The organism is Streptomyces sp. NPDC004721, assembly GCF_053601495.1.
Genome location: NZ_JBSGBZ010000024.1, coordinates 1 through 52,138, shown reverse-complemented (window position 1 = coordinate 52,138; position 52,138 = coordinate 1). Strand labels below are relative to the sequence as shown.

The 52,138-nt window shown below is 69.3% G+C and carries 50 protein-coding genes and 5 pseudogenes; 33 read left to right on the top strand and 22 right to left on the bottom strand.

Annotation, left to right across the window (positions count from 1 at the left end; all coding sequences use genetic code 11):
* Window positions 1-741 precede the first annotated feature (741 nt).
* Window positions 742-1,497, top strand: coding sequence for a hypothetical protein (locus ACWEK3_RS22615; RefSeq protein WP_453250450.1), 756 nt, complete (start codon window positions 742-744; stop codon window positions 1,495-1,497).
* Between the two features lie 31 nt (window positions 1,498-1,528).
* Here ACWEK3_RS22615 and sigJ read toward each other — a convergent pair whose 3' ends face one another.
* On the bottom strand, window positions 1,529-2,449 hold the full coding sequence (gene sigJ, locus ACWEK3_RS22610) for an RNA polymerase sigma factor SigJ (protein ID WP_450543292.1): 921 nt from the start codon (window positions 2,447-2,449) through the stop codon (window positions 1,529-1,531).
* A 101-nt stretch (window positions 2,450-2,550) separates the two neighbouring features.
* On the opposite strand from sigJ, the gene ACWEK3_RS22605 reads away from it, so the two are divergent.
* Complete coding sequence (locus tag ACWEK3_RS22605; protein WP_450543294.1) at window positions 2,551-2,919, top strand: hypothetical protein; 369 nt, start codon at window positions 2,551-2,553, stop codon at window positions 2,917-2,919.
* Window positions 2,920-3,185: 266 nt separating this feature from the next.
* The gene (locus ACWEK3_RS22600; RefSeq protein ID WP_453250449.1) at window positions 3,186-3,365 is read left to right on the top strand and encodes a GNAT family acetyltransferase; all 180 of its coding nucleotides are present in this window, start codon (window positions 3,186-3,188) and stop codon (window positions 3,363-3,365) included.
* A 150-nt stretch (window positions 3,366-3,515) separates the two neighbouring features.
* On the opposite strand, the gene ACWEK3_RS22595 is transcribed toward ACWEK3_RS22600, so the two are convergent.
* The 3 genes from ACWEK3_RS22595 to ACWEK3_RS22585 all read right to left on the bottom strand — a co-directional run bounded on the left by ACWEK3_RS22595 (window position 3,516) and on the right by ACWEK3_RS22585 (window position 6,014).
* Complete coding sequence (locus ACWEK3_RS22595; RefSeq protein WP_453250448.1) at window positions 3,516-4,112, bottom strand: hypothetical protein; 597 nt, start codon at window positions 4,110-4,112, stop codon at window positions 3,516-3,518.
* Between the two features lie 19 nt (window positions 4,113-4,131).
* Window positions 4,132-5,136: an anion permease gene (locus ACWEK3_RS22590; RefSeq protein ID WP_450543363.1), complete on the bottom strand. Its 1,005-nt coding sequence runs from the start codon at window positions 5,134-5,136 to the stop codon at window positions 4,132-4,134.
* Window positions 5,137-5,807: 671 nt separating this feature from the next.
* Entirely contained in the window at window positions 5,808-6,014 is a 207-nt protein-coding gene (locus tag ACWEK3_RS22585; protein WP_141367736.1) for a cold-shock protein, read from the bottom strand.
* Between the two features lie 776 nt (window positions 6,015-6,790).
* Here ACWEK3_RS22585 and ACWEK3_RS22580 point away from each other — a divergent pair.
* Entirely contained in the window at window positions 6,791-7,495 is a 705-nt protein-coding gene (locus ACWEK3_RS22580; RefSeq protein WP_450543300.1) for an esterase/lipase family protein, read from the top strand.
* A 36-nt stretch (window positions 7,496-7,531) separates the two neighbouring features.
* Window positions 7,532-8,428: a GNAT family N-acetyltransferase gene (locus tag ACWEK3_RS22575; RefSeq protein ID WP_450543301.1), complete on the top strand. Its 897-nt coding sequence runs from the start codon at window positions 7,532-7,534 to the stop codon at window positions 8,426-8,428.
* A 167-nt stretch (window positions 8,429-8,595) separates the two neighbouring features.
* Here the strand turns inward: ACWEK3_RS22575 and ACWEK3_RS22570 are convergent, their stop codons facing one another.
* Window positions 8,596-9,507 carry a hypothetical protein gene (locus ACWEK3_RS22570; protein WP_450543303.1) on the bottom strand — a complete coding sequence of 304 codons (912 nt, stop codon included), beginning with the start codon at window positions 9,505-9,507 and terminating at the stop codon, window positions 8,596-8,598.
* Window positions 9,508-10,098: 591 nt separating this feature from the next.
* Here ACWEK3_RS22570 and ACWEK3_RS22565 point away from each other — a divergent pair.
* From ACWEK3_RS22565 to ACWEK3_RS22555, 3 genes are all read left to right on the top strand, one after another.
* A complete protein-coding gene (locus ACWEK3_RS22565) occupies window positions 10,099-11,838 on the top strand; it encodes an amidohydrolase (protein WP_453250447.1) in 1,740 nt (579 codons plus the stop codon).
* Window positions 11,839-12,569: 731 nt separating this feature from the next.
* Window positions 12,570-13,445: an undecaprenyl-diphosphate phosphatase gene (locus ACWEK3_RS22560; protein ID WP_453250446.1), complete on the top strand. Its 876-nt coding sequence runs from the start codon at window positions 12,570-12,572 to the stop codon at window positions 13,443-13,445.
* Between the two features lie 381 nt (window positions 13,446-13,826).
* Window positions 13,827-14,333, top strand: a complete 507-nt coding sequence (locus ACWEK3_RS22555) for a DUF4232 domain-containing protein (protein WP_450543309.1) — start codon at window positions 13,827-13,829, stop codon at window positions 14,331-14,333.
* 62 nt (window positions 14,334-14,395) lie between these two features.
* On the opposite strand, the gene ACWEK3_RS22550 is transcribed toward ACWEK3_RS22555, so the two are convergent.
* From ACWEK3_RS22550 to ACWEK3_RS22540, 3 genes are all read right to left on the bottom strand, one after another.
* On the bottom strand, window positions 14,396-14,557 hold the full coding sequence (locus ACWEK3_RS22550) for a hypothetical protein (RefSeq protein ID WP_453250445.1): 162 nt from the start codon (window positions 14,555-14,557) through the stop codon (window positions 14,396-14,398).
* Between the two features lie 82 nt (window positions 14,558-14,639).
* Window positions 14,640-15,350: a TNT domain-containing protein gene (locus tag ACWEK3_RS22545; RefSeq protein WP_453250444.1), complete on the bottom strand. Its 711-nt coding sequence runs from the start codon at window positions 15,348-15,350 to the stop codon at window positions 14,640-14,642.
* Window positions 15,351-15,775: 425 nt separating this feature from the next.
* Window positions 15,776-16,918: a PucR family transcriptional regulator gene (locus ACWEK3_RS22540; RefSeq protein ID WP_453250443.1), complete on the bottom strand. Its 1,143-nt coding sequence runs from the start codon at window positions 16,916-16,918 to the stop codon at window positions 15,776-15,778.
* A 254-nt stretch (window positions 16,919-17,172) separates the two neighbouring features.
* On the opposite strand from ACWEK3_RS22540, the pseudogene ACWEK3_RS22535 reads away from it, so the two are divergent.
* Both ACWEK3_RS22535 and ACWEK3_RS22530 read left to right on the top strand, forming a co-directional pair.
* Window positions 17,173-17,250 (top strand): annotated as a pseudogene (locus ACWEK3_RS22535) (IS3 family transposase); the annotation flags it as partial.
* A 278-nt stretch (window positions 17,251-17,528) separates the two neighbouring features.
* Window positions 17,529-18,083: a hypothetical protein gene (locus ACWEK3_RS22530; RefSeq protein ID WP_450543316.1), complete on the top strand. Its 555-nt coding sequence runs from the start codon at window positions 17,529-17,531 to the stop codon at window positions 18,081-18,083.
* Between the two features lie 261 nt (window positions 18,084-18,344).
* On the opposite strand, the pseudogene ACWEK3_RS22525 reads toward ACWEK3_RS22530, so the two are convergent.
* Together ACWEK3_RS22525 and ACWEK3_RS22520 are read right to left on the bottom strand one after the other, a co-directional pair.
* Window positions 18,345-18,900 (bottom strand): annotated as a pseudogene (locus ACWEK3_RS22525) (transposase); the annotation flags it as partial.
* Between the two features lie 175 nt (window positions 18,901-19,075).
* The gene (locus ACWEK3_RS22520) at window positions 19,076-19,414 is read right to left on the bottom strand and encodes a winged helix-turn-helix transcriptional regulator (RefSeq protein WP_361427620.1); all 339 of its coding nucleotides are present in this window, start codon (window positions 19,412-19,414) and stop codon (window positions 19,076-19,078) included.
* A 159-nt stretch (window positions 19,415-19,573) separates the two neighbouring features.
* Between ACWEK3_RS22520 and ACWEK3_RS22515 the strand changes: the two genes are divergently transcribed.
* From ACWEK3_RS22515 to ACWEK3_RS22475, 9 genes are all read left to right on the top strand, one after another.
* Window positions 19,574-20,212, top strand: a complete 639-nt coding sequence (locus tag ACWEK3_RS22515; RefSeq protein ID WP_453250442.1) for an FMN-dependent NADH-azoreductase — start codon at window positions 19,574-19,576, stop codon at window positions 20,210-20,212.
* 252 nt (window positions 20,213-20,464) lie between these two features.
* The gene (locus tag ACWEK3_RS22510; RefSeq protein ID WP_450543319.1) at window positions 20,465-20,833 is read left to right on the top strand and encodes a hypothetical protein; all 369 of its coding nucleotides are present in this window, start codon (window positions 20,465-20,467) and stop codon (window positions 20,831-20,833) included.
* Window positions 20,834-20,917: 84 nt separating this feature from the next.
* On the top strand, window positions 20,918-22,063 hold the full coding sequence (locus ACWEK3_RS22505; RefSeq protein ID WP_453250441.1) for an SMP-30/gluconolactonase/LRE family protein: 1,146 nt from the start codon (window positions 20,918-20,920) through the stop codon (window positions 22,061-22,063).
* Window positions 22,064-22,175: 112 nt separating this feature from the next.
* A complete protein-coding gene (locus ACWEK3_RS22500; protein WP_453250440.1) occupies window positions 22,176-22,934 on the top strand; it encodes a hypothetical protein in 759 nt (252 codons plus the stop codon).
* Complete coding sequence (locus tag ACWEK3_RS22495) at window positions 22,931-23,437, top strand: DUF302 domain-containing protein (RefSeq protein WP_453250439.1); 507 nt, start codon at window positions 22,931-22,933, stop codon at window positions 23,435-23,437. The genes ACWEK3_RS22500 and ACWEK3_RS22495 overlap by 4 nt, the downstream gene beginning before the upstream one ends.
* Before the next feature lie 172 nt (window positions 23,438-23,609).
* Window positions 23,610-24,710, top strand: coding sequence for an NADH:flavin oxidoreductase/NADH oxidase (locus ACWEK3_RS22490; RefSeq protein WP_450543324.1), 1,101 nt, complete (start codon window positions 23,610-23,612; stop codon window positions 24,708-24,710).
* Between the two features lie 158 nt (window positions 24,711-24,868).
* Window positions 24,869-25,111: a hypothetical protein gene (locus ACWEK3_RS22485; RefSeq protein ID WP_453250438.1), complete on the top strand. Its 243-nt coding sequence runs from the start codon at window positions 24,869-24,871 to the stop codon at window positions 25,109-25,111.
* 259 nt (window positions 25,112-25,370) lie between these two features.
* Window positions 25,371-26,228 carry a PhzF family phenazine biosynthesis protein gene (locus tag ACWEK3_RS22480; protein WP_453250437.1) on the top strand — a complete coding sequence of 286 codons (858 nt, stop codon included), beginning with the start codon at window positions 25,371-25,373 and terminating at the stop codon, window positions 26,226-26,228.
* A gap of 36 nt (window positions 26,229-26,264) precedes the next feature.
* Window positions 26,265-27,563, top strand: coding sequence for an amidohydrolase family protein (locus tag ACWEK3_RS22475; protein WP_450543332.1), 1,299 nt, complete (start codon window positions 26,265-26,267; stop codon window positions 27,561-27,563).
* A gap of 473 nt (window positions 27,564-28,036) precedes the next feature.
* Here the strand turns inward: ACWEK3_RS22475 and ACWEK3_RS22470 are convergent, their stop codons facing one another.
* Window positions 28,037-28,687 (bottom strand): DUF6461 domain-containing protein, encoded by a 651-nt coding sequence (locus ACWEK3_RS22470; protein ID WP_453250436.1) that lies wholly within the window; start codon window positions 28,685-28,687, stop codon window positions 28,037-28,039.
* A 163-nt stretch (window positions 28,688-28,850) separates the two neighbouring features.
* Here ACWEK3_RS22470 and ACWEK3_RS22465 point away from each other — a divergent pair.
* A pseudogene (locus tag ACWEK3_RS22465) lies at window positions 28,851-29,083 on the top strand (IS5 family transposase); the annotation flags it as partial.
* A 5-nt stretch (window positions 29,084-29,088) separates the two neighbouring features.
* Here ACWEK3_RS22465 and ACWEK3_RS22460 read toward each other — a convergent pair.
* On the bottom strand, window positions 29,089-29,631 hold the full coding sequence (locus ACWEK3_RS22460; protein ID WP_453250479.1) for a GNAT family N-acetyltransferase: 543 nt from the start codon (window positions 29,629-29,631) through the stop codon (window positions 29,089-29,091).
* 296 nt (window positions 29,632-29,927) lie between these two features.
* Here ACWEK3_RS22460 and ACWEK3_RS22455 point away from each other — a divergent pair, with 296 nt between their 5' ends.
* Together ACWEK3_RS22455 and ACWEK3_RS22450 are read left to right on the top strand one after the other, a co-directional pair.
* On the top strand, window positions 29,928-30,167 hold the full coding sequence (locus tag ACWEK3_RS22455) for a hypothetical protein (RefSeq protein WP_450543336.1): 240 nt from the start codon (window positions 29,928-29,930) through the stop codon (window positions 30,165-30,167).
* A 145-nt stretch (window positions 30,168-30,312) separates the two neighbouring features.
* Window positions 30,313-31,134: a DUF427 domain-containing protein gene (locus ACWEK3_RS22450; RefSeq protein WP_453250435.1), complete on the top strand. Its 822-nt coding sequence runs from the start codon at window positions 30,313-30,315 to the stop codon at window positions 31,132-31,134.
* 726 nt (window positions 31,135-31,860) lie between these two features.
* On the opposite strand, the gene ACWEK3_RS22445 is transcribed toward ACWEK3_RS22450, so the two are convergent.
* The 4 genes from ACWEK3_RS22445 to ACWEK3_RS22430 form a co-directional block, all read right to left on the bottom strand.
* On the bottom strand, window positions 31,861-32,475 hold the full coding sequence (locus tag ACWEK3_RS22445; RefSeq protein WP_453250434.1) for a DUF4240 domain-containing protein: 615 nt from the start codon (window positions 32,473-32,475) through the stop codon (window positions 31,861-31,863).
* 297 nt (window positions 32,476-32,772) lie between these two features.
* Entirely contained in the window at window positions 32,773-33,060 is a 288-nt protein-coding gene (locus ACWEK3_RS22440) for a hypothetical protein (RefSeq protein ID WP_361422477.1), read from the bottom strand.
* A 173-nt stretch (window positions 33,061-33,233) separates the two neighbouring features.
* The gene (locus ACWEK3_RS22435) at window positions 33,234-33,710 is read right to left on the bottom strand and encodes a hypothetical protein (RefSeq protein WP_453250433.1); all 477 of its coding nucleotides are present in this window, start codon (window positions 33,708-33,710) and stop codon (window positions 33,234-33,236) included.
* 612 nt (window positions 33,711-34,322) lie between these two features.
* A complete protein-coding gene (locus tag ACWEK3_RS22430; RefSeq protein WP_453250432.1) occupies window positions 34,323-35,156 on the bottom strand; it encodes a PIG-L family deacetylase in 834 nt (277 codons plus the stop codon).
* 295 nt (window positions 35,157-35,451) lie between these two features.
* On the opposite strand from ACWEK3_RS22430, the pseudogene ACWEK3_RS22425 reads away from it, so the two are divergent.
* The 3 genes and pseudogenes from ACWEK3_RS22425 to ACWEK3_RS22415 all read left to right on the top strand — a co-directional run.
* A pseudogene (locus ACWEK3_RS22425) lies at window positions 35,452-35,529 on the top strand (transposase family protein); the annotation flags it as partial.
* 302 nt (window positions 35,530-35,831) lie between these two features.
* Complete coding sequence (locus tag ACWEK3_RS22420; RefSeq protein ID WP_453250431.1) at window positions 35,832-36,458, top strand: dihydrofolate reductase family protein; 627 nt, start codon at window positions 35,832-35,834, stop codon at window positions 36,456-36,458.
* 194 nt (window positions 36,459-36,652) lie between these two features.
* Complete coding sequence (locus ACWEK3_RS22415) at window positions 36,653-36,979, top strand: hypothetical protein (RefSeq protein WP_453250430.1); 327 nt, start codon at window positions 36,653-36,655, stop codon at window positions 36,977-36,979.
* Between the two features lie 119 nt (window positions 36,980-37,098).
* Here ACWEK3_RS22415 and ACWEK3_RS22410 read toward each other — a convergent pair whose 3' ends face one another.
* The gene (locus ACWEK3_RS22410; RefSeq protein WP_450546964.1) at window positions 37,099-38,055 is read right to left on the bottom strand and encodes a LysR family transcriptional regulator; all 957 of its coding nucleotides are present in this window, start codon (window positions 38,053-38,055) and stop codon (window positions 37,099-37,101) included.
* A 107-nt stretch (window positions 38,056-38,162) separates the two neighbouring features.
* Between ACWEK3_RS22410 and ACWEK3_RS22405 the strand changes: the two genes are divergently transcribed.
* From ACWEK3_RS22405 to ACWEK3_RS22380, 6 genes are read left to right on the top strand one after another with little or no spacing between them, the layout of a single operon-like run.
* Window positions 38,163-39,035, top strand: coding sequence for an FAD binding domain-containing protein (locus ACWEK3_RS22405; protein ID WP_453250429.1), 873 nt, complete (start codon window positions 38,163-38,165; stop codon window positions 39,033-39,035).
* A 1-nt stretch (window position 39,036) separates the two neighbouring features.
* A complete protein-coding gene (locus ACWEK3_RS22400) occupies window positions 39,037-39,558 on the top strand; it encodes a (2Fe-2S)-binding protein (RefSeq protein WP_453250428.1) in 522 nt (173 codons plus the stop codon).
* Complete coding sequence (locus ACWEK3_RS22395; RefSeq protein WP_453250427.1) at window positions 39,555-41,927, top strand: aerobic carbon-monoxide dehydrogenase large subunit; 2,373 nt, start codon at window positions 39,555-39,557, stop codon at window positions 41,925-41,927. The genes ACWEK3_RS22400 and ACWEK3_RS22395 overlap by 4 nt, the downstream gene beginning before the upstream one ends.
* 10 nt (window positions 41,928-41,937) lie before the next feature.
* Window positions 41,938-42,858, top strand: a complete 921-nt coding sequence (locus tag ACWEK3_RS22390; RefSeq protein ID WP_450546968.1) for an XdhC family protein — start codon at window positions 41,938-41,940, stop codon at window positions 42,856-42,858.
* Window positions 42,851-43,759 carry an AAA family ATPase gene (locus tag ACWEK3_RS22385; protein WP_450546969.1) on the top strand — a complete coding sequence of 303 codons (909 nt, stop codon included), beginning with the start codon at window positions 42,851-42,853 and terminating at the stop codon, window positions 43,757-43,759. The genes ACWEK3_RS22390 and ACWEK3_RS22385 overlap by 8 nt, the downstream gene beginning before the upstream one ends.
* Window positions 43,752-44,900 carry a vWA domain-containing protein gene (locus ACWEK3_RS22380; RefSeq protein WP_453250426.1) on the top strand — a complete coding sequence of 383 codons (1,149 nt, stop codon included), beginning with the start codon at window positions 43,752-43,754 and terminating at the stop codon, window positions 44,898-44,900. Before ACWEK3_RS22385 ends, ACWEK3_RS22380 begins: the two co-directional genes overlap by 8 nt.
* A gap of 12 nt (window positions 44,901-44,912) precedes the next feature.
* Here ACWEK3_RS22380 and ACWEK3_RS22375 read toward each other — a convergent pair.
* From ACWEK3_RS22375 to ACWEK3_RS22360, 4 genes and pseudogenes are all read right to left on the bottom strand, one after another.
* A pseudogene (locus ACWEK3_RS22375) lies at window positions 44,913-45,149 on the bottom strand (IS701 family transposase); the annotation flags it as partial.
* An 89-nt stretch (window positions 45,150-45,238) separates the two neighbouring features.
* Window positions 45,239-45,661, bottom strand: coding sequence for a PPOX class F420-dependent oxidoreductase (locus ACWEK3_RS22370; protein WP_450546971.1), 423 nt, complete (start codon window positions 45,659-45,661; stop codon window positions 45,239-45,241).
* A 392-nt stretch (window positions 45,662-46,053) separates the two neighbouring features.
* On the bottom strand, window positions 46,054-47,667 hold the full coding sequence (locus ACWEK3_RS22365; RefSeq protein ID WP_453250425.1) for a penicillin-binding transpeptidase domain-containing protein: 1,614 nt from the start codon (window positions 47,665-47,667) through the stop codon (window positions 46,054-46,056).
* Between the two features lie 637 nt (window positions 47,668-48,304).
* Window positions 48,305-48,691, bottom strand: a complete 387-nt coding sequence (locus tag ACWEK3_RS22360; protein WP_376406773.1) for a VOC family protein — start codon at window positions 48,689-48,691, stop codon at window positions 48,305-48,307.
* A 72-nt stretch (window positions 48,692-48,763) separates the two neighbouring features.
* Here ACWEK3_RS22360 and ACWEK3_RS22355 point away from each other — a divergent pair, with 72 nt between their 5' ends.
* Window positions 48,764-49,714, top strand: coding sequence for a helix-turn-helix transcriptional regulator (locus ACWEK3_RS22355; RefSeq protein WP_453250424.1), 951 nt, complete (start codon window positions 48,764-48,766; stop codon window positions 49,712-49,714).
* A 409-nt stretch (window positions 49,715-50,123) separates the two neighbouring features.
* Window positions 50,124-50,846 carry a VOC family protein gene (locus tag ACWEK3_RS22350; protein ID WP_453250423.1) on the top strand — a complete coding sequence of 241 codons (723 nt, stop codon included), beginning with the start codon at window positions 50,124-50,126 and terminating at the stop codon, window positions 50,844-50,846.
* A gap of 249 nt (window positions 50,847-51,095) precedes the next feature.
* On the opposite strand, the gene ACWEK3_RS22345 is transcribed toward ACWEK3_RS22350, so the two are convergent.
* Window positions 51,096-51,494: a DUF6223 family protein gene (locus ACWEK3_RS22345; RefSeq protein WP_453250422.1), complete on the bottom strand. Its 399-nt coding sequence runs from the start codon at window positions 51,492-51,494 to the stop codon at window positions 51,096-51,098.
* Window positions 51,495-52,138: the final 644 nt, after the last annotated feature.

The window sequence follows — 52,138 nt, the reverse complement described above, 5'->3', positions numbered from 1 at the left end:
GTACCGAAACGCCCAGCGGCGAGGAGGCCGCGCCGGAGACTGAACCGGCAGCAGAAGGGAGTGATGGCGGCGGTGAGGAGTGAGGCAGCCCTGGCCTGTGGTCGCTGATCAAGGCCGTGGTCGGGCAGGGAATTTCCGGACCCATTCTCTCCAGCACCGCCTGGAGCTATGCGCAGTCCGCCCGTTGCCCCCTGGTGACGACCAGCGGGTAGCGGGCGACAGCATTCGGCCGCGTGCCCAGTCCCAGCCGCCGTACGGCGGCTCGTACGCCACGGGGTGTATCACACCCGGATGCGCGCCTGAGCTATGGAGATGATCCGCTGGCGGTGCTGGCGGCGCCGTCGCTGCGGTCCGCTCCTGGCCGTTGCAGTCTCGGCTGCAACAGGGCTTCGGGGCCGCCCAGGGTGGACGCTCCAGTGGCCATCCTCTTCGCGCAGGCCGGCCCAGGAATCCGAGGCATCGTCGATGAGAACGGTCTCGGGGTGCCCGTCATACAGAGGCGCGGGGGCACCGGCGTAGCCCGATCCGGCGCCGCCGTGCCAAGATCACCGGACACCACCATTGAGAAGCCGCTGCTCTGTCGGTCATGGTCGGCGGCGGTACGCGGCGAACTCGTGCTGGTGGTGTACCGGATGCTCGAAGCTGACGACTCCGTCCCGCGCAGCGGTTGGAGTACGGGGATTTGGGTCGGGGCCTCGGGTCGTGACGGGTATGAAGCGGGGGCGTGTGGAGTCTGCTTGGATGTCGGAGATGACGAGTAGCTCCCCGGTTCCCCATGCAGGTGATGCCGATTCCAGCCGCCTGACTGATTTGCTGGTGCGTGCCGCCACCGGTCGGGATGGTCAGGTGTGGAGCGACCTGTGGACGGAGCTCTATCACAACGGTTCCCTTGACGTGTCCCATCCGCTGGTACTGCCGGCGCTGACGAACATGGCCGAGGGCGACGACGCCGACACGGGGGCTGCGGCTCTCCACTTGGCCGGTGCCCTCCTTGTTCAGGCTGACCAGCGGTACGAGACCCGAACACTGCGGGACCAGCACGCACCCGAAGTCGCACGCCTGCTGGCCGCTGCGAACCGATGGCGGCAGGCCACCGCTGATCGGAACGGCTACTGCCACCTGCTGGAGACGGTGCTGAACCTGGAGGGCGACATCCAGTGGGCCGAGGACCTGATCTGGGGCATCGTCAACGAGGAGTACGAGCTTGAGTGCCCCGATCCAGACGGCTGCACCGCGCTATGGCTGATCATGGGTGAGCGGGGCTTCTTCAGCGCACCGGAGGATTACGCCCTCTCCGACGATACCGAAACCCTCCCTCTGCATCCGGTCGACCCCGGCACCCTCGACGGCCTCGGCCGCCGCCTGCACGAGCTGGCCCTGGCGGACGGCCACGAGGATGTGGCGCACGTTTTGACCTATGCCTTCGGCGAGGCAACCGGCCCGCAGTGCGAAAGACGCTTCTCCGTCGTCGGACAGCTCGCTGCTCGTTGGAACTGAGAAGCTGATCTCTTGCTTCCAGGCGATGGCCTCAAAAGCCCTCCGGCGCCCACGGCCGCAGCTTCTCCGGGTTGCGGACCGCCCAGATCCGGGTGACGCGCCCTTCGGAGACGTCGAACGAGGCCACGGTCATGACGACGCCGGCACGCTGGGCCACCAGGCCCGGCATACCGTTGACCGACCGCTCCAGGAGTTCGAGCCCCGGAGCCTTATCGGCAATGGCGACCATGTACTGGGCGATGCGCACGCCGCCCTCGACCGGACGCAGGACGGTGCCGACCATGCCGCCGCCGTCGGCGGTCATCACGGCGGCCGGGTTGAGGAGACCGACGAGGGCTGCAATGTCCTTGGTCTCCCATGCCTCTTTGACGTGCCTCACCACGTCGGCCTGGCCGGTCGCCGTCACCGGAGCGCGCGCGACGCTCACACGCCGCCGGGCGGAGGCCGCCAGCTGCTTGCAGGCCGCAGGGGTCCGGCCGAGAACGTTGGCGATCTCGGCGAACGGGTAGCGGAAGACGTCGTGCAGGACGAACGCCACCCGCTCGGCGGGCGTCATCGACTCCAGGACGACGAGGAAGGCCATGGCCACCGACTCATCCAGGACGATTTGGTCGGCGGGGTCTGCAGGGCCGGTGGGGTCGGCGCCGCCCGCGTGTTCCCACTCGGTGCGGTCGGGCAGCGGCTCGGGCAGCCACGCGCCGACATAGCGTTCACGGCGGGCCCGCGCCGAGCCGAGCACGTCCAGGCAGATACGGCTGGTCACCGTCGTCAGCCAGGCGCCGGGGGACAGGATCTCCTCCTGCCGGCTTCGTGGCAGTCCGTACCAGCGTGCGTAGGCATCCTGTACGGCGTCCTCGGCCTCGGTCACCGAACCGAGCAACCGGTAAGCGACATTGATCAGTTGGCGTCGCTCGCCGGCTATCTCATCTGTGCTGGTCCCGACAGTCCCCATGCTTCCGGCCGCCCCCTCGCCTTACCTTTCGCAGGCCCGCGTCGTCGGGCTGGTGAGAGCTTATAGATCTACTGCCCGAGGGCGGAAAAGGGGACTGTGACATGGCCACTGAGGTGACGGGGAACGTACAGCGCAGCTCCTCGTTCCTGCAGATCGCGATCGCCCTGCAGACCCTGACCATCTTCCTTCAGGCGGTTTCCGCCGGACTGCTGCTGACCTCGTCCTACGGAGAGACGCTGCACAGTGTCGGAGCCCGTGTGATGTACGGGGCGTCGATGCTGTACGTGCTCGCGGCGGTGCTGGCGTGGAAGCCGGGCGGCGGCTCGCTCCGGCCTGTCTGGCACGCGTCAGGTTTCCTCGTACTCGCCTCGGTCCAGGTCGTGCTCGGCATCGCGCACGTCCCGTCGGTCCATCTCCCCCTGGGGGTCTTGATGTTCGGTCTGAGCGTGCTCGCGCTGGCCCGGCGCTGAGGTCCGATACGGGGTCCTGGGCTGCGCAACGCACCGGCCTGCTGTGGTCGGGCCTATGGCCGGGGTCTCCCGTCGCCGTGGTCGGGGTGCTGGAGACTGCGGCTGGGGCTGCGCACAGTCCCAACTCCCATTCCGTTGCACCCGAGGCGCCCGGCGGTCACCGTGCCGCTGTCTGACGGCCCGCCTCGACTCGACGTGCGAAGTGCCGGGCAGTGATCGTGTTCGCTGTCGGCGCGCCTCGGGTGCCGATCAGGCGGAGGTGCGTCATGACGATCACCAGCACGCTGCCCCGTTTCCCTGTTTCCGCGGTCACCGAGCGTGGTCTGCGGCTGCTGCCGGTCGCCGAACCGGCGATCCTCGCCCTGGCCGATGCGTGTGGCATCGGGATGTCGGTGAGCCTGCTGTGGCTCGGCGTCAAGGTCGCCCGGACGTCCACGCGGAGCTGAGCTCAACACCGGAGACCCGACGGATCGGCACGGGGAAACCTTCAGCTTCCGGACTCTGAGGGGACGGCCCCTGACCAGGGCGTGAGACGGGGCCGCCCAGGTCCTGCCGTCCTGTCGGTGAGCAGGGCACTACGACGTGAGAGCTCGGCGTCAGTTGGAGCCTTGTTCGGTGAGTCGTTCGGGTGAGTTCCAGCCCTCCGACCTGACGCACGTCCGGGCCACCATGGGAAGCGGCGTGGCGCACACGGTCAGCAGCCGTAGGAGGGCCCGGTCGGCTTCGGCGGGAGGCAGGGCTGACAACACCCGCACCGCGGTCTCTGCGGCACGGCGTGCCGGGCCGCGCAGGCGCAGCCACGCCAGCACTCTCTCCTCCCGTCGGCACGCCTGAAGCCGAGCGCGGGCCATGTCGCGTCGGTGGCGCGCGTGCCGTTCGGCCCTGCTGCCGGGCGCCGCGGCGGCACTGACTGCATCCCAGCAGTGGACGACGACCCGGTCGCGCACTCCCGCATCCGGTGCGCCGCGTGCCAGCAGGGGTGCGAGGTGGATCAGCCGGCTGCGGCCGGTATCGGTCACGACGTCGTTGACCATCCGGGCGAGGGCCGCCAGGAGGTCATCGGTGCACGCCGGGTGGTCGGTGAAGCCGGTACCGGCCAGAAGCGAGACGTATTCCATGAGGCACATCCCGTCCGCCGGGCTCAGATGCGCGTACCGCTGGAGCACGACGGGATGTGCACCGAAGTCATTCATCGCATGCACCTCTTTACGGTCAGGTCCCCAGTGCCAGGTGGATGAGCGCGTAGGTGGCGGCCGCGGCCAGTCCGGCGCCGGGCATGGTCAGCAGCCAGGCGGTGGCGATGTTGCGGGCCGTGCCCCAGTGCACCGCGGACAGCCGGCGGGTGGCGCCGGCGCCGAGGATCGCGGAGGTGATGGTGTGCGTGGTTGAGATCGGCGCCTGCCAGATGAACGCCGTCGCATACAGCACGCTCGCGGCGGCCGACTCGGCGGCGAATCCTCGCGGCGGGTCAAGGTGCACGATCCGCCGTCCCAGCGTGCGGATGATGCGCCAGCCGCCCGTGTACGTTCCCGCGGCCATTGAGGCGGCGACCGCCCCGATGACCCACCACGGCACGTCGAACGTGGCCTGCTGCCCAGCGGTGACCAGCGCGAGAACGATCACGCCCATCGTCTTCTGCGCGTCCTGCAGGCCGTGTCCCAAACCCATCCCGGCCGCCGAGACGGACTGCGCGATACGGAAACCGTGCTTTGCCTTCGCCGGCTGGGCGCGCCGGAAGATCCACAGGATCGCCGTGTGTACTAGGTAGCCGAGCATGACCCCGAGCACGGGCGAGATGACCATCGGCAGGATGACCTTGTCCACCACACCGCGCCAGTGCACGCCGCTGGCCGCAGCGAGCGCGGCGCCGACCAGCCCGCCGATCAGAGCGTGGGTGGAGGAGGTGGGCAGTCCCAGCCGCCAGGTGATCAGGTTCCAGCAGATGGCGCCGATCAGGGCGGCGAACACCACGCTCAGACCGTGGGAGCTGGTCGGTGTGGCGATGATGCCCGCCCCGACCGTCTTTGCCACCCCCGTGCCCAGCACCGCACCGGCGAAGTTCATGAACGCCGCGAGCGCCAGCGCGGCAGCCGGGGTCAGCGCACGGGTGGAGACCGATGTCGCGATCGCGTTCGCGGCATCGTGGAAGCCGTTGGTGAAGTCGAACGCCAAGGCGATGACCACCACAGCAACCAGGGCAGCCAGATTCGCGTCCATCGAGCCTGACTCCGTCCACCGAAAGCGGCGTACCCCAACATAATGAACTTCGTCCATGAACGAGGGAAGCGGCATGGCCCAGGGCGGCGGTGTGGCGATCACCGGGAAGCTGACCGGGCAGGGGTGCGCGCCTCCCTCCGGGGCCAGGGGCGATGTGCAGTGGACCGACCGACCGACCGACCGACACGGCTCGAGCTCGCTGTCGTCGGTGACGGCGGCCGCGGACGGCACATCCAAGATCAACGACCTGCCGCGTACGAAGAAGTCGGTGACGTACACCGTCATCTATACCGGTGACGCCGTGCACGCGGGCTCCACGGCCTTGGCGACGGTCAACGTCAAGAAGTGCGGGCGTCTTACGGATCACTCGGGAATCGCGGGGTGTGAGTGGCACCCGGTCCACGCGGCACTTGAAGGCACGCGGACCGGGCCCGCCCGGATGAGGCGGCGTCCGCCTCAGTGCGCTCCGCTCCCTGGCCTCGGCTGTCTGCTGCGTCCCCGTCGCGGTCCACCAGCGTTCAACTCGCTTGATCCACCGGTTGGTCTCCCGGTCTCCTGCCCGGTGGCGCCGGCACGTCTGGGGCGGTCAGACCCTGGTCGTCGCGCAGTCTCGCCGCACAAAAGAGGCGGGTTGCCTGTTCCGGCAACCCGCCTTCCATCATCGTGAGCAGTCAGCCCCGGACAATGTTTTGTGCCTGCGGGCCCTTCTGGCCCTGGCCGATGTCGAAGGTGACGTGCTCGCCCTCCGTCAGCTCACGGTAGCCGCCCCCGCCCTGGATCTCGGAGTAGTGGGCGAAGACGTCCGGGCCTCCGTCGTCCTGGGCGATGAAGCCATAACCCTTTTCGGAGTTGAACCACTTCACGGTGCCGCTGGCCATACTGCTATTCCTTCGTTCATGCCTGGGAACAGCCCTTGATCACGGGCATGTTCCGGCTCCCGTAACAAAAGAGCCACCAGCCGTTCTACCCCGTGCTGCCTGGTCTACCCGGCCGGGACACACGCGCATAAGCGGCTCAAGCACCGGGAGTACGCCAGGGCAGGTCAAACCGCCTACGCACCGCAGGGCCGGCTCTCCTGAGAGCCGGTGGTGGCGCAAGCCTGGGGTATGGCATCAGGGGCGTGGCGCTCCGGGTAGGTCATGTTCGGCCAGCCGGGTGGCTACTGCGTCGCGCTCGGGTCGCTCCATGCGGGCAGCAGCTGCGGCGGCCTGAGCGGCATTGCGCTGGGCGTGGCCCACCCCACCGGAGTGAGGGTCTATCGGCCGAAGATTCATACGTCGCAGTCCCATCTTGATCGTCAGCCCGTATGCCGGGCTCGCGGCGTTGCTGTGCGGCTGCACGTCGCGGTGGCGATCCATCCCAGTGAACTGCCACGGTGGTAGGGAATCCGAACCGGGGCATGTTCCCTATATCGGGACACATATGGAGAAGGTGAGCGGCTACGGGCATTCCATTCGGACCGCACCTGTCGGTGCCGGGGCTGTCACCGGTGCGCGGCGTGGGTGCAGAGGCAAGCAGGGTGACCGTGCGGCTGATGCGCCTCCCCCTCGACTTGGCCGCGGGGGGCGTCGGCCAGCTGACCGGGCACTTCGGTCGACTCCTGCCGTGGCAGGGGACGGCCCGGGATGAGCCGTCGGCAGATGGGGATCTCCCCGTGCTGTTGGTGCACGGGCTGGCGGACAGGGAATCGGTGTGCACTTCGCTGCGGCGGGGACTGGGCGGCTTCGGCGCGGGGCCCTTCGTCACAGTGAGCTATCACGCGCTCAGCCCGGACATCCGCGCGGTGGCCCGGGATCTGGGCGAGCAGGTGGAGCTGGCCAGTGCTGGCACCGTCGGGCGGCCTGTGGTCGTGATCGGGTACAGCCTTGGAGGGCTGATCGCCCGCTACTACGTGCAGCGGCTCGGCGGGGACTCGCAGGTGCCGCTGGTGATCACGCTGGCGACGCCGCACGGCGGGACCGCCGCGGCCCTGCTGGCACCGCCGCATCCGCTTCTGCGCCAGCTACGGCCGGGAAGCGAGCTGCTGAGCGAGCTCGCCGAGCCGGCCGTGGGGTGCCGTACCCGGTTCGTGGCCTTCTACAGTGACCTGGACGAGGTGATCATCCCGGCCACCAGGGGCCGCATCGACCACCCAGACCTCGAGGCGTGCAATGTGCTCGTGCCCGGTGTCGGGCACCTGACCCTCCCCGTCCACCAGCCGGTCATCGACCAGGTGCGCTCGCTGCTCACTGCGGCCCAGCAGGCCACGTCCGCCGCAGGCCTCCCACACGGCCACACCTTCAGTGCGAACGGACAGCCCCACGGCACAGCCGAGGTTCTTCGTGACAGCGGGCGGCAAACGGAGGACTCTGAGAGGTAGCCGATAGGAACGTCAGCACGTGTGCGGACGGACAGCATGGCTCTTTCGCGTAACCCCAAGAGCGCGCCGACGGTACGCCCGTATCACCCCCAGGACGAACCGGGTGTGCGGGAACTGATCGATGCCGACCGGCTGCCGGGGCAGCCGCACTGCACCCCGGAGAAGCTGGCCGCGGCGCGGCACGGTCCTGTCCCCTTCCCCCTGGCTGGCTGGACGGTACCGACCAGGCCGCGGATCAGCGTTCTGGCCGATGTCGAGGACCGCCCGTGCGGGATCATCGCGTACTTGTCCTGGACCGATGTGCGAACCGGTCTGATCTGCTGGGTTCACGCCTACGAGGACCCGTCCGCCCTGCGCGCCCTGATCGGCCACGCTCTTGCCGCACTTGCCGACTGCACGTGGATCGATGCGTTCGTGAGTGCTCCGCCGGGTCCCCTGGGCCCGGGCGGGCTGCCCTGCACCCGACGCGGCGCCACCCATGACGCCCTGGTGCAGACGGGCTTCATCGGCCGCTGCCAGGGCTGCTACCTGCACTGCGTGCTTCCTGCCGAGCCCCCGTCGGCCAAGCTGGTCGCCGATGTCTTCCCCTGCGACTACCCTCCGGGCCACCGCCTGATCATTCGTGAGGCCGCCGAACCGGTCGCCGAAGCCGTGGTCAGCGTGGAACCCGACCGCACCGCGACCGTCTACTGGATCGAGATCCTGCCCACCCGCCGCCACTGCGGCCTGGGCCACAAGCTGCTGAGCCAGGCCCTGGCCCTACTGGCCGAGCAGGGTGCCACCGAGGTCGCTCTCGTCCTCGACGACGCCCAGCAGTCCGCCTCCGAGAGCCGGGCCGCCACCCGGCTCTTCCGCTCCTTCGGCTTCACCCTCGTCGACCAGCTGTGGACCTACCAGCACCAACGCCCCCAAGCCCCGCGGCCCGGCGCGTGAGTCCGACGGGTGAAACGGCAAGGAGTGCGGTGAATCCCCCTGCTTCAGCTGGGGGAGAGATCAAGCCGTCGTAGCCGGGCCAGGACTCGGGCCCGGCTAGTCCGCGATCCTGCTACATCGTGCAGGTGCATCCTGATGCGTTCCGGGTCCATGGTGTCGTAGTCGGCTCAGGGCTCAGCTGGGCTCAGACGCTCGATGGCGTTCAGTACCTCGGGGCGGCCCGCGTGTGCGCGTTCGTAGCCCTCGATCACCGTCAGCTCCGTCTGGGACAGGTCGCGTAGGCGCTGCTGGATCTCCGTGACGCCGAGTTGGCTGAGGCCGGGGATCGGTAGAGCCTCCTCGCGGGTCATCGCGCCCTGCACCTTCTCGGCCACACGGGTGACGGCGGGCATCTCCCGCCAGGCTTCCTCGGCCGTGCTTCTCATCCGTCCCGTGATCCTTTGGAGCACTGCCCGCAGCTCGGCCGTGGCCGCCTGCATCCTGCGCTTGATCGCCTGCAGCAGGATGCCGCCTTCGGCGGCTTCTCCCTGCGGCGGACGGGGACCTTCCGCCACAGCCCTGGTCCGTCGGGCGAGGTTCTCCTCGCTGGTCTCCAGGAGTACCTCGTTCTGTCGGCTGAGCATGGCGAGCAGCTCGGCGGTCTCCTGGTCGTTGAGTCGTTCGGCGATGTCCTTGCCTGCCTGGCAGCTTGCCAGGGCCCGGGCTGCGGCCGTGTACTGGCCCTCGGCGGCCCTCAGCAACCGGTGCTCATCGGCCGGCCTCTTACCGCGCACGATCTCCGTCACGGCCGACATCCCCGCCTCCAGCGGAAGTACGCTCGCCCGCACGGCGCCGCGGGTCACCATCCCCATCAGCTGCCCGGAGGCCGACAGCAGGCCACGGGGTGGGCGTATTTCGCGCACCCGGGCCTCGATCCGCCCGAGGTGGTACTCCGCCTCGATCGCTTGGCTTTCGAGTCGTTGCCGGTCGGCGCCCGGCGGGGTGATGGCCGCATCCGTCCGGAATCGGCCGATGACCGCGGTGTGGGCGTCACGGGCGTCCTCCAGTGCTGGTATCAGCACATCTGTCTTCGCTGCCATGTGGTGCTCCTGAGCTCGGGGCGGCACGGCTGCCGCGCACGACGAAAAGCGCCCGCCGTCCGTCGCTTCGGCCGGGCAACCGGAACCCATCCTGCGGAAGGCTGCCGAAGATCGCCTGGCGAGCCAGTCACCCGTGAGTTCGTCCGGTGGGCCGTTGCAGCACGGCGCGGCCACTGCGGTTGAGCGTCGGCATGTCGCCGCAGAACGGCATCGGCTCTTGGGGACCATGCCGCGTGCCCGACCGGCGCCCACCGCTGCCGTTCGAAGCCCCAGGCAAGTTTCGACCCGTGGTCTTGGGCTTGAGCCGGGCTGTGTGATCCGCCCGGCCGCCGGACGACCCGCGGCTCCGCGGGGGCCGAGACGTGGGGTCGCTCTGCCGCTCAGCGGCGCGGACCGGGCTGGGCGCAGCGCGGCCGCCTGGTCACGATTCGAGCCAAACCACGGAAAAATCGGCCGATTTGACGGTGCGACAAGAAGTTTCTTTCAGCGTGCACACACCTTGACCTGAGGGATTTTCGCTCACTAGTTTTCGATCATTGAGCGTTCGGCAGCCACCCCCCGTCATACCCAGCCCCATCCCGGGAGGCACTCATGTGCAACGCTTGCTGCCCGATCCCGCCTGGTCCCCGTATCGACCGGGCCCAGTTCCTCAAGCTGCTCGGCGCCGGTGCCGCAGCAGCGGCCGCGCCGGCGGCGTTCGCGGGAACAGCGGCCGCCGCGACCCGCAGTGCGGCCACGGAGGGCGGTGCCCTGGTCGTGGACAACATACGCGGATACACCATCGCCGACGGCCGCCTGCGCCGCTTCTCCCGTATGCTCGTCACCCCCGGCGGCAAGGTCGCCGCCCTCGACCCGGGCGCGGCGCGCGGCGCCCGCCGTATCGACGGCCGGGGACGCGTACTCCTGCCCGGCCTGCACGACGCCCACGGGCACCTCTGGGGCCTCGGAGCGCTCGCCGTCCAACTCGACCTCACGGGGACGAAGTCCCTGCAGGAGGCTGTGGACCGGCTCGCCGCCTACGCCACGGCGCACCCGGAGATGACCTGGATCCAGGGCCGGGGCTGGAACGAGGTGATCTGGGGTCTGGGGAGGTTGCCCACCGCCCGCGACCTGGACGCCGTAGTCTCCGACCGCCCCGTATGGCTGGTGCGGGTCGACGGCCACGCGGGCGTGGCCAACACCAAGGCGCTGCAGATTGCGGGCGTCACCGCCGACACCCCCGACCCGTCAGGCGGCCACGTCGAGCGCGACGCATCCGGCAACCCGACAGGCGTACTGGTCGACGCGGCAAAGGCGTTCGTCACCTCCAAGCTGCCCGCACCCACCTTGGACGATGTCCGGATGCGCGCCCTGGCCGCACAGACACGGCTGGGCGCCGTCGGTCTCACCTCCGTCTCGGACGCCGGCACGAGCGCGGACGGCGTCGTGGTCCTGCGGCAACTCGCCGACGAGGGGCGGCTCACCCTCCGGGTGAACGCGTTCCTCGACTTCGACGCCTTCACCGAGGTCGGTGCGGACGCCCGTACCGACTCCTACGCGCACGACATGCTGCGCGTGCGCACGGTCAAGCTGTACATCGACGGCGCTCTGGGCAGCCACGGCGCGGCCCTGATCGCGCCGTACAGCGACATGCCCTCGACCAAGGGGCTGCTCCAGATGGAGCCCGCCGAACTGAACCGGCGGGTGGAGCGGGTCCTGCGCGGCGGCTACCAGGTCGCGGTGCACGCCATCGGAGACCTGGGCAACCGCGTCGTGCTGGACGCCTACGAGAACGGGTTCCGCACCGTGGGAGACCAGAAGCTGCGCCACCGCATCGAACACGCGCAGGTCGTCGCGCTGGACGACATCCCTCGCTTCAAGCGGCTGGGGATCACCGCCTCCATGCAGCCGGTGCACGCCACCGACGACATGAACATGGCCGAGGCTCGTGTCGGCGCCGAGCGCATCAAGGGCGCGTATGCCTGGCGCACGATGCTCGGCCAGGGGACGGTCGTTGCGTCCGGCTCGGACTTCCCGGTCTCGTCCTCGAATCCGTTCGACGGCCTGCACGCCGCGGTCACCCGCACCGACCGCGACGGCAGTCCGGCGGGCGGGTGGTACCCGCGGCAGGCGATGACCCCGGTCGAGGCGCTGCGGTCCTTCACGCTCGACGCGGCATACGCAGCCCATCAGGAGAAGGTCCTCGGCAGCCTCGAGCCCGGCAAGTGGGCTGACTTCATCCTCGTCGACACGGACCCGTTCGACCTGCCGAGCGGGCGTGCGCTGTGGCAGACGAATGTCCTCCAGACGTGGGTCGCGGGCCGCCCGGTCGGGGAGTACGGCGCGCTGTGACGGACGGATGAGATCCTGCCCCTCCTCCGGTCTGCCGCTCCATGGACCCTCGCCAACAGGGGACAACCCCGAGGCCGCCCGCACAGTGAGTGCGGGCGGCCTCGGGCAGCCTTTGACGAGGACCTTCCAGTCGAGGTCCGACGCGGCGAGCGAGATCCGCAGTTTGTCGAGGCGCCATCCGCCAGTGAGGAGATGCAGTTGGCGGACTCGGTCAGGCAGATCCTTGCTGCGGACGGGGCTGGGGGAGGAGGCGGGTGCGGTGACGTACTGGTGCAGCTCGGCCTGGTAGGCGTAACCGTCTTTGCGCGACTCGATGCAGCCGTACAGCAGCGGCTTTGATGGCGGCCCGGCTGTTCCCGGGAGTTCCGTTCTGGGCCGCCAACTACTGCGACGCCGTCTCCCGCACGGGCCGGCCTGCCTTCCTCCTCGCCACGGCCTGCATCCAGGGTCCCCCGGCCCTGCTGGGCACGGCGGTCGCGTGGCACAAGCGCCACCACTGCGGCGTGGCTGACGACAGCCGCTGCGCGCGAACCAGTTCGGGCTTCCCTGGCACGCGTCCGGACGTCCGCACCCACCGTGTCGTCAAGAGCGCGTGGCGATTTGTGAAGCCGCTGTTCGCGGTCCCGTCACCTGTGGGCGCTACCTTGCCCCTCGGCGCACCCGATCACCAAGCACGGCGGACCGGTGTGTCCATCGCCATTTCCCGATCAGCCCTTGGACTCCGTACCTCCATGTCTTGGTTTGAATCCCTCGTCCTCGGACTCGTCCAGGGGCTGACCGAATTCCTCCCCGTCTCCTCCAGCGCGCATCTGCGGCTGACGGCGGCCTTCTCCGGATGGCAGGACCCCGGCGCCGCCTTCACGGCGATCACTCAGATCGGCACGGAGGCGGCGGTGCTGATCTACTTCCGCAAGGACATCGGCCGGATCCTGTCGGCCTGGGCCCGTTCGCTGGGGAGCAGGGCGATGCGCCGCGATCCGGACGCCCGCATGGGCTGGTTGGTGATCGTCGGATCCATACCGATCGGCGTGCTCGGGTTGACCCTCAAGGACCAGATCGAGGGACCGTTCCGCGATCTGCGGGTGACCGCGACCATGCTGGTCGTCGTCGGCGTGGTCATCGGTGTCGCCGACCGGCTGGCGGCGCGCGACGAGAAGGGCGGCCGGCACCGGGCGCCCAAGCAGGGCAAGGTGCTGCAGGACCTGGGCGTCAAGGACGGCCTCATCTACGGCTTTTGCCAGGCCATGGCCCTGATCCCGGGCGTCTCCCGCTCGGGCGCCACCATCAGCGGCGGGCTGTTCATGGGCTACCGGCGCGAGGCGGCGGCCCGTTACTCCTTCCTGCTGGCCATTCCCGCCGTACTCGCCTCCGGCGTCTTCGAGTTGAAGGACGCGATGGAGAGCGACCACGTGGCGTGGGGGCCGACGCTGTTCGCCACGGGGGTCGCCTTCGTCTCCGGATACGCCGTCATAGCCTGGTTCATGAAGTACATCTCCACCAAGAGCTTCATGCCGTTCGTCTGGTACCGGATCGTCCTCGGCATCGTCATCATCGGGCTGGTCATGGCCGGTGTCCTCAGCCCGCACGCGGCCGAATCGGCCGGCTGACCGCACGGCGGCGCCGGTCTCCGCCGAGTGACCGACAGCCCGGTGCGGCGGCTGCCCCACTCGGCGGAGAACGACGAGCCAGTCCACGGACGACCGCGCCGCGCTGGACCAAGCAGGCCGACGACCGCATCACCTGCCGCCGGGGTGAGTGTGGTGGTGCGGCCGGCGTACTGGAGGCGGCCTTAGGCCGTCACCGACGGCACCGCATATGACATTGGGGCGCGCTGAACGTCGCGGTCACGGCTGCACTCGACCTAATTAACCCAACTTCCGTGCCGATACTGAGACATTTCCGGCAAGAGTTCGGGGGCAGCATCGTGTCGACCATGGTCCTGACGGCGAACGCCCGCGGGGCCATCGAGCAAGGCAAGGAGTATTCAGATGGCCAAGAAGCACAACTTCGCCGCCACCGTCGCCGCAGCCGCGCTGGTGGTCGCCGCTGGTACGGGGATCGCACAGGCCGCGCCCGCGACGGCCGGCCGTGCCGCCCCCTCGGCGTGCCGTCCGGCCAACCACACGGCGAAGATCACCGAGGATCCCGCCAGCGCGGGGCACCACCACTACCGCGTGACCCTGACCGCACCGCGGGGGTACGAACCGTGCCGGCTGGCCGGTTCGCCCACCGGCGTGCGGTTCTGGAACCACGGATCGGGCGTCGGGGGCGCCAGCGGCCACTACGGCAACCAGAAGACGGCGGTGACCTTCGGCCCGGGCCACCCGGTCCACTTCGACATCCAGGTGCCCAGCAGCCGTACCGGCACTTCGGCGGACGAGGCGTCGTTCACGCTCCAGGCCCCGGACGGGGAGATTCCCGGCACGTCCTTCGCCGAGGGCAAGCTCAGGACGGCTCCCGGCACTCTCATCGGCCCGATTCAGCGTGGCGCCTGACACCTGGCGCGCCTCGGTGTGCCCGGCGTGGTGTCACGGCGGGACTTGATCAGCGTGATCTCCTACCGCGACTTCAGCGGCCACAGCCGGGGCGCACCGCGCTCGGTGTTGGAGTCACCGAGCAGGTACGCCACGCACCCCAGACCGATGGCGTACGGGAGCCAGCCGGGGGCGGAGGGAATGAACTTGTCGATGGCCGCGGTGCCCAGGGCGGCCAGGGCCACGATGGTGCCCCATGCGTGGAGGCCGTGCCCCGCAGGACAGAGGGTGAGCGCCCGGTCGGCCGGCGTCAGCGGGAAGAAGCTCTCATGACGTTGTCTGGCCAGTGATCTCTTTCAGCTTGTGGGCCTGAATCAACTCCCCGACGGTGGTGCTCGTGTAGTACTGGGTGCCCAGCCCGGGCTGGCCGAACCAGGGCCTGATAGGCCCGGCCTCGACAGTGAAGGGCGCGATGACCTCGTAGAGGTGGTAGTTGAACGCAGGGTTGGAAGCGCTGTATTCGTCCAGGTTGCTCGGTGGAATCGCGCGCTTCGCGTATGGTGTGCCTTCCGGTGCGAGGAAGTTGCCGGGGTTCCCTCTGCCGAAGAGGTCGACCCGTTGCCCTTTCCGGAGTGTCAGCGGACGTTCCACCGGACGGTTGTTGCGGAGCAGGAATCCGTTGTTGTCCGGGAACCACCAGCCGCCGATCTGCTTCGCCGTCTCATTCTGCGGATTCGTCTGCCAGTAGCACCCCAGGAACCAGTACTTCGATGTGGTGCCCTCCGGGCGGTAGCCCCGCAGCATCCTCCCGAGGGGGCCAGTTTTGGGAAAGTACTTGGGGCCGAGCCGCCAGTCGCCGCCGTGGTACTTCTCCAGTTGAGGATACGGCGCCGTGGACTGTCCTGCGCTCCGATGCTCGATCGGGCAGTGGGCGCCACGTTGGGTTTTGCCTTCTACGGCATGGACGGTGGTTGGCGAGACGCCGACCAGCAGAAGCGACGAAAGGACGTACCCTGCGATTCTGCGCGCTGCGCGCATCCGTTGTCTCCTTCACGGTGGTCGGCCACGTGCCCCGGATCCGCGGGTGGGAGGAACGGGGCAGGAACCAACCGGACGCCTTCCCTGTGGACACCGTTCAGTTGAGCTCTGTTTCTCGGTGCCTGGCAGAAGGCGTCACAGGCGGCCATCCGAATGGCCGTGCGTATACGCACGGACAGCCGAACAGCTGAGTCAGGCGGCTGTGCCGGTCAATTCGCCCATTGGTGGGCGGGTCCGGCAGCGACCGAGTTCCTCCAGCGCATGCAGCGCTGGCAGGCAGGCGTCACGACGGTCCGCCGGTGCGTGCCCCGGCTGCTGCGCGCCATGCGCGCCCAGGGTTGGCCGAGGCTGACCGAGATGGACGACGCCCACCGGGTGCTGCTGGAAGCGGACATCCTCAAGAACACCGGCGGCGCACTTCTCCCTCAACCACCGACGACCTCGGACGCCGCCAGTTCTGCCGAGGAAAGCGCCATACGACGAAGCATCAGCACCAGCGTCGCCATGAAACGGTCTATCGAATCCCCCAGATCCCAGTCCATCACGGCTTCCACATGTGTGAGCCGACTCGCAACCGTGCTGTGATGGACGTGCAGTTCGGCGGCGGTTCGCCGCAGTGAGCCATACACACAGAACGCCTCGAGTGTGTCCACGTCCTGGGCACCGGCCGCGGACGCGGCAAGGGCGTTGATCCGTGCGACACCCCGGGTCTCGAGCAGGCGTTCAAGGGGAACGTCGGCGAGCAGCTCCAGTGGGCCAAGCCGCCCGAACTCCACCGCACGCTGTCCGTACACGGTGGACGACGCGAACCGTAGTGCCCGGCGGGCCTGCATCCACGACGTGGGTGCAGCGTGGACGCTCACACGCTCCCCGATGCCGACCCATGGTCCGCGACCACCACCGGAACGCGGCGATGCCGGGTGTTCGGCGACGATCGCTGCATGCAGAATGTCGCAGAGTCGTCGACTTTCGAGGGGCGCCTGCATCAGAATCGCGGTCGGGTTCCCGGTCGAGACCGAGCGGACGAAGCGGCCCGGGCAAGTACGTTCGAGCAGCTCCACGACAGGGCCTACGTCCTCCGTATATATGGCCAGCACCCGCACGTCTCTTCCAGGGTCGAGCCCCAACAACTCGACAGCCCGGACGCGATCCTCCCGTCGCTCCTTGTCGGACAGGATCACCTCGATCATCGCCGGATCGCCCAAGCGCGGATCGGTTCTCGACATCGACGTAACGTCCACCATGCGCAGCGTGTGCCGCAGTCGGTCGAGCAAGACCGGGTCCAGGGCGTGATCGGCTCCGGTACGTTCGAGCCATACCTCGAGATCTTGCCCAACCGGGGCGTTGGGGCCCCTGGCGTCGAGCAGATCGCCCAGCGCGCCGTACCGGATGACCGCGCCTGAGGACCAACGGCTGCCGACGCTGCACTCCGCGAGTACGGCCGCGGATCGAACGACGGTGTCCGCGTCCGCCGCGGATTCTCCGAGTTGGTCGAAGTACGAGATGAGCCGCATCAGCGATGCCGAGTCGGGTCCTAGTTCGGACATCCGCAGCTGCTTATGCCTCATCTCTGACCTGCTTCCTCATGACCGTCCGGCAACGTCGTTGATCCGCCCAGCCGCGGGATCCCAGCTGGTCATCGGTCCTGGGCAAGAGGTAACTCGGGGCGTGGGGGCAGCATAGTGAGCCCTTTTCCTCCTGAATAGCGGTCGACCTCGATGGCCCGCGCGCTGTGTGCCGAGGTCCTCTCCTTGGTCGAGGGGCGCGCCCGCAGGTATGCCGAGGTCGACGGTGCCCGTGGCGTCCATGTGCGGCTGAAGCGCGAAGGCGGGGCACGGTGGCCAGGTGCACGGTCGAGCGCCTCATGCGCGAGCACGGCCTGCGCGGGGTGATCCAAGGGCTGCGGTCGGCGGGCCGTTCTTGGCCTACCGGAAGCTCGGCCCGCCGCGGCATCCAACTACCCGACGAGAGTCGGGTGCGCCCTCGAAATCTGCCGACGACTGTCTGCTGTGAGTCCAATGCGGGCCGGTCACAATTGAGCTCAGAGGTCGGATCAGCAGAGAGATATCACGAGCCACGACGAGGGCCTCGCCCCCGGCCGATCCATACAGGAAGACGAATCGCGTGGACGGCCGGGTATGGAACACCCATCCCTATTTCAGAATAGGAACTCATTTCATGCCTGTTATCGACCCGAATCACACCTGGACGCTCCTTGAGGAGCGTCTGGCCGTCACGACAGACGAACGGCACCGGGTAGTACTGAAAGCGGTCATCGAACATATGAAGGCCGAGGCGGCGGCGGACCTCGACCGACTGATGGCGACCCTGAGCCCCGCACCCGCGTACCATTTCTGGTACGGGGGAAACGACGTCGGACCGAAAGGTACCGACGGTGTGCGAACGTACTACTCGGACTTCGTCGCGTCCCGGAGCAACGTCCTTGAGTACACCCTCGACCGCCTGGTTCTCGATGATCACTGCCTGGTTACCGAGGGGTTCCTGAAGCAGATCTATCCCGGCACGTACGCGGTGCAGCTCGGATTCCCGGTCGACGACGAGTCCGCTGACTACCTGATCGTGCACCGTCAGCTACTGCTGTGGCCAGTCGACGGGAACGGAATGATTCAAGGTGAGGATTCCTACGGTACGGGGCCAACAAGCATCACGAAGCTGTCGTTCGAGGAGCTCCCGCAACAATATATCGATCTCGTTCACAGTTCCGTCGGCTGACCCCGGCCGAATCGGTACTGGGATCGGGAATGAGGGGTCGTCAACTTAACGGATCCGGCTCAAATCCGGTGGTTGCCGAGCGTGAGTGTGCTCGTTGACAAGCTGTGCGAGATGTCAGCCTCGACCTGGCATGAGGGTCCGTCAGCTTGCTGACGGACCCTTTCTGCTCCTTCAGAGCGGAAATTCCTGCTTGCGGGCATGCTTATGGCCCAGCTGTCGCGTCGAGTGAGCGCCGGGTGCCACGGCTCCGGCGGGGTGGCGCTGAGCGGCGCCGTGCAGGGGCAGGTTGCGCAGGCCGGTGGCCCGCGCGGCGCGGATACGGTTCTCGGCGCGGGCCCGCTGGCGGTGGCGCAGTTCCAGTTCGGCGATCGTGGCGTTCTTGGCGTTGGTGGCGAAGCAGGTCAGCCGCAGCCCGTCGGCGTCGGTGAAGCGCAACTGGGCACCCGGATGGGGACGTTCCTTGCGGACGATCAGCCATATTCCTTGAGCCAGCCGATCAGGCAATCGCTGCCGGCGTCGATCTCGGCGACCCAGGCGCGTCGCGGATTTCGCCGTCCGGCTCGACCGCTGGTGTCCACGCCGACGCAGGGACCTTCAAAACCGCCTGGTGGGTGGCGTCGGTGATGGTCATCCCGACGGAGTACGACAGCCACCGCCCGCGAGCTGCGAGCCAGGCCACAAACTCATGGGTGCCGCCGCCAAGGTCGCAGCGGATCAGCGGGCGCCGTCCGTGCCGGTACTTCTTGGGCAGCTGGGCCAGGGCCAGTCTGGCGGCCTCGATGTGATCACTCGCGGTGTTGGAGCCGGCGTCGCTCGGAGACCGCGGGCAGCAACCGGGCCTTGGCCTGCGACGCTGTCGAACGGCGCTGTTCGTCCTCTTCCTGCATTCGGTGCGACAGATCATGATCGAAACCCACGCTGCCCTCCGTAGCCGCCGCTGAGCTACCCAAGCAAGCTGGGGCGGAACAAGGGCGGCGGGATGTAGCCCAGCGCTACTCGCACTTCTCCCCGCTGCACGCCCCGGCGGGCAGGTGGGTGTCTGCCCAGCGGCGGAGCTCTTCGAGCGCGGGGCGCATCGCGAGCCCGGCTTCCGTGAGGTGGTAGGCGACGCGCAGCGGAGGGCCCGAGTAGACCTCGCGTATGACCAGGCCGGCTACCTGGAGTTCGGTGAGCCTGTCGGAGAGCACGCGCTCGCTGATCCCGGGGATCGCGCGACGCAGGTCCGCGAAGTGGACGGGGCCCGCCATCAGCGAGGCGACGACGATGCCGGTCCACCGCTTTCCGAACAGCTTGAAGACGCGCTCGACCGAGGCGTCCACCCCCGCGCACATCTCCGCCCCGTGGGCGGCCACTGTCGTTGCCGCCTCGCCTGTCTCCGCCATGGCTCCAGTCTACCGTGGCTTGCAAGGGACTGAGAAAATGTAAGCTACTGCAAGAAAGATACCGACTGTGAGTTCACCACTTGCTTACACTGAATTAGGAGACCTGTCATGGCCACCCTGCTGCACATCGACTCTTCCGCCCTGCCCATGGGCTCCGCCTCCCGCGAGGTGACCGAGACCTTCCGGAAAAGCTGGCTCGCCCAGCACCCGGAGGGGACGGTGGTCTATCGCGACCTGGCCGCCGAGCCGCTCCCGCATCTGACCGCGGCCGGCATCACGGCCGGCTTCTCCGACCCGGACACCCACGACGAGGCACAGCGCACCGCCTGGGCCGTACGCGATCAGCTCGTCGCCGAACTGGAGGCCGCCGACGTCGTGCTGATCGGCGCTCCGATGTACAACATGTCGATCCCCTCCACCCTCAAGGCCTGGTTGGACCACGTGATCATCATGGGCCGCACCGCCGGAGAGACCAGCACGGTGGCGGGCAAGCCCGTCGTGGTGGTCGCCTCGCGTGGCGGCGCCTACGGCCCCGGCACTCCGCGCGAGGGCATGGACTTCGCCGCGCCCTACCTGGAGAAGGTCCTCACGACCCTGCTGCACCTGGACGTGCACGTGATCACGCCCGAGCTGACCCTGGCCAAGGTCAACCCGGCGATGTCCGAACTGATCCCCCTGGCCGACGCCTCGAGCGAACAGGCCCACGCCCAGGCGGCAGACAAGGCGAAGGAGCTGGCCGCAGCCTGACAAAGGTGCGCCGACGTCCGGTACACCGAGAACGGCAAGGTCAAGGTGTTCAACTGCTGCGCCGGCATGAACGTGATGCTGGCGCAGCTCAGGGTGCAGCCCGAGCTGCGCCGGCGGCGTCGCCGCAGCCGGCTGACGCATGCGATCGATCACAAGGACACCGAGTAGCCCCGACCACGAGCCGACCGCGACGGCGCGCAGCTCGACCACGTGGGCCGCGATCGCGCTGATGACCCCGTCTCACCCGCTCACTTGGGAAGTCCGCCGCCGCTCCCGACTTGGTCGGCCCTCAGCACCGAAGACGCACGGGCCGCCCACAAGGCCGGGGCCGCCTTCCTCGTCACCCCGGCGGTCAGCGACGGCGTGGCCACCGGGCGGGAACTCGGACTCCCGGCGCTCGCCGGGGTGATGACCCCCACCGACATCCTCCAGGCACCGCGCCTCGGCGCCGACGCCCTCAAGCTCTTCCCGGCCGGCAGCGCCGGCGGACCCGGGTACCTGCGCGACCTGCGCGGCCCCTTCCCCGACCTGCCCTTCGTGCCCGTCGGGGGAGTCGACGCGGAGGCCGCCCCGCATACCTGCGGGGCGGCGCCACCGCCGTCGGCGTCGGATCGCCCCTGATCGGCGACGCCGCCGAGGGCGGCGGCATCACCGGCGCCAACGGGCCCGCGCCTTCCTGGACGTCGTCCGCGCGGAGGCCCGCCCGTGACCGCCACCGTGCCCCCGGCGGTTCTCGGGACCGACCGCCTCGAACTCGGCGAGGGCATCCGCTGGACGGACGACCGCGCCGTGCTCACCGACATCCTCAGCGGCCGGCTCCTCGCCGCCCCCGACGACCCTGCCACGCCGCACACCCTGGTCGCCCGACTGCCATGCCCGCTGGGCGCGGTGGCCCCGGTCGAGGGCCACCCCGGCCACTGGATCGCTGCCGCGGGCACCGGCATCTGCCGCATCGACCCCGCGGGCCGGGTCGAATGGATCGCGCGACCCGAGGACGACGCCCCGGTGCCGATGCGGATGAACGACGGCGTCGCAGACCCCCACGGCCGCTTCTGGGCCGGCAGCATGGCCTACGACACGACCGAGGCAGCGGGCTCCCTCTACCGCCTGGACCGCGACGGCCGCGTCACCCGCGTCCTGCGGGACGTCACGATCCCCAACGGTCCGGCCTTCAACGCCGACGGCACCTTCATGTACCTCGCCGACAGCGCCCGGGGCGTCATCCTGCGCTGTCCGGTCGACCCCGCGAGCGGCGACCCGGGCACGCCCGAGACCTTCGTCACGCTCACCTCCGGCAGCCCCGACGGGATGACCACCGACGCCGAGGGCGGGCTGTGGACCGCCGTCTGGGGCATCGGGCAGGTCCACCGCTACCACCCCGACGGCAGCCTCGACCGGATCGTCGACCTGCCCGCCGGACAGCCCGCCGGACTCTGCCTCGGCGGCCCCGACGGCCGCACGCTTCTCGTCACCAGCGCGCACATCGGCCTGCCCGCCCCGGGACCGTTCGACGGCGCCGTCTTCGCCGTCCGGGTGGACGTGCCCGGCGCCCCGGCCGCCCCGTATCGCCCGGCGATCCCCTCCGCCCCGGACGCCGAGGAGCCCCTCTCGGTGCATGCGTCGACGCTGCTGAACAAGTCGCTGACGCTGCGGGGCAAGAACATCGGCCGGTGGCTGTCCGAGGCCTCCGCCGAGAGGCGGGCATCCGACGTCGCCACCGCGAAGCAGATCGCGCTGGGGCTCGAGGACCAGTTCGACGTGGCCGCCACGTACGGCCTTGGCGAACTGGCCGACGCCGTGGAGCACGCGGTACGGCCCGGCAAGGTCGGCCTCGTCCTCGTCCGCCCCTGACAGCCGCCGCAAGGCCTGGTGGCCCCGGGTCCCACGCCGCCAGCGGTTGCATGCTCCTGCCACTCCCGGCACGCTGGCCGCCATACGAATCGCGACGGAAAGTACGCGGCCCATGAGTGAGGAACTCCTCGATCTGGCGATCGCCACCACCGGCGGTCAAGCACTCTGGGACACCCTGCGCGGCCTGAAAGTCGACATCTCCATCGGCGGCCCGATCTGGGCGATGAAGGGCTGGCCTCCAGAGAAGACGTTCGACCAGATCCTGACCCTCGACACGGCCAGAGAACACATCGTATTCAGCCCGTTCACCCGCCCCGACCAGCGGATGGTCTTCGACGCAGCCGCCGACAGCGTCACCATGCAGGCCCTTGACGGCGAACCGGTCGAGGCCCTCGCCCCGGCACGCGCCGGCTTCAAGGGAATGCTGCGCAGCAGTACCTGGGACGCTCTACACCTCGGCTACTTCCTGGGCTACGCGTGCTGGAACTACTTCACCACCCCGTTCCTCTTCACCCATCCGGACGTGCGGGTGCGCGAGATCGAACCGTGGCGCGAAGCCGGGCAGACCTGGCGACGCCTACAGGTGCACTTCCCACCAGAGATCACCACGCACAACCCCGACCAGGTGTTCTACTTCGACGCCCTCGGAATGCAACGCCGCATGGACTACATCGCCGAAGTCAACGGCAGCACCCTGGTGGGCCACTACACCAGCCGCTACCAGAGCTTCGACGGGCTTCTCGTGGCGACGCGCCGACGAGTCTTCCGCCGCAACCCCGACAACAGCGTCAACCTCAACCTCCCTTCCATCACGCTCGACATCCGCGATGTCGAGCTCGTCCACTCTGACGACGAACAGGCACAGCCATGACCACGGACATCGCCGTCATCGACCACCCTGCCCGGCGGCTGGTTGTGGCGCTCCCTCATCCCTACGACGCAGCGCGCGAGCATTACGAAGCCCTCGTCCCCGAGATCGATCTCCACCGCTTCTTCCAGATGGCCCCCTGGCAGGCCACGCTCGAGCTCGCCGAGATCAACGCCCCGCACGGGTTCATGCGCTACTACCGCAGCGACATCACCGCCGTCATGGCCGGCTCGCCCTCCTCCTGGAAGGCCACGCAGTACCTGATGGGCAACCACACCATCGCGGAGCGCATGTTCCGCCACGACCCGTCGGTCATGCTGCACGCGCCTCTGCGGACTCTGCTCTACGCGGACCCCGACGGCGACACCAAACTCGCCGTCGACCAGCCCAGCCTGCTGTTCGCCAGCTACGGCAACCCGCGGATCGCCGACGTCGGCCGCGAACTCGACACGCTGCTCGCTCGGCTGATCACCCTCCTCGGCGGCGACGCATCTCCCCACCTGTGATTCCGAGGGCCGGGCCGGCCCCCTACAGCCCGGCCGTCGTGTCGTCGGTGGTCGGGGCCCGCAATGGCCGGCGAGATTGCTTGCGTACGCAAGTATGTGGCTAGGGTAAAATGGCGGCGGACGCAATTAAATGTGGGCGAGGCCGCCCGAGGTCGCTTACGAGGAGTTGGACTTGAATACCCTTTTCACCCCCTACGCCGTCAGGTCGCTGACCATCCCCAACCGCATCTGGATGGCGGCGATGTGTCAGTACAGTGCGGCCCCGGAGGGCGAGACGGTCGGCGCCCCGACGGACTGGCACTTCGCCCACCTCGCCGCCCGCGCCTCGGGCGGCACCGGTCTGATCATCACGGAGGCCACGGCCGTGAGTCCCGAGGGACGGATCAGCCCCTACGACCTCGGCATCTGGAACGACACGCAGGTCGCCGCCTTCCAGCGCATCACCGCGTTCCTGAAGACACAGGGCACCGTTCCCGGCATCCAGCTGGCGCACGCCGGGCGCAAGGCCTCGACCGAACGCACCTGGGTCGACCGCGGACGCCAGATCACCCCGGACGAGCCCTACGGCTGGAAGCCGGTCGGACCCAGTGCCATTCCCTTCGCCGAGTCGTCGACGACGCCCGACGAGCTGAGCAAGGAGCAGATCGCTGAGATCGTCCAGCAGTTCGCCGACGGCGCCAGGCGCGCGGCGGCGGCGGGATTCGAAGTCGCCGAGATCCACGGTGCGCACGGCTACCTGATCCACCAGTTCCTCTCCGCTCACAGCAACCGACGCACCGACGAGTACGGCGACTCGTTCGAGGGCCGGATCCGGTTCGCCCTGGAGGTCGTCGAGGCGGTCCGCGCCACGTGGCCCGAGGAGCTGCCGGTCTTCTTCCGTATCTCCGCCACGGACTGGCTCACGGAGAACCCGGAGGACGACCGCGAGGGCTGGACCGCGGACGACACCGTCCGCTTCGCCAAGGAACTCCAGGCACGGGGAGTGGACCTGATGGACGTCTCCACCGGGGGCAACGCCCCCGACGCCAGGATCGAGGTCGGCCCCGGCTACCAGGTGCCCTTCGCCGAGCGGGTCCGCGACGAGACCGGAATGCCCGTGGCGGCCGTCGGCATGATCACAGAACCGGCCCAGGCCCAGGACATCATCACCTCCGGCAAGGCGGACGCCGTCCTCCTGGGCCGTGAGCTCCTGCGCAACCCGTACTGGGCGCGTCACGCCGCCGCCGAGCTCGGCGGCGAGGTTTCCGCCCCCGTCCAGTACCACTACGCGTGACGACCCCGCGGGCGGAACGGAGGTTCCGCCCGCGGCACCGGGCGCCGGGGATCCGGGGCCGCGGCCGGCACGCACCTACCTACGGCCGGCTCGCCGGGCAGCTCGCAGCTCCGGGTAACGCTGCCCCGCCGATGTATCCGGTCCTCGGCGCTCCCCGCATGCCACGCACCCGGCAACAGGCCCTTGCCGACGGCGCCTTGGAGGGCAAGGCGCTGTGGATCGGCACCACTCGCGACGAGGCGACGGCGTTCTTCGCCTTCGACCCCCGCATCCAGAACCTCACCACTACCACCGCCCTGGAATTCGCGACCGCCGTCGCCGAGTTCGTGACCGGCGGAACGGCCAGTGACTGGCTGCCCTATGCCCCCGCAACCGCCGTCCACATCCGCCACTTCGACTGAGGCAGGAGATTGTCATGAAGCACATCTTCCGCAAGCCAGCTATGTGCCATACGAGGGAACGGCCGCCCTTGGACCAGCCGACCGAGTGAAGGGTCCAACGGGTGCCCGGTGTACCGCTCGTCCTCAAGGCAGGGATGATCAGGCCACTTTGTCGCCACTGGCCCTGTCCTGACCGCCCGTGCTCCCGTTGGGATGGACGTGCTTCCGCCGAAGGGTGGGACGCGCAGAATCCGCTGCAACCGCTACCGAGAGGCCCTTGATGACCATGCCGCGCACCCGCTCGTTCGCCCAGGTCGACGTGTTCTCCACGGTCCCCTACAGCGGCAACCCGGTTGCGGTCGTCCTGGATGGGACGGACCTGACCGACGAGGAGATGCAGCGTCTGGCGCGCTGGACGAACCTGTCCGAGACCACGTTCGTACTTCTCCCCACCGTCCCCGAAGCGGACTACCGGCTGCGCATCTTCACACCCCAGGGCGAACTGCCCTTCGCCGGTCACCCCACCCTCGGCTCCGCACGCGCCTGGCTGGACGGCGGCGGCACGCCGAAACACGCCGACCGCATCGTGCAGGAGTGCGCCGCCGGCCTGGTCACCGTGCGCCACGGCAAGGGCACTCTGTCTTTCGCCGCGCCCCCTCGCGTCCGCGACGGCGCGCTCGATGACACCTATCTGAACCAGATCGTCGCCGCATTCGGCATCACGCGTGACCAGGTCGTGGCCCACCAGTGGGTCGACAACGGTCCCGGCTGGGCCGTGCTCCAGCTGCGCACCGCCGAGGAGGTCCTCGCCCTCGAACCAGACTTGTCCCTCATCCCGGCCGCGATGGTCGGCGCGATCGGGGCCTACACCGAGGGATCCGAGCACAACTTCGAGATGCGCACCTTCGCCCCCGGTGCCGGCGTGCCCGAGGACCCCGCGTGCGGCAGCATGAAGGGGCCAAGAACACTCCAACAGGGCCCCGGGAGACCGAGTTATGGCCCACCGGCGGTCTGGCGGTGGCCCTCTCCCTCGTCGGCTACCTGCGGCAGAAGACCCTGCCCACGTGCGGCTGATCGTCACGGCCGCAAGCAGAGAAGCGGCGCCGCAAACAGAGAAGCAGCGGCCACCGCAACATGATCCTGAGCAATCCGAAAGCGTTGAGGAGTTCATCCGATGAAGACCCTGCTCACCGGCGGAACCGTGGTCAGCATGGACCCGGCGGTCGGAGATCTCGACCGCGGTGACGTGCTGATCGAAGACGGCGTGATCGTCGAGGTGACTGATCGGATCGACGCGCCGGACGCCGAGGTGATCGACGCGACCGACCGGATCGTCATGCCCGGCTTCGTCGACAACCACCGCCACACTTGGCAGACCGCGTTCCGAGGCGTCGGCGCGGACTGGACGTTCCCCGAGTGGGCGGTGGCCATGCACTGCACGGTCAAGCCCCATTACCAGCCCGAGGACGTCTATGTGGGCACTCTGCTCGGCCGCCTGGAGGCCCTGCACTCCGGCGTGACCACGATGCTGGACTGGTACCACGTCGCGCAGAGCCACGAGCACGAGGACGCCGCCATTGCGGCGCTGCGGGACACGCCGGGGCGGTCGATCTTCTGCCTCGGCGCCGGATGGGGCACCCCCGACCCCGTCGACGCAGAGATTCGCCGCGTCCGCTCCGACCTGGCCGGGGACGGCCTGGTCACCATGGCGCTGGGGCTGCGCGGGCCGGAGGACACCAGCATGGACACCGTCGGCAGGGAGTTGAAGCTGGCGGCCGAACTCGGCCTGCGCACCAGCCTGCATGTCGACGGCGGTGGGACGCAGCACCCGGTCGCCGAGTTGTGCGAGCACGGTCTGCTGCGGGACACCACCACGTTCGTGCACGCCAACGGGATCAGCGACGAAGAGCTGCGGATGCTCGCCGACGCGGGCAGCTCGGTGTCGATCAGCCCGGACGTCGAGCTGAAGATGGGGTTCGGATCACCGATCACCGGCCGGGCGCTTGCCGCGGGCCTGCGCCCGACGCTGTCCACCGACGACGTCCCATCCGTCGGCGGCGACATGTTCTCCACGATGCGTACCGCCTTCGCCGTGCAGCGCGGCCTGGACGGAGGCCTGCGCTCCCAGGACTTGCTGGCGTTCGCCACCATCGACGCCGCCCAGTCGTGCGGGCTCGACTCCCGAACCGGCAGCATCACGCCAGGCAAGGACGCCGACCTCATCCTTCTGCGCGCCGACGACCTGACCGTGTTCCCGGTCACCGACCCGGCCGCCACCATCGTCAGCGCCGGCCATCCCGGCCTGGTCGACAGCGTCCTCGTCGCCGGGCGCGTGGTCAAACGCGACGGCGTACTGGTGGACGTGGACCTGGCGGCGCTGAGGACCCGACTGGTCGAATCGCGCAACAGGATCGCGGCGGCCGCCGGCATTCCACTCGACGGCACATGGCGCCCACGGCCGGAATCGGAGTAGCAGCTCTCAAGGAGTGCACATGGTACGACGCGCCCGGTCCCATCTCCCTGCCCCTGTGGCTGGTGCAGAAGCTCACTCGCCGTGGCCACCAAGCCGGTGCGGCGGTCGCAGACCAGGATGCCTGGGCGGCCCGGGCAGCAGCGGGCCGCGAAGCGGCGGGAAGGACTCCGTCGATGAGGTGGAAACTGCGGCTGACCGCCGCGAACAAGGGCATCTGGAAAGCCTCCGAGGTCCAGGAGCCTGGCCGAGCACGGCCTGGTGATCGCAGCTGGGAAGATGTCCTGGCTGTGGTCGGGCCAGCCTGTCCCGCTCAAGCTGGAGGACCTGGACGTCATCTGAGTCGTCCTCGGCTGCGAGATCGGCGACCTCCTGATCCTCGAGCCGGAGAAGGTCCGCCGCCCCGGGCAGGCGGAGGAGACGGAACGGGCCGCGTCGGCCCAGGAACCGCTGGCGTCGGTGATGTCGATGCCGGTTCACTCCTCGGCGGGCTCATCAAGCACATGGCCGAGTTGGTACTCGGCATCGTGGAGCAGTTGTTCCGTCACCCGCACACCGGTCAGCCGCTGGGCGAGGGCGAGGACCGAGGCCTTCTTGACGTACAGGCCGGTGTTGCCCTCGTCGTCGGAGAGATTGAAACCGACCTCACGCATCAGCGAGTTGAGGGCGTCGGGGGTGCTGCCCTCTCTGGCCGTGGGCCACTCGAAGGAGGTCCGAAGCTCCCCGTCCTCGTACCAGTGGAACAGGTGGATGGGCTTGCCTCCGTTGCTGGAGTGCACCACGGCGCGCCCGCCCGCCGACAGGGCCTCCAGGAAGCGCGGCTGCATCGCCACGCCGCCGTCGAAGTGCAGGACAAGTGCCCAGTCGCCGCCCGCGCCTGGCATCGTGAACGCGCCCGCGATGAAGGACTCGTAGGAGTAGTCCGTCGCTTCGAACAGTTCCTCCTGCTGCTCGATCAGCGCGTCCACCCCCGTGCACGTGCCCTGCGGCTCCGCCTCCATCACCCGCAGCACCTCCTCTGGGCCAACGCCGCGTACCAGGGTCAGGGTGTACCCGGTTTCCAGCGCGTAGCGGAAAAACTGGGAGGAACGTATCCAGGCGTAGTCATGTGCGGTCACCGAAGTCATGCACCAGAGTCTGCCTGCCACCACTGACAAGGTCGGCGAAGAGGGCTACGGCGTGTATCGAAAGTAGATCTTGGTCGTGGGATGATCTTGGTTCGTGGCACGTGGAGATCTGACGGACAAGCAAGGGGCGGTGCTGGAGCTGTTGTTGCCGAGGGGCAAGAACCGCGCCTACCTGCGGCGTCGCGGTATCCGCTGCACATTCCGGACAAGGCCGACCAGGTCCGCAACCGCAAGAAGTGTGGGTCCAGCGGTGGCCGGCCACCCAAGTTCGACCCAGAGGACTACAAGGCCCGGCACGCGGTCGAGTGCGGCATCAATCGCCTCAAGAGACATCGTGCCGTGGCCACCAGGTACGACAAACTCGCGGTCCGCTACGAGGCTACCGTCCTCGTTGCACGCCATCAACGAGTGGTTGTCACGTACTGGTCCGACGACAACTCGAACACCCGTACCCGCCGACCGCAGGTGGGATTGACGGTCTCACGGACCGGATGCATCCCCAGTTTGGTCATGATCCGTTCGGAGGCGTCGTTGCCCACTTGAGTGATGCTGACGATCCGCTCCAGCCCTCGCTCCTCGAACCCGAACCGTACAGCGGCCGCAGCGGCCTCGGTGGCCAAGCCCTGCCCCCAGTGGGAACGTCCCAGCCGCCAGCCGACCTCAACCGCCGGCAGTACCTCCGGCAAGAAGTTGGGCACCGAAAGGCCGGTGAACCCGGCCAGCTCGCCAGTGGACCGGATCTCCACGGCGAACAGGCCGAAGCCCTGTGACTCCCACTCGCTCTCCCATGCCTGGACCCCGTCACGAGTCTGCTGTTCGTCACGGACGTTGCCGTCACGGATCCACCGCATGACCTCGGGGTCGGCATTGACGGCAGCCATGGACGCAACGTCTTCCTCGCGCCAGCGACGCAGGATCAAACGGGGAGTCTCAAGCGTGACCATCCAATCATTCTGGATCACAAATGAGCTCTCCGTCATCCTCACGCGGACGAGCCAGGCCGGGACGCGGCGCGGCGTCTTGGCGCCGAGCGCGCGCCAGGTCCGGCAGCCAGTCGCGCACTGGTGCCGGCTCGCCGTCGGCGAGGTCGACCGGATGCTCGACTGCTCCAAGTCGCTGGACAAGTGCGCCATCCAGCTCCCCACCCACAAGGTGGGGAGCATGTACTGGAAGCAGTACGCCAGTTCGGGCCACTTCGACACGTCCAAGCGCCTGTCGGACTACACCGACCAAGTGGCGCATGCTGCTGTACGGCAGCGGCGGCAAGGTCACGGTGAGCACAGCGAACAACACGGCGACGCTCAACTACGAAGGCCTGGTGGCGTGTTTCGCTCGGACCAACCTCAAGCGCGACCTCAGCTCGCTCAGCGGACGCGGCCGCGCCAACATCGAACGGTTCATCACCCTGGGCGACTGCAAGGCCTGCCAGAGCGTCCGGCTGAACCCGACCGCCCTTGCGTCGAAGCCGGGACCTCCGTGACCGGCGAGTACCTGCGCCGCTACTGCCGCGCATGACCGGCGGGGGCCTTCGCTGGAGGCGGCCCGCGAAGGCCCCGTCACCCGTCACGACATCGTGAGACCGTGGAGAGGAACCGGCATCCGGACCTGTGGAAGGAGCACCGGACATGACCACCCACCCGGCCCACCCCGCCGCCCGCTCGATCAGGACCACCCCCGAAGGACTCCAGTGGGAGCCCAGCGAGCGCTGGGTGCGCGGCCGCAAGGGCGACGTCACCGTCGTCGACAGCCGGCACCCGGTGCTCGTCTGGGAACCCCACCTGCCCGTGCCGCAGTACGCCTTCCCACGCGAGGACGTCCGCACGGACCTCCTCCGCCCGGCAAAGGACCCGCCCACCGGCACGCACACCGGCTCCCGGGTCTTCTACGACCTCGAAGCCGACGGCGAGGTGCGCGACAACGCGGCCTGGACGTTCCCCGCCGAGGATCTGGCCGGCCACATCGCCTTCGAGTGGTTCCTGCGCACCGACACGGGCCTCGACCACTGGTACGAGGAGGACGAGGAGATCTTCATCCACCCCCGCGACCCGCACAAACGCGTGGACGCGCTGCCCAGCAGCCGGCACGTGCGGGTCGAGATCGACGGGCAGACCGTCGCGGACACCCGGGCCCCCGTCCTGCTCTTCGAGACGGCCCTGCTCACCCGCTACTACCTCCCCCTCGAGGACGTCCGCCTCGACCTGTTCGACGCCACCGACCACCACACCGGCTGCCCCTACAAGGGCACCGCCGAGTACTGGTCCTGGCGCGGCGGGGGCGAGGTGCCGCCCAACATCCTCTGGAGCTACCCCGAGCCGCTGCCCGCGGTGGCGGTGATCCAGGGGCGGCTGGCCTTCTTCAACGAGGCCGTCGACATCACTCTCGACGGCGAGCGCCTGGAGCGCCCGGACACGCCGTTCAGCCGGATGCTGAAGGGGAGCCGTGCGTGAAGCTGTCGAGCAGGGTGTCGAGCCCGGCCGCGGGGCCCTCCGACCCGCCCTGCTCGGCGAGTGCGGCCGCCGTCTCCCGCAGGGTCGGCAGCTCCTTCGCGGACAGCCGGTGCAGTCCGAGCCGGACGGGTCGGGCTTCTCCGGGTTGTCCACCATGGGCCGCTGTTCCACGGACACATAGCCCAGCAGCCAGGCGGTGAAAGCGCGGAACACGGCCGACGCGGTCGCCTCGTCGATGCCGGCGCCCCGCAGCAGGACCAGCACCCGCTCGTGATCCCGCAGCACCGCGGCGGGCCGCCGGGCCGGCGGGACCGCCGGCGGATGCGTGGTGAGCAGCGGCACCGCCTGGGGATGGATGTGGGATGGGGGAGTCGGGCGCGTGGGGTGGTGTCACGAGGGAACTCCCATCCCTCACATCTCCCGACGGGGTGGCCCTCTGCACCCAGGGGAGGATCAATATCTGGGACGTCAGGTTGCATTGCGGGATCGACACAACCTGGCATAGGCGGGCCGCCTGCGGACGCGAGGCAGGCCTGCAGTTCGCCCCCCGGCGGGCGCACCCTGGCGATAATGGACGCGACTGTCGCCGTACTTGTCAGAGCGCCCAGGTCAGTACGGGTGAACCTGCTCAGTCGGATGTCCGTCAACACTGCGGAGTCCCCCTCGCGGACGCCGACGCCCCGGCCGCGTTCGGCGCGGGCAGTGTCCTTCTGACGCGGCGCCGCGTCACTGACTGGGCGCGCGTGCCTCCACCGGGAAGAGGGCGTCGAGCCGAGGTGTCCCCGCCCCCGCGGCGAGCCGGGGTATCGCACCCCTCGTCGTGGCCCTCACGGTCTCGTCCCCCTCTTCACACTCCGCCCGCGCCTCCTGGACGGCGCCCAGGGCCTCGTAGAACGCGTCCCCGCAGTCGTCCTCCTGGCCGGTCAGCTCGTCGAAGGCATCCTGCGCCACGTAGTCGAGCTCCTCCCATTCCGGCCACTCGTCGTCGTGCCACTCCCGCAGGTGCCGGCCCGCCAGGGCCCGCACCTCGGAAACGTCGGCGAGCGCGTCCGGATCAGCGAGCACCGCCTCGTACGTCCCTCGCCCCTGCGCCACCAGCCAGAGCGCGAAATAGTCGAAGCCGTCGTCGGAACACGAGCCGCCTTCGATCCGGCTCACCGCCCGCCACAGTGCGCCCGTGGCGACGGCCTCGCACGCGGCCTCCAGGTGCGCCTGGAACTTCACGCCCGCCGCGGCCGGTCGGCGCAGCAACTCCCCGCGGAGCCAATCCAGCCGCTCGTTCCGGTCACCCGGGCGACGGCTCAATTCGTCCATGAGCGCCCAGAAGGTCTTCTCGTCCATGCGGCACAGGATCGCAGCCACCACTGACACACCAGAGAGCTCCATGCGGAAACAGCAGCGGTGGATCTACCACCATGCACAGTAGGCTGTCCAGCAAGGGCTTCCCACATCTCAAAGACTGAGCACGTTCATCCGTACCTGACTGGGCAGGGCACTTCCGGGTGTGCTTGTTCGACGCAGCAGCCCCCTTTCGTCCGTCAGTCGCACTCGCGTCACGCAAGAAGATCTACCCTCCCAGGCCGCGTCGCGAGGGCGAAGTCCGTGACCCTTACCGTCCGCCTTCGAGCCGAACCAAGCTCAGCCGAGACCACGATGGGCGGCCCACAACGCCCCGGCACGGCTGGCAGCGCCAGCGATCAGAGCCGCCAGTTCGGGCTTGTCGGGGACAGGAAACGAGACGTATGCGCCCCGACCACCACCGACTGGTCGGCCATAGGCCTTTGCGGCGAGGTGACCGTCCGGGAGAAGCCGGACGTTGAGGGTGGTCAGCGTGAACGCTTCACCGCGTCGAGTGTCCGTCCAGCGGAGCGCCTGCGGGATCGTGACATTGATCGCCAGAGCACTCACTTCCAGGTCGCTGCTCATGGACAGATGATCTCACGCGAGTCGCCACATTCGGCCGCCACCGGCTTATATGGCAGGCAGCTTGATCACGACTCGGGACACGAAGACCTCCGTGCGGTGCAGTCCTGGACAGCTCCACCACACCGGAGGTCTTCGCCATGATCAAGCCTGATCGGAGTCAACAACGCTCGTGATCAATACATCTGGGCCCTGTCAGCCTGGGCGCCGCGGGCCTGCAACCGTCGTGCGGCCAACAGGAGTTCGCACGGCGAGCCGTCCGGTGTGCGCACCAGCATCCGGCCGATCGTCTCGCCCTCGTGGTAAATGACGAGGACCTTGCCTTCGGCGGTCAGGTGCAGTGTCCGCCACGGGTGGCTCCACAACTGCGTGGTGCCGTCCCACATCTGCAGTTTGCGGTTCGTCACCCGCAGCTCGAAGCGGGCGGCATCGTACTGTGACGTGGGCGCGCTCATGTCGTACGGGGACCGCACCTCGTACGCGCTCAGCAGGAACTCGCGGTGCCCGATCGCCTCGTCGCGGGTTCGGGTGACCCGGCCCGCCCGTGCCGCCCGCCACCCCGCGAACGCGCCGCCCACCAGGGCGACCGGGACGACCAGCCACCACCGCAGCGGCGTGCCGAACCCCTCCACCAGCAGCTGCGCGACCACCATGCAGCCCACCACCGAACCGCTGCTCACCGCGGCACGCCGAATCCGCCGCCGACGCGCGACCCCGGGATCTCCCACCTGCCCCATGCGGCACCCCCTCCGAAGCAACGCGATCGTAAACCGTGGACCTACGCCCTGGGCTTGGGCGTGGGCAGAAACGCCGGGCTCAGCAGCGCCCCAGGGAGCCGTCGGCGCCCGCATCGACGTCCTCGCCCGCATCCCGGCGGACCGGACAGGCACGCGCGGATCGGGCGGCGCAACTGCCGATGCGTCGCCCAGAGAAGCGAAATCAAACCCGACTCGAACCCCAAGTGCCCTTACCCAGCCCACATCTGCTCCGGGGACGGGCTGTGTGGTCGGCCCGCAATTCGGCACGGACACCGGCCACCAGCCCGTCCGGTTGATCCCTGCCCAGAGTGTCGAACGTTCCCGCTCAAGGGCCCCTGCCCGGGTGGGGACTAGCGTCCTCGTAACCGCCACGCTACTGAGCAGGGGCCACCCTGATGATCAGGGGCCGCCGGAGCGGAACCCACGTGAACTAGTCTCCGGGTGTGCGAGCACGCTCGCTCGAGCCGTACGGACCGTGAGCTTTCTCAGGCCCGGAAGGTGGGCAGATCAGCGTAGTCCGGCGAAGAGGTCGTTCTCGGGCACGGCCGCGCCGGTGGTGTCCTGGACACGTACGAAGGTCTCGACGCCCATCATTTCGGTGAACCTTTTCTGGCCCATTTTGAGGAAGAAGATGTTCTCGCCCTGGCTGGCGTGCGCGGCCAGCGCATCGAACTTCTGACCGCCGAACGCCGTGGTATCCACCCAGGTGGTGATCTCCTCGTCGGGGAGTCCGATCTCGGCCATCGCGGCGGCCTCGGCGGGATCCGGCTCCTGCCAGTCCGCACCGAACTCGCGCATGGCCTCCCCGAACCGCTGCATCATCGAGCGGGGCGCCGTCGTCCAGTACACCTTCGGTGTCGACATGGTCATCGCCAGCGCCGTCATCGTGATGCGGTTTGCCTGGATGTGGTCGGGGTGGCCGTAGAAGCCGTTCTCGTCGTAGGTGACGACCACATCGGGTTGGTAGCGGCGCAAGAGTTCCGCGAGTCGGGCAGCGCCCTCCTCCACGGGTGTCTGCCAGAAGGATCCGGGCGCGTCGTTGGTCGGCCAGCCCATCATCCCGGAGTCGGCGTAGTCCAGCGTTTCCAGATGACTGACCTTCAGGATGTTGCAGCTCGCCTCAAGCTCTTGACGCCGCATCAAGGCGACGGCTGCCGGATCGTGCCCGGGGTCGTCCGGCTTGACACCCCCCGGTCCGTCACCGCAACTGCCGTCGGTGCACGTCACGAGGACTGTGCGGATGCCCTCCGCCGCGTACCGTGCGAGGACACCTCCCGTTCCAGTGGCCTCATCGTCGGGGTGGGCGTGCACCGCCATGAGCGTCAAGGGCCGGTCATTCATGAAACAGTCCTCCTGTGTGAAAAGGCCGCGTTCCGAGTCTGCGGCAGGTGTATGAGGGATCGCCCCGGTATCGGGTGACCGGGCGTACCGAGGACCCGGGAGCCCCCGGATGACGTCGGGGCGGACGATCTTTTGGCCTCTCTGCTCCCGCCCCGCGCGGCGCCAGTCCCTCGGCTGGTGCAACAGTGCTGGCCGGATCGGCTGTTCCCGCCGGGCAAGGGAAAACTCCTGCGCCTTGGCGCTGGAGCCCGTTCACTGCCGTGCGTCGTCGACGGCAGCAAACTCGGCCTGGGCATTCGCCTACGCCCAGGCCGAGGGAATCGAGCTCCGCCTGGACGCCACCGAGGTCCAGGTTCGCCGGCCGCAAGCCGGGATGCCCGTAGGGGAGTGGGGTGTCGGTGGCGGGTAGGGCGTGGCGTCCGCGGTCGCCCCAGCTCGCCTTTCGCTCCTGCTCCGACGGACAGTTGCTGCCAAGCCCGCTACGGTGTGCGCGCAACGAGCGCCTTTGCCTGGAACCTCCCTGCGTGCGTGACGACTTGGTGGGTGCTGGAAACGGCCAGCGCGTAACCGATCGGGCGGGCCTCCAACGTGTTACGAGTGGAGCCAGGGCACGCTCGATGAGTTGTGTCTTCGGTGCCAGTCTGTCTGATGCAGCGATGACTGTAAGGAGACGAGATGAGTCGTGGCTCGACGCCTCATGGCCGACAGCAGCAGGTGTTCGCGTTCTTGTTCTGTTCTCTCGACGGCTATCACGAGGGACCCGGTGGGGAATTGGATTGGGGCGTCTACGACGAGGAGTTCTTCGACTGGAACGTGCGCCAGACCCGCGAAGTGGGTGCCCTGCTGCTGGGGCGGCGGACCTACGAGCACTTCGCTGAGGTCTGGACCTCGGCCGCGGCCGCGGAGCGGATGCCCGAGGTCGCGGCCTTCATGAACGCCGTGCCCAAGACGGTGGTGACGGGCAGTGGCACGGTCACCCCCTGGGAGAACACCCGCGTTACCGACGGCAGTGCTCTGGAGGCCGAGGTTGCGCGGCTGCGGGCCGAGTCGGCCGGTGACGTCGCGGTGTTCGGGAGTTCGGGGCTCACCGTGACCCTGCTGGAGCAGGGACTGGTGGATGAGCTGCGGATCCTGCTGCATCCGGTGCTGCTGGGGCACGGTCGGAGCCTGTACGCCGGTCTGAAGGACCGCATTGATCTGACAGCGGGTGCGGTGACCGTGTTCCGTTCGGGTAACGTCCTCCTGCGGTATCGGCCACCCGGCCACGCCGGGAACCTCTCGCTCGATGAGGCCGAGGGCTGACAGGGGCCAGTGGTAGTCGCGGGCTGCGTGGTGGAGGCTGGCGGCGAGGTTGGTGCCGCCGCCCTGGCGGCGGACGCCGATGGCGAGGTTGCACAGGCTGGCCATCACGCGGGGCAGGTGGACGGCGCGGACCTTGGAGTCGTCCTCGCGAAACGTGCGGTCACTGACGTGGTGCAGGACGTTCTCAACGCTGGATGCTGCCGATGGTCCACTCGCAGTGGCCGGGCCGGGCCGTCTCACCCTGGATCCTGCTGTGGCCCCGCCTGCTGTGGTCCTACGTGACGGCGATGATCCGGAGGTGCTGGGCCGGGAGTGTGCTGAGGGTGACCGGGAAGAGCGTGCGCCCAAGCCGCCGGGGCATCGGCGCGGACAGCGCCGCGAACCAGAACCGGTCCACAGGGCTCGTAGCGGACCTGGTCCTTCAACTGCCGGCGCAGCACCGCGTTCTCGTGCCGCAGCACGAGCGGCTCGACGTCTTCGGCGGAACCGCGGCGCGGCAGCACCGCCGGGACGGAAGGTAGCTTTCGGGTCACCTCGCACACCAGCGAAACGATCACGCGGAGATGGTGCGGGCCGACGCCGCAATGCCGCACTCGCCTGCAGCGATGACGTTCCGGGCATCACAGGAGGGCCTGCTCTCCTACGCGCCCCAGAGCGTGACATACACCGGGGGCCGGAACCGGGAGGGCGGGACGCCCGCGCCGGGCGCGCGCATGATGCGGGTCGCTGCGGGCGTGTGCAGGAAGTGCAGGAACGCGTCGGTGGCCGGGGAACGATGCTCGGCCTGCAGGACGGTGGCGTGCCAGGTGGCGTCCGATGGCGTGGCCGGGGTCTCCAGTACACGCAGCTCGTCACGCCGGATGCGGGGCGACACCAGATGGGCCAACGCTGGTGCCACCCCCGCGCCCTCGGCGGCAGCCGCCCAGGTCGCGGCCTGGTTGGGGAACACCCACACGTGTCCTTCGGCCACTTTGAGCCGACGTAGCAGTCGCCCGGAGTCCGCGTCCGGATCGGTTCCGGAGGAATCGACCAGCCACGACCACTGCGGCGGCGGACCGGGCGGCCGTGGCGACCTGACGCCGATCACCACGACCAGCTGGGTGCGGAACAGCGGCTCGCTGACCAGTTCGCCCCCATGGCCGGCGCCGAGATACGGCCCGAGCGCGACGTCAGCCAGCCGGTTCTCGACCAGCGCACGTATCTCGTTGCCGGCGGCTACCCCGAAGGAGGTCTCGGTCCTGCGTCCTGAGCGGTCGGCGAAAGCCTCCACGAGCGAGGGGAGTGCGAACTCGGCCAGCGTGCTCGTGGCGACGACCCGAAGCTCGTCGGGCGCACCCCGTGCCGCCCGTACCGCCGCCTCGGCATCCGCGCTCAGCGCGACCATCTGCGACGCGACCGGCAGCAGCCGCGCGCCCGCGGGCGTCAGACGCATCCCACCGCCGCCGGTGCGCCGGATGAGCGGATCGCTGTAGTGGGTGCGCAGTGCGGTGAGTGCCTGCGAAACGGCCGACTCGCTCACGCCCAGGGCACGCGCCGCGGCGCCGACCGAACCGAGCCGAGCGACCAGCACGAAGGTGCTGAGCTGTGTGACCGTCACTAGCAGATTTTCCTACTTTTGGACGGATAAGTGAATGCTTATCGACCTCTTGCATGGCCAGTGCGGAAGAGCGCAGCCTGAAGAGCAGAGCGTTTCAGGAGGGCCCGATGCAGGTTCCAGCTGCCTTCCAGTACGAGACGGCCACCAGCATTGAGCACGCGATCGAGCTGCTCACGCGCTACGGCCCCGAGGCCCGGGTGGTGGCGGGCGGACACAGCCTGCTGCCGATGATGAAGCTGCGGCTGGCTCAGCCCGAAGCCCTGATCGACATCAACGGCCTCGGCGAGCTGGCATTGATCCGGGTGGACGGGCACGACCTGGCCGTCGGAGCGATGGTCCGCCACGCGGAGCTGCTCGCCTCGCCGGTCGTCGGCGAGCACTTCCCCATCCTGCGGGACGCGGAGCGGGTCATAGCCGATCCGCTCGTACGCAACCGCGGCACCGTGGGCGGCTCGCTGTGCCAGGCCGATCCGTCGGAGGACCTGTCCGCAGCGTTCTCGGCACTGCGGGCGACCCTCGTCGCCCAGGGCCCCCGCGGCAGGCGCACCATCGGTATCAGGGAGTTCTTCCTCGGGCCGTACGAGACCGCGCTGAACGAAGCGGAGCTTCTGGTGGAGATCCGCGTGCCCATCCGTTCGCACGCCAGCGCCTACCGCAAGGTCGAGCGCCGGGTCGGCGACTGGGCGGTCGTCGCCGCGGGAGCGGTGCTGGAGATCTCCGACGGGGTCATCTCCGAGGCCGGGGTCGGGCTGACCGCGGTGGGTGCCCCACGGTTCGTGTCCGAGCAGGCCGAGGATTTCCTGCGCGGCGGACGGCCGGACGACGAGGGCTTCGCCGAGGCGGGCCGGATCGCCTCGCAGGAGTGCAGGCCGACGGCCGACCAGCGTGGCCCGGTCGACTACAAGCGGCATCTGGCCGGGGAGCTCACCTCGCGGGCGCTGCGCGCCGCCGCCGCACGTGCCCAGGGGCAGGAGGCGTGACATGCGGATCACCGTGAGCGTGAACGGCGAGCAGCACACGAGGGACGTGGAGCCCAGACTGCTGCTCGTGCACTTCCTGCGCGACGAACTCGGACTCACCGGCACCCACTGGGGCTGCGACACCTCCAACTGCGGGGTGTGCGCAGTCTGGCTGGACGGGACGCCGGTCAAGTCCTGCACCGTGCTCGCGGTGATGGCCGACGGCCATGAGGTGCGGACCGTCGAGGGCCTGGCGCACGGTACCGAACTCGACCCGGTGCAACAGGGATTCATCGCCTGCCACGGACTGCAGTGCGGCTTCTGCACGCCGGGGATGATGATGACCGCCCGCTGGCTGCTCGACCACAACGCGGATCCGTCCGAGGAGGACATCCGCGAGGCCATCTCCGGACAGATGTGCCGCTGCACCGGCTACGAGAACATCGTGCGCTCCATCCGCTGGGCCGCCGAGCACGGCGGCGGGCAGCGGACCGCCGACGCGGACACCCAGTCGGCGCCCGGCCGCGAGGAGGTGCGGGCATGACGACCACCGAGGAACGGCCGGTCGGCTTCGGGCGCATGCCCCGCAAGGAGGACGCACGGTTCGTCCGCGGCCACGGAACCTACGTCGACGACGTACGGCTGCCCGGAATGCTGCACGGCGCGATCCTGCGCAGCCCGCTGGCCCACGCCCGGATCGTGTCCGTGGACATCAGCGCCGCCGAGGCACACCCGAAGGTCAAGGCCGTGATCACCGGGGAGACTCTGGCCGGTCTCGGGCTGGCCTGGATGCCCACGCTCTCGTACGACACGCAGGCGGTGCTCGCCACCGACAAGGTGCGCTTCCAGGGCCAGGAGGTCGCCTTCGTCGTCGCCGAGGACCGCTACGCAGCCCGGGACGCCCTCGAGTTGATCGACGTGGAGTACGAACCGTTGCCGCCGGTCGTCGATGCCCGGCGGGCGCTCGAGCCGGACGCGCCGGTGATCCGCGACGACAAGGAACACCAGACCGACAACCACATCTTCGACTGGTCGGCGGGTGACAAGGAGCGAACCGACGAGGTCTTCGCGGCCGCCGACGTCGTGGTCGAGCAGGACATGCTCTACCCGCGGGTGCACCCGGCGCCGCTGGAGACCTGTGGCACGGTGGCGGACATGGACGCCATCACCGGCAAGCTGACGGTGTGGTCCACCACCCAGGCCCCGCACGCCCACCGCACGATCTACGCGATGGTGGCCGGCATCCCGGAGCACAAGATCCGGATCATCTCCCCGGACATCGGGGGCGGCTTCGGCAACAAGGTCGGCATCTACCCCGGCTACGTGTGCGCGGTCGTCGGCTCGATCGTCACCGGCAAGCCGGTGAAGTGGGTGGAGGACCGCTCGGAGAACCTGATGAGCACCTCCTTCGCCCGCGACTACCACATGCACGGCGAGATCGCGGCGACGAAGGACGGGAAGATCCTGGGCCTGCGTGTCCACGTGATCGCCGACCACGGCGCGTTCAACGCCACCGCACAGCCGACGCAGTTCCCGGCCGGCTTCTTCGGCGTCTTCACCGGCTCGTACGACCTGGCCGCCGCGCACTGCACCGTGACCGGCGTCTACACCGACAAGGCACCCGGCGGTGTCGCCTACGCCTGCTCGTTCCGCGTCACCGAGGCCGTGTACCTGGTCGAGCGGATGGTCGACGTGCTCGCGGACAAGCTCGGCACGGACCCGGCCGAGCTGCGGATGCGCAACCTGCTGCGGCCCGGGCAGTTTCCGTACCGGACGCAGACCGGATGGGAGTACGACTCCGGTGACTACCCGAGAGCCCTGCGGCTGGCGATGGACATCGCGTACTACGAGGACCTGCGCCGGGAGCAGGCCGAGAAGCGCGAGCGTGGCGAGCTGATGGGGATCGGGGTCAGCTTCTTCACCGAGGCCGTCGGCGCGGGCCCGCGCAGGCACATGGACATCCTCGGACTGGGCATGGCCGACGGTGCCGAGTTGCGGGTCCACCCGACCGGCAAGGCCGTCCTGCGGATCTCCGTACAGACCCAGGGACAGGGCCACGAGACGACGTTCGCGCAGATCGTCGCCGAGGAACTGGGCATCCCGCCCGAGGACGTCGAGGTGGTGCACGGCGACACCGACCAGACCCCGTTCGGGCTCGGCACCTACGGCTCCCGCTCGACGCCGGTGTCCGGCGCGGCGGCCGCGATGGTCGCTCGCAAGGTGCGCGAACGCGCGAAGATCGTCGCCTCCGCGATGCTCGAAGTGAGCCCCGACGACCTGGAATGGGAGAAGGGTCGCTGGTACGTCACGGGCGACCCCGACCAGGGGCGGACCATGCCCGAGATCGCGCTCGCCGCACACTCCAACCTGGAGCTGCCCGAGGGCGTCGAGGGCCACCTGGACGCGACCTGCGTCTACAACCCGCCGAACCTGACCTTCCCCTTCGGCGCGTACATCTGCATCGCCGACGTGGACGCCGACACCGGCCAGGTGAAGATCCGCCGGTTCGTCGCCGTGGACGACTGCGGCAACCGGATCAACCCCACGATCGTCGAGGGGCAGGTGCACGGCGGACTCGCCGACGGCCTCGGCATGGCGCTCATGCAGGTGATCGCCTTCGATGAGGACGGCAACTGCCTCGGCGGGTCGTTCATGGACTATCTCCTGCCCACCTCGGTCGAGTGCCCGTCCTGGGAACTCGGCGAGACCGTCACCCCCTCCCCGCACCACCCCATCGGCGCCAAGGGCGTCGGCGAGTCCGCCACGGTGGGGTCGCCCGCCGCCGTGGTCAACGCCGTGGTCGACGCCCTGAAGCCGCTCGGCGTACGCCATGTCGACATGCCGCTGACGCCCGCCGCGGTCTGGCGGGCCGCCCAGGGCCGGCCGCTGCGCACCGACATGGCCATCACCTGAGGCCCCCACGATGACGAACACCGAACTGCTGACCCGCGCGGACGTGCTCCGGCAAGGCCGTACGCCGTTCGTCCTGGCCACCGTCGTCCACGCGGAACGGCCCACGAGCGCCAAGCCCGGGGACAGCGCGCTGGTGCTGCCCGACGGCACCCTCGAGGGTTTCGTGGGCGGCACCTGCGCCGAGACAACGGTGCAGCTGCAGGGCCTGCGCGTGCTGGCGACCGGCGAGTCGCTGCTGCTGAGGATCACGCCCGGCGCGGGCACCGAAGGCGCGCAGGAGCCTGTCGAAGGCCTGGTCACGGTGGCCAATCCCTGCCTGTCCGGCGGGACGCTCGACATCTTCCTGGAAGCCAACCTCCCCCCGGCGCTGGCGTACGTCTACGGACACGCCCCCATCGCCCGCGCCCTGCTCGACGTCGGTCGCGTGGTCGGTCTCGACGCCCGGCCGGCCTCGCCCGGGGAGCAGCTGCCGCCCGATCTGGACGTCGTCGTCATCGCCACACACGGCCGCCAGGAGGAGACCGTGCTCATCGAGGCCGCACGCGCCGGGATCCCGTATATCGGGCTGGTGGCCAGTCCGAAGCGCGGCGCGGCGGTGCTCGCCGGGCTGGACATCACCGAGGAACAACGCGCGCGTGTCCACACGCCGGCCGGTCTGGACATCGGCGCGCGGACCCCGGGGGAGATCGCGCTGTCGGTGTACGCCGAGATCATCGCGCTGCGGCCGAAGGCGGCCCGAGCCGTGCGCCCCGGAGCCGACACCGCCGCGCCGCAGGCCGTGGCCGAGGACGTGGATCCGGTGTGCGGCATGACCGTGGCGATCACGCCCGACACCCTCTCACTGGACCGGGCCGGCAACAGGGTGTACTTCTGCGGGCCGGGGTGCCGGCACGCCTTCGCCGACAACCCCTCCCATTACGCCCATGCCTGACCTCGACCTCCTCGTACCCGATGTCCGCGCCCTGCGCTGGCGTCTCGACGCGGCCGGTTACCTGGCCGACGACGCCCTGGCCACGGCGCTGCTGCTGGCCGTGCGCATGCGGCAGCCGATCCTGCTGGAGGGCGAGCCCGGCGTCGGCAAGACCGAGGCGGCCCGCGCGCTCGCCGCCGTGCTCGACACCCCACTGATCCGGCTGCAGTGCTACGAGGGACTCTCCTCGGCCGAGGCCCTCTACGAGTGGAACTACCCCCGGCAACTCCTGGCCATCCGGCTGGCCGAGTCCCGCGGGGAGCCCCTGCGGGACGCCGACCTGTTCACCGAGGACTACCTGCTGCCGCGGCCGCTGCTCGCCGCGATCTGCCACCCGGGACCCCGGCCGGCGGTGCTGCTCATCGACGAGGTGGACCGCGCCGACGACGAGTTCGAGGCGTTCCTGCTGGAACTGCTCGCCGATGCCGCGGTCACCATCCCCGAACTCGGCACCCGGACGGCCACGGTGCCGCCGGTGGCCGTACTGACCTCCAACCGCACCCGGGATCTGCACGACGCGCTCAAACGCCGCTGCCTCTACCACTGGATCGACTATCCGGACACCGCACGAGTCGCCGCGATCATCCGCAGACGGGTGCCGGAGTCGGCCGAGTGGCTGGCCGCGCGCGTGGCGCGCGGGGTGGCGCGCCTGCGTGCCCGTCAGGAACTCACCAAGCCGCCCGGCATCGCCGAGGCGATCGACTGGGCAGGCGCGCTGCACGCGCTGGGGCTCGCCGTTCTCGACGCCGATGCCGTCGACCGCACCCTGGGGGCCGTACTCAAGTACGCCGAGGACCTGGAGGCCGTGCGCCGGGCCGGACTGGCGGAACTGGTCGACGCGGAGCCGGGCTCCGATGCCTGACCTGCCGGAACTGGCCGCCTCGTTCACCGCCGCCCTGCACGAGGCGGGGATCGCAGTGGGCCCCGACCGTACCCGCGGCTTCGCCCGGGCACTCACCCTGCTGGCACCGTCGACGACGCGCGAACTGCGGCACTGCGCGCTCGCCACCCTGGTGTCCGACCCCGAGCAGATCGAGCTGTTCGACGCGGTCTTCCGCAAGGTCTTCGGCGGCCCGACCGACCGCGGGGCACAGCGCGGGCAACCCGGCGACCCGCCCCGATCGCTCCCGAACACCGTTCCCGGCCGCGTCCCCGGCACCCGGAAGGACACCGCGGACGGACGAGGCCGGGATACCGACGCACAGCCGCGGGAGGCTCCCGTACCCCTCGCCGCCAGTCCACTCGACCGTCTCGCGAGCCGCGACTTCGCGGACCTGACCGCAGAGGAACTGGCGCGGCTCTCCGAGGTGATGCGCGCCCTCGTGCTGCGCACCCCGACCCGGCCGTCCCGCCGACGCCGCACCGCACACCACGGTGCGCGCATCGACGTGCGCCGCACCCTCTCCGACAGCCGGCGCACCGGCGGATACCCGCTGCGGCTACGCCGCTTCGCGCCCCGCACCCGCCCCCGCGACCTCATCGTGCTCTGCGACATCTCCGGCTCGATGGAGCCCTATGCCCGCGCGATGCTGCAGCTGCTCTACTGTGCCGCCCGCGCCACCCGCGCCGAGGTCTTCACCTTCGCCACCCGGCTCACACGCCTCACGCCCGTCCTCCGGCGGGGCGGGCCGGACGACGCCCTGGCACGGGCCGGCCGGGCGGCCCCGGACTGGTCCGGGGGCACCCGGATAGCGGACTGCCTGGCGGAGTTCAACGAGCGGTTCGGCCGGCGCGGCATGGCGCACGGCGCCGTGGTCGCCATCGTCTCCGACGGCTGGGACACCGGCGCGACCGCCGACCTCGCCACCCACATGGCGCGGCTGTCCCGGGTCGCCTACCGCGTCGTATGGGTCAACCCGCGTACGGCAAGCTCGCGTTACCGTCCGCTCGTGGCCGGCATGGCTGCGGCACTGCCCTACTGCGACGCCGTCGTCAGCGCCCACAACCTCGCGGCCCTGGACGACTTCACCGCCGCTCTGTACGCCCGGCGCCGCCGCCGATGACCTCCTCAGGCGTCACAATTCGAAGAGGTGCTGGACCTCCGGGACGGTCAGGTCGATCGGATCGCTGCTGCGGGCGCGACGAGTGGTGGCGGGCATGCTCGGGACCGCGCTCGCGGCAACGGCGGCAAGGAAGGCGAGCGCGAGCATGGCCGGAGTGATGTACCGGTGCCAGGCGGTCCAGCCCCTGACCTGGTAGTGGTCCAGGCCGGTCTGGCCTTTGGCCGCCTGGAAGTATTCTTCGATGCCCCAGCAGCACCCGCTTTCCCGCATGTGTGAGGGCGACGCCCCCGCCACGGCGCTGCAGGAGGTTGTGTACCTCCGGACGGCCCGGACGCTGGTCAGCCTGCCTGGCTGCTGTCCTTGTACGCGCCCCAGCCGTGCCAGCGCTCGATCTCGATCCAGGCGCTGACCCGCGGCCGGTCTCGTTGGGCGTAGGGCGTGCCGAGGTACTGCCGGCTGAGCCGGTCGATACCAGCGAAGTCTGAGTCGTTGCGGATCTCGGCGACCCGGCCGATGAGGCTGATGTGGTTGTACCAGTTGGCTTCGTCCAACGCCGTGAGGGTGACTCGTGGGTCGTTGCGCAGATGCTCCAGGCGCTGGCGGCCCTCGTCCATGTTGACCAGGACGCGGCCGTCGTCTTCCCATAGGTACCAGGTGGCGGTGGAGACGGGCTGGCCATCCGGCCGGAGCGTGGTGATGACCGCCGGATTGGCCTTTTTGATCATGGCGATCGCATCGGGGGTAAGCGGAGGCTTCGACATCGTGCTTCTCCTCGACAGCCGTACCTGTGGGGCCCATCTGCTGTGACCTCGTACACGCTGTCACATTTCACGTGGAGACGAGCTGTACACGAAGCTCGCCGATAAGACGGTGCTCGTGTGGGCGAACGACGTCCCGCACGATCTCGGCCAAGGCCTGCGCACCGTCGGCATCGCCTGGCCCCTCCTGCCCGGCTACGACCGCCTCACGAGCTCCGCCGGATGTCTTGGCAGCGGAGCAGGGCTCGGTCAGCCAGGTCGTCAACGTGGCGCCGGTTTCCAGGTCGGTGAAGTGGGCGGGGCGCCGCGGGCCTGGTAGAGGGGCGATCGGGAGGCAGTCCCATGCGTACGTGAGAATCATCGCCTCGTCCTCGTCGCGCGGGCCGCGCGACGCCTCACGACGCCTTGATCACCGCGGTCACGATGGGCCCCGCCGAGTCGCCGCCGTGGCCACCCTGCAGGACCAGGCCGGCGGCCGCCACGTCGCCGCGGTAGGCGGTGAACCAGCCGTTGGGCTTTGCCTGGCCGTCGACCTCGGCGGAGCCGGTCTTCGCGCCGACGTCGGAGCCGGAGACGCTACCCATGGCGCCCGCGGCGGTGCCCGAGCGGGCGGTGAGGCTCATCATCGACTTCAGGTCGGCGCGGATGCCGGACGGGAGGCCGGCGCCGGCCGCGGCGAGCGGGCCGTCGATCATCTTCGCTGCGACGATCCTCGGCTGATGGAACGTGCCATTTTGCACGGTCGCCGCGACAGCGGCCATGTTGAGCGGGCTCATCTGGATCTGGCCCTGCCCGATCATCTCCTCGGTCATCTCGTCGCCGCTGCCGCCCGGCACGCTGCCGTCGTACGCCGGCACGCCCACGTTCCAGGTACGGCCGAAGCCGTAGTACGTCTTCGCCGCGTCGGGGACCGATGACTCGTCGAGGCTGCCTGCCAGTTTGATGAAACCGGTGTTGCAGGAGATCGCGAAGTCCCACTGGAAGGTTGCCGAGAGGTCTGAAGAGTTCTCGACGTTGTGGAACATCTTGCCGTTGTCGAAGTTCGTGGTCGCCGGGCATGGTGCCGGTTGGGAGGGCCGCACCCCGGCCTGGAGCAGTGCCGTCGATGTAATGATCTTGAATGTGGAGCCGGGTGCGACGGCTGCGTTGAAGGCGCTGTTGCCGTCTGTCGCCGGGTTGTTGGCGAAGGCGAGGATGCCGCCGGTGGTGGTGTCCACCGCTGCGACCGACGACTGGGCGCGCTGGGTGACCGCCTGCTCGGCCGCGGCCTGAAGGCGAGAGTCCAGAGTCGTGGCAAGTTTGGCAGGCGTGCCACGGGCGATGACGTGCAGGCTCTCGCCGAGGCCGCCGTCAGGATCGTTGATCCAGGTCTCGATGCTCGGCTTGCCGCCGCTCACTTTGCTGCCGTAGCGCTCGCGCAGTTGCGGCAGGACGGCCTTCAGGGACGGGTAGTTGCCGGCGTCGAGTTGCTTTCCGTTGCGGTCGACCACCACGACGTCCGGCGACTTCGCCTGGCCGGTCTCCAGCGACTGGCCCTGCGTCAGCTGTGGGTGGATCACGGACGGCTGCCAGTCGACCAGCGGCTTGTGGGTGGTCTCGCCCCGGAAGACGGTGAGCGCGGAGTCGTAGGACCAGGTCGACTTCTCGCCCCCGTACGTGATGGTGGCATTGACGCGGAACGGCACGGTCGTGTCCTGTGCCGCGCCCGAAGTGAGTTTCACCGAGGTCACGTGCGCCTGCGTGCGGTAGCCGGCCGGGGCATCGCCTGCGCCGGTCGGGTCGTTGGTCAGCTCACCGGCGGCAAAGTTGTCACCCTTGGCCCAAGCAGCGAGGAAGGCCCGGGCGGTGTCGCGGACCTCCGCCGGGGCGAGCGGGCCGGTCTTGGCGGGCGCCGCTTGCGCGGCTGGGCCGGGGGTACTGCCGGAGTGACCGCCGGTCAGGCCCTCGTACAGGTTGTACACGCCTACCCCGGCGACCCCTACCATGCCGGCGAAAACACCGCCGATCATGCCTGATATGACGCTCCGTCTCATCCCCAGCCCCCACGCCTCGATCATTGCGACATTTTTTGAACGCGTTCAACTTACCGCATCGGTGAGATGCACATGAGCTGTCTGGCCGGGTCCATCTCGCCCACGCCCATGACGACACGTGGCCGCTGATCCGGCCAACAACGTCACGGTCACCGCGATCGCAATCCTGGGCTTCTTCCAGTGGGGCCGATTCGCTTCCGCAGGGCTGCGCGACTCTCAACTGGTCCAGCGCGCGAAGCCGGCCGAGGCGATAACGGCGGCCCTGCGAGAACCAAGTGTGGAACCGCTCGCCGCCCCACGCCGGGACAGAGGCCGGCCTGCCCATGTGCGATGCGAAGTGGCCCCTTGTCGCGGGGCGGGCGTCCGGCGTTGGGCCCCGCTGTGGGCGCGTCACACAGGCCTGATGTCTCGTAGCGCAGTGCCTCCGGTACGGCAGCGTCGATGGCGGCGGGACGGCCGGCCCGATGGTGAAGTCCCCGACCTCGATGCGTGGCTCGGTCACCAGGGGCTTGAGGAGGACCAGCCGTTGATGATCGGGAGTGGGCGGATCACGGTCCAGTCGGGGATCACGGAGGTTAAGCGGTGTGTGTCGTTTCGGTTGGTCGAGGGTGTGTCAGACCAAGGTCGTGATGCAGAACGGGTGGCCTGCGGGGTCCAGCAGTACCCGCCAGCGTTCGGGCTGCGGCTGGAACCCGGGCTTGACGGCGCCCAGGTCGAGCAGTCGCTTCTCGGCGACGTCCAGGTCGTCCACGCCGAGTTCGATATGCGCCTGCTTCTCCTGGGCGGGGTCCGGCCAGGTGGGCGGGCGGTAGTCGGCCAGGCGGTTGAAGCCGAGTCCGGTCGCTCCTTCCTTGCCGAGCAGGACGAAGTCCTCGCTGGAGAAGAGGACTGACATGCCGAGCAACTCGCCGTAGAAGTGAGCCATTTCAGCGGGGTCGGCGCAGTCGAAGGTGACGGCGGCGTAGCGGAACGCGGGTGCGGAAGTGGTGTCCGTGCTCATGACGGGAACGCTATGCCGTGACCCGGACAGTTCTGGTCCTGGTTGTGGCGTGGGTGTGGAAAACTTCCGTGAGTGATCAGCTCCTCCGCCCGCCTGCTACGGCTGCTGTCCCTGCTGTCCTCCCGGCCGTCGTGGACCTGCGCCGAACTGGCCGAGCGCATGGAGGTCACGGATCGAACAGTCCGGCGGGACATCGCCCGGCTCCGGGAACTCGGCTACACCGTCGACTCCGAGGCCGGTCCGTGGGGCGGTTACCGCCTCCGCGCCGGCTCCCGGGTGCCGCCGCTGATCCTCGACGACGAGGAGGCGCTGGCCGTGGCGGTCGGTCTGCGGGAGGCGGCACTGAGCGATGCCCTGGGCGGTGACCAGGCCGCGCTGTCCGCCCTGCTGAAGCTGCGCCAGGTGCTGCCTCAGCGGATCGCGGAGCGGTTGGGTGAGCTGGACGACGCGTTCGTCAGCCTCCCCGGGGCCGACGGGCCGCAGATCAGGGCGGGCCTGTTGCTGGAATTGGCAGTCGCCTGCCGACGAGGCGAGCGTGCCCGGCTTGCGTACGTCGACGCAGAGGGACGGGCCACGGTACGGGACGTCGACCCGTACCGTCTCGTCCGCACCGGACGCCGCTGGTACTTCGTCGCGCGGGACGTGGTGCGAGGCCAGTGGCGGACGTTCCGGGCCGACCGGGTCGACCGCCTCCAGCCCACCGGCCGGCCGGCGGACCTCACGGACCTGCCCGACCCGGCACGGCTGGTCTCCCGCAACGTCGCGAACGGCCCGTACCCGTTGTCCGCGACCATCCGGCTCCCGCTCCCCATGGAGGCGGCGCTGCGGCTCGTCCCTGCAACGGTCGGCACCCATCGCTCCGACGGCCCGGACGCGACCCTGGTCGACGTTGGCGGCCCCGATCCGGACGGCCTCGCCCGCTACCTCCTCGGCCTGGGAACTTCGCTACGGGTCCTCGCGCCGGAGTCGGTACGGCAAGCCCTGTTGCGTCGCACCCGGGAACTCCTCGAGGCCCACGGATGAGGGCTGAACCGCGGGAAGTCACCTGTAGATGCCGCTTTCGAGGCGGTGGAGTCCAAGGCGCTGCTGCCCCTGCCGCCCGAGCCGTTCGTTCGTGCCGGCCACAGAGCCAGGGAGGGGGGAGGCCGTCGAAGCCGCTGGTCTTGAGCCAGTGGTGGACCTGACCGCCCGCGCCGCCGCCGTGCCCGCGCCGCGCACCCCCGAGGATGAACCGGCTGCCGCCCCGGCGTGACGGGCTGGCTCAGGCGATGCCGTGGACGAAGGTGCCATTCCGCACGATCGTCATCTTGTGGGGGACCGGGCTCCCCGCGACGGAAACTCGGATGCGGGTACCGCACGGCCGCCCTAGGCTGCGCTCGCGGGGAGGGCGAGGAGCCGTATCGACCGTCAGTGGATCGGAGATGCACGGGGTATGACCAGTCAACTGTTCGCGATCTGCTTCAATGCGACCCGGCCGTCGGGCCTGGCGCGGTTCTGGTCCGGGCTCCTGGGCTGGGAGTTGGCTGACGGTCTGGGCGACGGCATCGCGATCCTGCCCCCTGATACCGCCGGGTTCCGCATCCGTTTCCTGCCGAGCCAGGAGCCGAAGATCGGTCAGAACCGAGCGCACTTCGACCTGACCAGCACCTCCCCGCAGGATCAGCAGCAGACGGTGGCCAGGGCTCTGGAGTTCGGCGGGAAACACATCGACGTGGGCCAACTCCCGGAAGAGGGGCATGTAGTGCTCGCCGATCCAGACGGCAACGAGTTCTGCGTCATCGAGGCGGGCAACAAGTTCCTCGCCGACACTGGCTTCATCGGAGCGCTGGCCTGCGACGGTACGCAGGAGGTCGGTTACTTCTGGAGCGAGGCGCTGCGGTGGCCGCTGGTCTGGGACCAGGACGAGGAGACCGCCATCCAATCGCCGAACGGCGGTACGAAGATCACGTGGGGTGGTCCTCCGGTGGCGCCGAAGACGGGCACGAACAGGCTGTACTTCGAGCTGGCGCTCCCCACCGACGCCGACTGGGAGGCGGAGATCGACCGCCTGATCTCGCTCGGCGCGACGCGCACCGACACCGGCGAGGGCGACGGCAGCCGGGCGCTGATGCTCGACCCCGACGGCAACGAGTTCTTCGTACAGAGGCCCCGGTAGCGGGGCTGTTGTCGGTGGCTGTGTCTCATAGGCGCGCCTGTGAAACACAGCCACCCGGCGGACGTGTCCAGGGCTTCGAGCAGATCAGCGGGCTCACCTCGAAGGCCGGCGGTCGCCTGCTGGACGGCGGGACTTGGGATGAGTACCCCAACGGTACGGCAGCCGGTTAGCCGGTGCCTGACAGGCAGACCTGGACGCGTGCTTGCGTTCGTTGCGGTCAGCCGGTCAGCCGGTCAGCCGGTCAGCCGGTCAGCCGGTTGGGCGGTCAGCCGGTTGGGCGGTGCGGCGGGAGCGGGCCAGAGCCAGCCGGCCGAGGACCGCGGCGATCAGCCCCAGCACCAAGGCCATCGCGCCACCGACTACTCCGTTGCCGGTGCCGGGACCACCATCGGCGACGGCAAGATTCAGCGCGCCGACGACCATGCCGAACAGCCCCGCCACCACGGCCACAAGGGCCCTGCTTCGCCTGTTGCCGGCGCCGGCACGACCGGCGGGGCGGGTCAGAGCCAGCCCACCGACGACCACGCCGGCCAGCGCCACGAGAGCGGCCGTGCCGCCCACGAGTCGCCCGGTGGTCACGCTGTAAACCGCGGCCGACTGGGCCGAGCCATGCGCCGCCGCCGCGGCAAGCACAAATCGGACTGACATAGGGTGCTCCTCCTACGACTGGACGTCGCCTGATCATGTCTGCCGGACCCACATCTGGTCGTCCGGCGGGCGCAGACAATTCGCGCTGCCGCCGATACCGCATCCGGCTACCGCGGACGCTGCGGGAGTCGCGAAGGTACCGCGTGTGCGGTACCCGGCCGATCATCCGCGCGCTGGAGTCGGCTGAGCTCGCCCGAGTGCGGTCCCCAGCCCTCTTTCACCCCTGCCCACGCGCCTGGGAAGCTTCCCCGCCAGGCGTGGTCGGCCCGCTCGCCGTTCACCCTTCCCGGCTGCTGTGCGCCCCCGTCCCACAGCTCCACGCGGTCGTTCGTGTCCCCTGAGTAACAACTTTGTCGTCCCGGGATGTTGACGAAGCAAAGTTCTGGGGCCAATGTTGCTGAACCGTTTGCCGCTTACACCTAACCTCACCTCCGGAGGTCCATGTGTGTGACCTGCACGATCAGCATGAGCACGAGCACGAACCTCTGAACACGAGCGGCCCCACACTCAGCAGACGACGCATCATGCAACTCCTCGGCGCTGCCGGCGTGACAGCCGCCGCGATGACCGCGGAAGCCGACCCCGCAATGGCAGCCGCCGCGGACGACAGCCCGGCCGCCGGCTACCACGCCCCCACGGGCCTC

Excerpts from the sequence above, each read along its gene's own strand:
- ACWEK3_RS22615 (WP_453250450.1), top strand. The coding sequence starts at position 742 with ATGTCGGAGATGACGAGTAGCTCCCCGGTTCCCCATGCAGGTGATGCC.
- sigJ (WP_450543292.1), bottom strand. The coding sequence starts at position 2,449 with ATGGGGACTGTCGGGACCAGCACAGATGAGATAGCCGGCGAGCGACGC.
- ACWEK3_RS22605 (WP_450543294.1), top strand. The coding sequence starts at position 2,551 with ATGGCCACTGAGGTGACGGGGAACGTACAGCGCAGCTCCTCGTTCCTG.
- ACWEK3_RS22600 (WP_453250449.1), top strand. The coding sequence starts at position 3,186 with ATGACGATCACCAGCACGCTGCCCCGTTTCCCTGTTTCCGCGGTCACC.
- ACWEK3_RS22595 (WP_453250448.1), bottom strand. The coding sequence starts at position 4,112 with ATGAATGACTTCGGTGCACATCCCGTCGTGCTCCAGCGGTACGCGCAT.
- ACWEK3_RS22590 (WP_450543363.1), bottom strand. The coding sequence starts at position 5,136 with ATGGACGCGAATCTGGCTGCCCTGGTTGCTGTGGTGGTCATCGCCTTG.
- ACWEK3_RS22585 (WP_141367736.1), bottom strand. The coding sequence starts at position 6,014 with ATGGCCAGCGGCACCGTGAAGTGGTTCAACTCCGAAAAGGGTTATGGC.
- ACWEK3_RS22575 (WP_450543301.1), top strand. The coding sequence starts at position 7,532 with ATGGCTCTTTCGCGTAACCCCAAGAGCGCGCCGACGGTACGCCCGTAT.
- ACWEK3_RS22570 (WP_450543303.1), bottom strand. The coding sequence starts at position 9,507 with ATGGCAGCGAAGACAGATGTGCTGATACCAGCACTGGAGGACGCCCGT.
- ACWEK3_RS22565 (WP_453250447.1), top strand. The coding sequence starts at position 10,099 with ATGTGCAACGCTTGCTGCCCGATCCCGCCTGGTCCCCGTATCGACCGG.
- ACWEK3_RS22560 (WP_453250446.1), top strand. The coding sequence starts at position 12,570 with ATGTCTTGGTTTGAATCCCTCGTCCTCGGACTCGTCCAGGGGCTGACC.
- ACWEK3_RS22555 (WP_450543309.1), top strand. The coding sequence starts at position 13,827 with ATGGCCAAGAAGCACAACTTCGCCGCCACCGTCGCCGCAGCCGCGCTG.
- ACWEK3_RS22545 (WP_453250444.1), bottom strand. The coding sequence starts at position 15,350 with ATGCGCGCAGCGCGCAGAATCGCAGGGTACGTCCTTTCGTCGCTTCTG.
- ACWEK3_RS22540 (WP_453250443.1), bottom strand. The coding sequence starts at position 16,918 with ATGAGGCATAAGCAGCTGCGGATGTCCGAACTAGGACCCGACTCGGCA.
- ACWEK3_RS22530 (WP_450543316.1), top strand. The coding sequence starts at position 17,529 with ATGCCTGTTATCGACCCGAATCACACCTGGACGCTCCTTGAGGAGCGT.
- ACWEK3_RS22520 (WP_361427620.1), bottom strand. The coding sequence starts at position 19,414 with ATGTGCGCGGGGGTGGACGCCTCGGTCGAGCGCGTCTTCAAGCTGTTC.
- ACWEK3_RS22515 (WP_453250442.1), top strand. The coding sequence starts at position 19,574 with ATGGCCACCCTGCTGCACATCGACTCTTCCGCCCTGCCCATGGGCTCC.
- ACWEK3_RS22500 (WP_453250440.1), top strand. The coding sequence starts at position 22,176 with ATGAGTGAGGAACTCCTCGATCTGGCGATCGCCACCACCGGCGGTCAA.
- ACWEK3_RS22495 (WP_453250439.1), top strand. The coding sequence starts at position 22,931 with ATGACCACGGACATCGCCGTCATCGACCACCCTGCCCGGCGGCTGGTT.
- ACWEK3_RS22485 (WP_453250438.1), top strand. The coding sequence starts at position 24,869 with ATGCCACGCACCCGGCAACAGGCCCTTGCCGACGGCGCCTTGGAGGGC.
- ACWEK3_RS22480 (WP_453250437.1), top strand. The coding sequence starts at position 25,371 with ATGACCATGCCGCGCACCCGCTCGTTCGCCCAGGTCGACGTGTTCTCC.
- ACWEK3_RS22475 (WP_450543332.1), top strand. The coding sequence starts at position 26,265 with ATGAAGACCCTGCTCACCGGCGGAACCGTGGTCAGCATGGACCCGGCG.
- ACWEK3_RS22470 (WP_453250436.1), bottom strand. The coding sequence starts at position 28,687 with ATGACTTCGGTGACCGCACATGACTACGCCTGGATACGTTCCTCCCAG.
- ACWEK3_RS22460 (WP_453250479.1), bottom strand. The coding sequence starts at position 29,631 with ATGGTCACGCTTGAGACTCCCCGTTTGATCCTGCGTCGCTGGCGCGAG.
- ACWEK3_RS22455 (WP_450543336.1), top strand. The coding sequence starts at position 29,928 with ATGCTGCTGTACGGCAGCGGCGGCAAGGTCACGGTGAGCACAGCGAAC.
- ACWEK3_RS22450 (WP_453250435.1), top strand. The coding sequence starts at position 30,313 with ATGACCACCCACCCGGCCCACCCCGCCGCCCGCTCGATCAGGACCACC.
- ACWEK3_RS22445 (WP_453250434.1), bottom strand. The coding sequence starts at position 32,475 with ATGGACGAGAAGACCTTCTGGGCGCTCATGGACGAATTGAGCCGTCGC.
- ACWEK3_RS22440 (WP_361422477.1), bottom strand. The coding sequence starts at position 33,060 with ATGAGCAGCGACCTGGAAGTGAGTGCTCTGGCGATCAATGTCACGATC.
- ACWEK3_RS22435 (WP_453250433.1), bottom strand. The coding sequence starts at position 33,710 with ATGGTGGTCGCGCAGCTGCTGGTGGAGGGGTTCGGCACGCCGCTGCGG.
- ACWEK3_RS22430 (WP_453250432.1), bottom strand. The coding sequence starts at position 35,156 with ATGAATGACCGGCCCTTGACGCTCATGGCGGTGCACGCCCACCCCGAC.
- ACWEK3_RS22420 (WP_453250431.1), top strand. The coding sequence starts at position 35,832 with ATGAGTCGTGGCTCGACGCCTCATGGCCGACAGCAGCAGGTGTTCGCG.
- ACWEK3_RS22415 (WP_453250430.1), top strand. The coding sequence starts at position 36,653 with ATGCTGCCGATGGTCCACTCGCAGTGGCCGGGCCGGGCCGTCTCACCC.
- ACWEK3_RS22405 (WP_453250429.1), top strand. The coding sequence starts at position 38,163 with ATGCAGGTTCCAGCTGCCTTCCAGTACGAGACGGCCACCAGCATTGAG.
- ACWEK3_RS22400 (WP_453250428.1), top strand. The coding sequence starts at position 39,037 with ATGCGGATCACCGTGAGCGTGAACGGCGAGCAGCACACGAGGGACGTG.
- ACWEK3_RS22395 (WP_453250427.1), top strand. The coding sequence starts at position 39,555 with ATGACGACCACCGAGGAACGGCCGGTCGGCTTCGGGCGCATGCCCCGC.
- ACWEK3_RS22390 (WP_450546968.1), top strand. The coding sequence starts at position 41,938 with ATGACGAACACCGAACTGCTGACCCGCGCGGACGTGCTCCGGCAAGGC.
- ACWEK3_RS22385 (WP_450546969.1), top strand. The coding sequence starts at position 42,851 with ATGCCTGACCTCGACCTCCTCGTACCCGATGTCCGCGCCCTGCGCTGG.
- ACWEK3_RS22380 (WP_453250426.1), top strand. The coding sequence starts at position 43,752 with ATGCCTGACCTGCCGGAACTGGCCGCCTCGTTCACCGCCGCCCTGCAC.
- ACWEK3_RS22370 (WP_450546971.1), bottom strand. The coding sequence starts at position 45,661 with ATGTCGAAGCCTCCGCTTACCCCCGATGCGATCGCCATGATCAAAAAG.
- ACWEK3_RS22365 (WP_453250425.1), bottom strand. The coding sequence starts at position 47,667 with ATGATCGGCGGTGTTTTCGCCGGCATGGTAGGGGTCGCCGGGGTAGGC.
- ACWEK3_RS22360 (WP_376406773.1), bottom strand. The coding sequence starts at position 48,691 with ATGAGCACGGACACCACTTCCGCACCCGCGTTCCGCTACGCCGCCGTC.
- ACWEK3_RS22350 (WP_453250423.1), top strand. The coding sequence starts at position 50,124 with ATGACCAGTCAACTGTTCGCGATCTGCTTCAATGCGACCCGGCCGTCG.
- ACWEK3_RS22345 (WP_453250422.1), bottom strand. The coding sequence starts at position 51,494 with ATGTCAGTCCGATTTGTGCTTGCCGCGGCGGCGGCGCATGGCTCGGCC.